Origin of the sequence: Corallococcus exiguus, assembly GCF_009909105.1 — a bacterium.
GTDB classification, from domain to species: domain Bacteria; phylum Myxococcota; class Myxococcia; order Myxococcales; family Myxococcaceae; genus Corallococcus; species Corallococcus exiguus.
On the sequence record NZ_JAAAPK010000015.1, the window covers coordinates 223,361 to 276,475 of the forward strand.

Annotated in this window: 34 protein-coding genes (1 of these 34 running past the window's edge); 19 read left to right on the plus strand and 15 right to left on the minus strand. The window is 71.2% G+C overall.

The genetic code is table 11. The features are described 5' to 3' along the window. Positions 1 to 1,467 carry the 5' portion of a M23 family metallopeptidase gene (locus tag GTZ93_RS39095; protein ID WP_139917937.1) on the minus strand. The gene continues 459 nt to the left of window position 1, outside the view, so 1,467 of the gene's 1,926 nt are visible here — the first part of the coding sequence; it begins with the start codon at positions 1,465 to 1,467; the stop codon falls past the left edge of the window. Between the two features lie 111 nt (positions 1,468 to 1,578). Next, positions 1,579 to 2,322, minus strand: a complete 744-nt coding sequence (locus tag GTZ93_RS39100) for an SDR family oxidoreductase (protein ID WP_139917938.1) — start codon at positions 2,320 to 2,322, stop codon at positions 1,579 to 1,581. 120 nt (positions 2,323 to 2,442) lie between these two features. Between GTZ93_RS39100 and GTZ93_RS39105 the strand changes: the two genes are divergently transcribed. Continuing rightward, entirely contained in the window at positions 2,443 to 3,333 is an 891-nt protein-coding gene (locus GTZ93_RS39105) for a LysR family transcriptional regulator (RefSeq protein ID WP_139917940.1), read from the plus strand. A gap of 12 nt (positions 3,334 to 3,345) precedes the next feature. Here the strand turns inward: GTZ93_RS39105 and GTZ93_RS39110 are convergent, their stop codons facing one another. The 5 genes from GTZ93_RS39110 to GTZ93_RS39130 all read right to left on the minus strand — a co-directional run bounded on the left by GTZ93_RS39110 (position 3,346) and on the right by GTZ93_RS39130 (position 12,932). Then, positions 3,346 to 3,918, minus strand: a complete 573-nt coding sequence (locus GTZ93_RS39110; RefSeq protein WP_139917942.1) for a glutathione S-transferase family protein — start codon at positions 3,916 to 3,918, stop codon at positions 3,346 to 3,348. Between the two features lie 87 nt (positions 3,919 to 4,005). Then, positions 4,006 to 5,493, minus strand: a complete 1,488-nt coding sequence (locus tag GTZ93_RS39115; protein WP_139917944.1) for a serine hydrolase — start codon at positions 5,491 to 5,493, stop codon at positions 4,006 to 4,008. 56 nt (positions 5,494 to 5,549) lie between these two features. Beyond that, positions 5,550 to 8,165 carry a magnesium-translocating P-type ATPase gene (gene mgtA, locus GTZ93_RS39120; RefSeq protein WP_139917946.1) on the minus strand — a complete coding sequence of 872 codons (2,616 nt, stop codon included), beginning with the start codon at positions 8,163 to 8,165 and terminating at the stop codon, positions 5,550 to 5,552. Between the two features lie 84 nt (positions 8,166 to 8,249). Next, complete coding sequence (locus tag GTZ93_RS39125; protein WP_139917948.1) at positions 8,250 to 10,184, minus strand: penicillin-binding transpeptidase domain-containing protein; 1,935 nt, start codon at positions 10,182 to 10,184, stop codon at positions 8,250 to 8,252. Between the two features lie 102 nt (positions 10,185 to 10,286). Beyond that, positions 10,287 to 12,932: a right-handed parallel beta-helix repeat-containing protein gene (locus tag GTZ93_RS39130; RefSeq protein WP_139917950.1), complete on the minus strand. Its 2,646-nt coding sequence runs from the start codon at positions 12,930 to 12,932 to the stop codon at positions 10,287 to 10,289. Positions 12,933 to 13,191: 259 nt separating this feature from the next. Between GTZ93_RS39130 and GTZ93_RS39135 the strand changes: the two genes are divergently transcribed. Continuing rightward, positions 13,192 to 13,854 (plus strand): cytochrome b/b6 domain-containing protein, encoded by a 663-nt coding sequence (locus tag GTZ93_RS39135; protein WP_139917952.1) that lies wholly within the window; start codon positions 13,192 to 13,194, stop codon positions 13,852 to 13,854. Continuing rightward, positions 13,844 to 14,542 carry a molybdopterin-dependent oxidoreductase gene (locus tag GTZ93_RS39140; RefSeq protein ID WP_139917954.1) on the plus strand — a complete coding sequence of 233 codons (699 nt, stop codon included), beginning with the start codon at positions 13,844 to 13,846 and terminating at the stop codon, positions 14,540 to 14,542. Before GTZ93_RS39135 ends, GTZ93_RS39140 begins: the two co-directional genes overlap by 11 nt. Before the next feature lie 11 nt (positions 14,543 to 14,553). Here GTZ93_RS39140 and GTZ93_RS39145 read toward each other — a convergent pair whose 3' ends face one another. Continuing rightward, the gene (locus GTZ93_RS39145) at positions 14,554 to 14,988 is read right to left on the minus strand and encodes a hypothetical protein (protein WP_120581655.1); all 435 of its coding nucleotides are present in this window, start codon (positions 14,986 to 14,988) and stop codon (positions 14,554 to 14,556) included. Positions 14,989 to 15,001: 13 nt separating this feature from the next. Beyond that, positions 15,002 to 15,790 carry an alpha/beta fold hydrolase gene (locus GTZ93_RS39150; protein WP_120598379.1) on the minus strand — a complete coding sequence of 263 codons (789 nt, stop codon included), beginning with the start codon at positions 15,788 to 15,790 and terminating at the stop codon, positions 15,002 to 15,004. Positions 15,791 to 15,990: 200 nt separating this feature from the next. On the opposite strand from GTZ93_RS39150, the gene GTZ93_RS39155 reads away from it, so the two are divergent. After that, the gene (locus GTZ93_RS39155; protein WP_139917956.1) at positions 15,991 to 16,722 is read left to right on the plus strand and encodes a site-specific DNA-methyltransferase; all 732 of its coding nucleotides are present in this window, start codon (positions 15,991 to 15,993) and stop codon (positions 16,720 to 16,722) included. Positions 16,723 to 16,726: 4 nt separating this feature from the next. Here the strand turns inward: GTZ93_RS39155 and GTZ93_RS39160 are convergent, their stop codons facing one another. Next, positions 16,727 to 17,347 (minus strand): hypothetical protein, encoded by a 621-nt coding sequence (locus GTZ93_RS39160; RefSeq protein ID WP_120600195.1) that lies wholly within the window; start codon positions 17,345 to 17,347, stop codon positions 16,727 to 16,729. 285 nt (positions 17,348 to 17,632) lie between these two features. Here GTZ93_RS39160 and GTZ93_RS39165 point away from each other — a divergent pair, with 285 nt between their 5' ends. The 3 genes from GTZ93_RS39165 to GTZ93_RS39175 all read left to right on the plus strand — a co-directional run bounded on the left by GTZ93_RS39165 (position 17,633) and on the right by GTZ93_RS39175 (position 20,504). Continuing rightward, the gene (locus GTZ93_RS39165) at positions 17,633 to 18,988 is read left to right on the plus strand and encodes a sensor histidine kinase (RefSeq protein WP_139917958.1); all 1,356 of its coding nucleotides are present in this window, start codon (positions 17,633 to 17,635) and stop codon (positions 18,986 to 18,988) included. Further along, a complete protein-coding gene (locus GTZ93_RS39170) occupies positions 18,985 to 19,941 on the plus strand; it encodes an SAM-dependent methyltransferase (protein ID WP_139917960.1) in 957 nt (318 codons plus the stop codon). The genes GTZ93_RS39165 and GTZ93_RS39170 overlap by 4 nt, the downstream gene beginning before the upstream one ends. A 149-nt stretch (positions 19,942 to 20,090) precedes the next feature. Further along, entirely contained in the window at positions 20,091 to 20,504 is a 414-nt protein-coding gene (locus GTZ93_RS39175; protein ID WP_180946053.1) for a hypothetical protein, read from the plus strand. 55 nt (positions 20,505 to 20,559) lie between these two features. Here the strand turns inward: GTZ93_RS39175 and GTZ93_RS39180 are convergent, their stop codons facing one another. Next, positions 20,560 to 21,894 (minus strand): outer membrane beta-barrel protein, encoded by a 1,335-nt coding sequence (locus GTZ93_RS39180; protein ID WP_139917962.1) that lies wholly within the window; start codon positions 21,892 to 21,894, stop codon positions 20,560 to 20,562. 285 nt (positions 21,895 to 22,179) lie between these two features. Here GTZ93_RS39180 and GTZ93_RS39185 point away from each other — a divergent pair, with 285 nt between their 5' ends. Next, positions 22,180 to 23,430: a metallophosphoesterase family protein gene (locus GTZ93_RS39185; protein WP_120580536.1), complete on the plus strand. Its 1,251-nt coding sequence runs from the start codon at positions 22,180 to 22,182 to the stop codon at positions 23,428 to 23,430. Next, on the plus strand, positions 23,427 to 26,627 hold the full coding sequence (locus GTZ93_RS39190; RefSeq protein ID WP_139917964.1) for an AAA family ATPase: 3,201 nt from the start codon (positions 23,427 to 23,429) through the stop codon (positions 26,625 to 26,627). The genes GTZ93_RS39185 and GTZ93_RS39190 overlap by 4 nt, the downstream gene beginning before the upstream one ends. Here GTZ93_RS39190 and GTZ93_RS39195 read toward each other — a convergent pair whose 3' ends face one another. Then, positions 26,628 to 27,407: a DUF695 domain-containing protein gene (locus GTZ93_RS39195; RefSeq protein WP_139917966.1), complete on the minus strand. Its 780-nt coding sequence runs from the start codon at positions 27,405 to 27,407 to the stop codon at positions 26,628 to 26,630. It lies immediately after the preceding gene. Between the two features lie 465 nt (positions 27,408 to 27,872). On the opposite strand from GTZ93_RS39195, the gene GTZ93_RS39200 reads away from it, so the two are divergent. The 5 genes from GTZ93_RS39200 (at position 27,873) to GTZ93_RS39220 (ending at position 44,272) form a co-directional block, all read left to right on the plus strand. Further along, positions 27,873 to 31,241 (plus strand): carboxypeptidase regulatory-like domain-containing protein, encoded by a 3,369-nt coding sequence (locus tag GTZ93_RS39200; protein WP_161663316.1) that lies wholly within the window; start codon positions 27,873 to 27,875, stop codon positions 31,239 to 31,241. Positions 31,242 to 31,292: 51 nt separating this feature from the next. Next, entirely contained in the window at positions 31,293 to 34,025 is a 2,733-nt protein-coding gene (locus GTZ93_RS39205) for a hypothetical protein (protein ID WP_139921227.1), read from the plus strand. 12 nt (positions 34,026 to 34,037) lie between these two features. Next, entirely contained in the window at positions 34,038 to 40,571 is a 6,534-nt protein-coding gene (locus GTZ93_RS39210) for a HEAT repeat domain-containing protein (protein ID WP_139921225.1), read from the plus strand. Further along, positions 40,568 to 42,427, plus strand: coding sequence for an SWIM zinc finger family protein (locus GTZ93_RS39215; RefSeq protein WP_161663317.1), 1,860 nt, complete (start codon positions 40,568 to 40,570; stop codon positions 42,425 to 42,427). The genes GTZ93_RS39210 and GTZ93_RS39215 overlap by 4 nt, the downstream gene beginning before the upstream one ends. 399 nt (positions 42,428 to 42,826) lie before the next feature. Then, positions 42,827 to 44,272, plus strand: a complete 1,446-nt coding sequence (locus GTZ93_RS39220) for a reverse transcriptase family protein (RefSeq protein ID WP_139921725.1) — start codon at positions 42,827 to 42,829, stop codon at positions 44,270 to 44,272. Positions 44,273 to 44,279: 7 nt separating this feature from the next. Here the strand turns inward: GTZ93_RS39220 and GTZ93_RS39225 are convergent, their stop codons facing one another. Next, the gene (locus GTZ93_RS39225; RefSeq protein WP_139921723.1) at positions 44,280 to 45,257 is read right to left on the minus strand and encodes an alpha/beta hydrolase; all 978 of its coding nucleotides are present in this window, start codon (positions 45,255 to 45,257) and stop codon (positions 44,280 to 44,282) included. A gap of 173 nt (positions 45,258 to 45,430) precedes the next feature. On the opposite strand from GTZ93_RS39225, the gene GTZ93_RS39230 reads away from it, so the two are divergent. The 4 genes from GTZ93_RS39230 (at position 45,431) to GTZ93_RS39245 (ending at position 49,820) form a co-directional block, all read left to right on the plus strand. After that, complete coding sequence (locus GTZ93_RS39230) at positions 45,431 to 46,954, plus strand: GMC oxidoreductase (protein WP_139921721.1); 1,524 nt, start codon at positions 45,431 to 45,433, stop codon at positions 46,952 to 46,954. A 99-nt stretch (positions 46,955 to 47,053) separates the two neighbouring features. Next, a complete protein-coding gene (locus GTZ93_RS39235; RefSeq protein WP_121754878.1) occupies positions 47,054 to 47,671 on the plus strand; it encodes a TetR/AcrR family transcriptional regulator in 618 nt (205 codons plus the stop codon). Then, complete coding sequence (locus GTZ93_RS39240; protein WP_139921719.1) at positions 47,668 to 48,873, plus strand: multidrug effflux MFS transporter; 1,206 nt, start codon at positions 47,668 to 47,670, stop codon at positions 48,871 to 48,873. The genes GTZ93_RS39235 and GTZ93_RS39240 overlap by 4 nt, the downstream gene beginning before the upstream one ends. 62 nt (positions 48,874 to 48,935) lie before the next feature. Further along, positions 48,936 to 49,820 carry a class I SAM-dependent methyltransferase gene (locus tag GTZ93_RS39245; protein ID WP_161663318.1) on the plus strand — a complete coding sequence of 295 codons (885 nt, stop codon included), beginning with the start codon at positions 48,936 to 48,938 and terminating at the stop codon, positions 49,818 to 49,820. A 7-nt stretch (positions 49,821 to 49,827) separates the two neighbouring features. On the opposite strand, the gene lnt is transcribed toward GTZ93_RS39245, so the two are convergent. Then, positions 49,828 to 51,420, minus strand: coding sequence for an apolipoprotein N-acyltransferase (gene lnt, locus GTZ93_RS39250; protein ID WP_139921715.1), 1,593 nt, complete (start codon positions 51,418 to 51,420; stop codon positions 49,828 to 49,830). After that, entirely contained in the window at positions 51,417 to 52,046 is a 630-nt protein-coding gene (locus GTZ93_RS39255) for a hypothetical protein (protein WP_139921713.1), read from the minus strand. Before GTZ93_RS39255 ends, lnt begins: the two co-directional genes overlap by 4 nt. A 79-nt stretch (positions 52,047 to 52,125) precedes the next feature. Here GTZ93_RS39255 and GTZ93_RS39260 point away from each other — a divergent pair, with 79 nt between their 5' ends. Continuing rightward, positions 52,126 to 52,983: a hypothetical protein gene (locus GTZ93_RS39260; protein ID WP_120581083.1), complete on the plus strand. Its 858-nt coding sequence runs from the start codon at positions 52,126 to 52,128 to the stop codon at positions 52,981 to 52,983. The last annotated feature ends 132 nt before the right edge of the window (positions 52,984 to 53,115 follow it).

Genomic DNA, 53,115 nt, shown 5'->3' on the forward strand with positions numbered 1-53,115 from the left:
CTGGAAGACGAGGTTCTGCGGGGTGATTTCCCACGCCGTCAGGCTCAGGTTGCCCTCGGGCGTGCGCACCGCCGTGACGACGCCGGTGAAGCGGCCCGCATCCCCGGCGACGCGGCCGTTGAGGATGGGCGTCATGGCCACCTTCGTCGCCTCCTCACCGAAGCCGTTGCCCCGGCGGGTCACCGTGTCCAGCGTCGCGGACGTCTCCCAGGTGCTGACCTTGAGATGGCCCGTGGAGTCGCGGATGGCGCTCACCACGCCCAGCCCCTCCGGGAGGGCCGCGACGTTGATCTCCGTCGCGTTCGCGTCGCCGCCCGCCTCGCCCTTGCGCTCGAACGAGCCGTTCGTCGCGACCCGCCAGGCGATGAGCTTGAGCTTCCCATCCCCGTCACGCAGCGCCGTCACCACGTCGCGGGTGATGCTGCTGTGAGGGTGGGCCATGGCGATGGAGCTGGCCGCGCCCGCGGAGGCGTCATGCAGCTTCGTGAAGGTGCCGTCCCCCGCCAGCTGCCACGAGCCCAGCGCCAGCCGACCCGTCACGTCCCGGGTGGCCGTCACCACCATGCCGCCCGAGGCCGCCGTCGCCACCTCCAGCACCGGGTCCCCGGTGATGTCGCCCCGGCGCAGCAGCGGATCCGGGTGGATGGCCTGGGGGAACAGGTCGAGCGCCTCGTTCTGGAGCGGGACGAAGTCGAGCGACGAGTCGTAGTTCACCGCGCCGTTCTTCTGCCACGCCTGCGAATAGGGCAGCGGCAGGGACGTGCCCACCGTCGTCGCGCCCGTCATGGGTTGCAGGTGCACGTGCAGGTGGGGATTCGACGAAGCGCCGGAGCTGCCCACGCGGCCCACGAACTGTCCGCGCTTCACGCGCACCCGCTGCGCCGCGGGGACGATGGCTTCCCGGGGCAGGTCCCCCACGCGGTCCTCCGCGTCCGCCACGTAGGTGGCGTTGAAGGGACAGAGCTCCTCCGGGACGCTCCCGGGCTGCAGGTGCGCGTAGAGGATGATCTTCCCGTCGTCCGTGCGGATGTTCACGTGGTTGCCCGAGCGCGGGATGCGCAGCGGGTTGGAGGTGCGGCCCGGGTGGGGCACGTCGTCACCGCCGTACACCGCCGGCTTGAGGCCCTCCGGGGCGTTGCGCCAACAGGTGAGCACCTCGCCATCCGCGATGGCGGAGACGGGCAGCCCGTAGATGACCCAGTCGGAGTTCTTCGGGTTGGCCGCGTAGTCCGCGAAGGGAATCTTCACGCGGGTGAAGCGCTTCTCGTCGTCGTCGAAGCGCACGGCGCTCAGGTCGCGGTTGTGCGTGCCGTCGTGGTCGCTGGAGATCCACCAGTGGCTGCCCTCGGGCAGGTCCGCGCTGCTGCCGGGGAAGGCATACGTCTGCGCGGACGCGCTGACGCCCAGGGTGGTGAAGGCCACTGCGGTGAGCCGGGCCACGGAACGAAGGCGTGGGGACGGTGACATGGGGTTGCTCCTGATGGGTGGCGCCCGGCGGCCGTGATGGCCATCCGTTTCGCGCCTGCCCCCACCCAACGGAAATGCCCCTTTTTTCCCCTCACCCCCGCCGTGCGATTCTCAGACCATGCCGCCGTTGGCGCGGAGGACCTGCCCGTTGATCCACCCGCCCTCCGGACCCGCGAGGAAGGCCACGGACGCGGCGATGTCCTCCGGCGTGCCCAGCCGCTCCAGGGGGTTCAGCTTCGCCATGCGGTCCACCAGCTCCGGGGACTTGCCGTCCAGAAACAGCTCGGTGGCGGTGGGTCCGGGCGCCACGCAGTTGACGGTGATGTTCCGGCCGCGCAGCTCCTTGGAGAGGACGGCGGTCATCGCCTCCACGGCGGCCTTGGTGGCCGAGTAGACGCCGTAGTTCTCCATCCGCAAGCCAATGACGCTGGTGGAGAAGTTGATGACGCGCCCACCGTCGCGCAGGCGGCGCGCGGCTTCACGCAGGCCGTTGAACGTGCCCTTGATGTTGACGGCCACGTGCTGATCAAACAGCGCGTCATCGAAGTCCGCGAAGCGCACGAACTTCCCGATGCCGGCGTTGTTCACCAGCACGTCCACGCCGCCGAACGCTTCTTTCGCCGCGTCGAACATCCGGGGGAAGGCGGTGGGGTCGGCGACATCCGCCTGGAGGCTCAGGGCCCGGCCTCCCGCCGCTTCAATCCCGCGCACCACGGCCTCCGCCGCGTCGCGGTTGCCCGCGTAGTTGACGATGACGTTGAAGCCGTCGCGAGCGAGCCGCTCCGCCACCGCGGCGCCGATGCCGCGCGAGCCGCCCGTCACGAGGGCCGTCTTCTTCTGGGTCTGGGTCGTCATGGGTCTTCTCCTCTGGGAGCGCCGTCGTCCGAGCTGGGGCGCCAGGTGAGGACACGATGGACCTTTCCGAGCCACGGATAATCGGCTTTGTTCCGGCATCACTGTTCGACAGGGCGGACAATGGACCGGTTCGACGCCATGAAGGCCTTCACGCGCATCGTGGAGCGCCGGAGCTTCACCCAGGCCGCGAAGGACCTGGGGCTGCCGCGCTCGTCGGTGACGGACGCGGTGAAGCAGTTGGAGGAGCGGCTGGGGGTGCGCCTGCTCCAGCGCACCACGCGGCACGTGAGCCCCACGCTGGACGGCGAGGCGTACTACCAGCGCTGCGTGTCGCTGCTGGCGGACCTGGAGGAGGCGGACGCGGCCTTCGTGGGGGGACAGCCGAAGGGGCTCGTGCGCGTGGACGTGCAGGGGACGCTGGCGCGCAGGGTGGTGCTGCCCCGGCTGCCGGAGTTCCTGGAGCGCTACCCGGGCATCGAGCTCTACATGAGCGAAGGCGACCGGCTGGTGGACCTGGTGCGCGAGGGCGTGGACTGCGTGCTGCGCGCGGGTGAGCCGAAGGACAGCGACATGGTGGCCCGCAGGGTGGCGCTGCTGGAGGAGGTGACGTGCGCGTCCCCGGCCTACCTGGCGCGGCACGGCGTGCCGGAGGGTGTCGAGGCGCTCCAGCACGGGCACCGCATGGTGGGCTTCCGCTCGTCGCTGACGGGGAGCCTGATTCCGCTGGAGTTCACGGTGGGCGGCGAGGTGCGCCACGTCGTGCTGCCCACCACGATGTCCGTGAACGGCGCGGAGACCTTCGTCGCCGCCGCGCGGTTGGGATTGGGCCTCATCCAGGCGCCGCGCTACCGCCTGGAAGAGGACTTCGGGCGAGGCACGCTGGTGCCCGTACTGCCCCAATACCCACCGACGCCCACGCCCGTGTCCCTGATGTACCCGCGCAACCGGCAGCTGTCCCCGCGCGTGCGCGTCTTCATCGACTGGCTCACGCAGGGCTTCACCGCGCCCTGAAGCGAGGAGCGCTCAGCGCAGCTTCATGCACTTGGGACGCGCGAGCAGCCGGTCCACGTAGGCCTCCAGCTTCGGACGGCCCGTCGAACCTCCGAACATGCGCTGGTAGATGAACATGGAACCGATCATCACGTCCGCGGCGGTGAACCAGTCGCCGAAGAGGTAGGGCCCGTCCCCCAGTTCGCGCTCCACGGCGTCCAGCGTCTGCGGGTACTCCGTCCACCCGCGCTGCGGCGTCGTGGGGGCCTGGGCCATGTGGTCGCCCATGGACGGCTCCAGCTGCGACGTGGAGTACACCATCAGCGACAGGTACCGGCCGCGCTCCGGCGCATCCACCCCGGGCGCCAGCTTCGCCTGCGGGTACTTGTCCGCGACGTAGAGACAGAGGGCGGCGTTCTCGAACACGCGCGCATCTCCGTCCACCAGCGCGGGCAGCTTGCCGGCGGGGTTCACCTTGAGGAACTCCGGCGACTTCTGCTCCTTCTTCTCCAGGTCGATGGGCACGATTTCGTACTCGACCCCCGCCTCGTCGAGCATCCACTTGCCAATGACCGCCCGGCTGCGCGGATTGAAATAGAGCTTCATGCAGGCACCTTTCGTGAGCACCACGTTGGACCGCCCCCCGGGCACAACGCCCGGGGCGCGGGCCGCATTCGCTCACATCTGGTGCCGCTAGGGGACTGCCTTTGTCGCGGGCGGCCCGGACTGTTCGCCCAGCTTCTGGAGCGCGCCCGCCGCGTTGGTGTTCTTCGGGTCCAGCTCCACCGCCTTGCGGTAGTTCACCCGCGCCTGCTCCTTGTCGCCGACGGTGAGGTACGCCTCCCCCAGGCTGTCGTAGCCGTTCCCCAACTGGGGGAACATCTCCACGTTGAGCTTGAAGATTTCAATGGAGTCCACCGCGCGGCCCGTCCGGAGCAGCTGGTAGCCCAGGCTGTTGAGCTGATCATCGGAGAAGTCATACGCGTCCGGCTTCGTGGCCTTCAGCTCGCGGTAGCGCGCGACGGTCTTCGCGACGGGCTCCTTGTTGAGCATCTGGCTCAACATCTCCCGGATGCCCAACCGGGGCGCCTTGGGCGGGATGCCGTGGAGCACGCTGAAGAGGCCCGCGGACAGCTCCTTGAGCTTGTCGCCGCGCGACGTGTTGTCCAGGAGGATGACCACCTCCTTGCCTACCGGCACGCGGTAGATGCGCGAGCTGAACCCGTTGATGCCGCCGCTGTGGCCGATGGTGGCGAGCACGGTCTTGCCATCATTCAGCGGCAGCGGGTCCATGGTCAGGCCGAAGCCGTAGTTCTCCAGGCCGGGCGTGAACATCTTCTGCTTGAGGGCCTCCGGCAGGAGCTTGTTCTCGTAGAGCGCGCGGTCCCAGCGGTAGAGGTCCTCCACCGTCGAGTACAGCGACCCGGCGGCATAGGGCAGGGACATGTCCAGGTAGCCGGCGTGGACGTAGCCGTCCGGCGTGAGTTCGTGGCCACTGGCCCGCTTGGGCAGCACCGTGGCGTAGACGTCGTAGCCGGAGTCCTTCATGCCCAGCGGCGTGAAGATGCGCTCCTGCACCGCCTGCGCGTACGTCTTGCCGGTGACGCGCTCGATGATGGCGCCCAGCAGGAAGTAGCCGGAGTTGCTGTAGGCGAACCTCGAGCCGGGTTCGAACTCCAGGTCACCGCTGGCGAACTGCTTCACGAAGTCCGCGACGGCGTAGGGATTGCGAGACACCTTGGAGAAGAAGTCCGCCGCGTTCGTGTAGTTGGGGATGCCGGACGTGTGGTTGAGCAGGTGCGTGAGGGTGATGCGCGAGCCCGTGTCCTTGCGGTAGTCCGGCAGGGCCGACACCAGCGTGTCGTCGAGCTTCAGCTTCCCCTCCGAAACCAGTTGGAGGATGACCATCGCCGTGAACTGCTTGGTCACGGACGCGATGCGGAACTTCGTGTCCGGCGTGTTGGGCACGTTCCATTCGAAGTTGGCCTGGCCATAGGCCTTCTTCAGGACGACGCCCTTCTCGTTGGCGACAAGCGCCACGCCGTTGAACTGGCGCAGCTGGTGGTACTGCGTCAGCAACTTGTCCAGCTCCTGCTGCCGCGTCGCGGCACCCGCGGCGACAGGGACGAACAGCAGGGCCACGGCCAGCACGCTCAGCAGGCGCAACGGGTTCCAGGTCATTCGGGGTCTCCCACGCATGATCCTACATACGTCCCATTGGCGGGGCGATTGCATCCTCAGGCGGTGTCGAAGCGGCGGAAGAACCAGCGGTTGAGCACCACCGCGCAGCCCAGGTACAGCGCCACCAGCGCGCCCAGCGACGCGAGGATGGCGGGCGGCGGCGGCACGAAGCCGAAGTAGTGCCCCAGCGGCGTGAAGGGCAGCACGCAGGCCACCGCCACCACGCCCAGCGACGACAGCACCAGGAGCCGCGCGGGGGGACTGCGCGCAGCGCCGCCCCGGGTGCGGATGATGAAGATGACCAGCACCTGCGTGGTCAGTGACTCCATGAACCAGGCTGTCTGGAAGAGCGGCGCCCCGGCGTGGAAGCCATGCAGCAGCACCGTGAAGGTGGCCGCGTCGAAGAGCGAGCTGAGCGTGCCGAACACCGCCATGTAGAGACGCACGAAGCGCAGGTCCCAGCGAGGGGGCCGCGCGAGCTGCTCCGCGTCCACCGTGTCCAGCGGGATGGCCAGCTCCGACACGTCGTACAGCATGTTGTTGAGGAGGATCTGGATGGGCAGCATGGGCAGGAACGGCAGCACCAGCGACGCCAGGGCCATGCTCAGCATGTTGCCGAAGTTGGAGCTGGTCCCCATGCGGATGTACTTCATGACGTTGCCGAAGGTGCGCCGCCCCTCCAGGACGCCGTCGTGCAGGACGCCCAGCTCCTGGCGCAGCAGCAGGAGCGCCGCGGCCTCGCGCGCGACGTCCACCGCGCCCGCGACGGAGATGCCCACGTCCGCCTCGTGCAGCGACGGCGCGTCGTTGATGCCGTCCCCCAGGTAGCCCACCACGTGGCCGCGCTGTCTGAGCGCGCGCAGGATGCGGCTCTTCTGAGAGGGGGACACGCGCGCGAAGACGGTGGTGTCCTCCGCCCGCGCGCGCAGGCCCGGGTCGTCCAGCAGGGCCACCTCCGCGCCGGTGAGCACGCCCCGCACCTCCAGCCCCAGCTCCTGGCAGACGTGCACCGCCACCCGCGCGTTGTCGCCCGTCACCACCTTCACCTCGATGCCCGCCTCACGCAGCGCCGCCAGCGCGGGCCGGGCGCTCTGCTTGGGCGGATCCAGGAAGGAGGCGAAGCCCGCGAAGACGAGTCCCGTCTCGTCCTCCGGGGACAGCCGCCCATCCTGGGACGGGGCGTCGCGCCAGGCGAGCCCCAGCACCCGGAAGCCCTGTTCGCCCAGGGCGTCGGCGCGGGCTTGCAGTTCCTCCCGCGCGGCCACGTCCAGGGCTCGCGGCGGCCCCTCCGGGACTTCCCACGCTTCGCAACGGGACAGCAGGGCCTCCGGCGCGCCCTTCACCACCAGGACGCGGCGGCCGTCCTTCTCCAGCAGCACGGACACGCGGCGGCGCTCGAAGTCGAAGGGCAGCTCGTCCTGCTTCCGCCAGCCCTGCGTGCACTCCACGCGGCGGGCCAGGATGGCCTCGTCCATGGGGCTGCGCAGGCCGGTGGCGAAGTGGCTGTTGAGGAAGGCCCACGCGAGGGTGTGCTCGCTGTGCTGGGCGGTGGCGTCCTCGGTGCGCTCCAGCCGGATGTTCGCCTCCGTGAGCGTGCCCGTCTTGTCGGTGCACAGCACGTCCATGCAGCCCAGGTCGTGCACCGCGCTCAGCCGCTTGACGATGACGTCCTGGTCCGCGAGCCGCAGGGCGCCCCGGGCGAGCGTCACCGAGACCACCATGGGCAGCAGCTCCGGCGTGAGCCCCACCGCCAGGGCCATGGCGAAGAGGAAGGACTCCAGCAGCGGACGCTCCAGGGTCAGGTTCACCAGGAGCACGAACAGCACCATCAGGACCGTGAGCCGCATCAGCATCACGGAGAAGCGGCGCGTGTCCCGCTCGAAGGCGGTGGAGGCGACGGGCGCGTCCAGTCCGCGGGCGATGCCGCCGACCTCGGTGTCGCGGCCGGTGGCGAACACGAGCGCGCGGGCCGTGCCTGCCAGCACCGACGTGCCGGCGAAGACGGTGTTGCCCACCTCCGCGAGCAGTGCGTCCGCGGAAGCGAGGCCCGGCACCTTCTCCACCGGGTAGGGCTCGCCGGTGAGCAGCGACTCGTTCACGGACAGCGCATGTGACTCGATGAGACGTGCGTCCGCGGGCACGCGGCTGCCGGTGGCCAGCAGGACCACGTCCCCGGGAACAAGCTCCGTGGCGGGCCGCAGCTGCTCCACGCCGTCGCGCAGCACCCGGGCACGCAGGGCCACGGCGCCACGCAGGCGCTCCGCCGCGTTGCTGGCGCGGTGCTCCTGGACGAAGTCCAGCGTCACGCTGATCAACACGATGACGGCGATGATGGCGGAGCTGGTCAGGTCGTGGACGAAGGCCGAGATGCCGCACGCCACCAGCAGCACCAGGACCAGCGGGTTGCCCAGCCGCAGCAGCAGCTCCAGGGGAAGCGGCCGGCGGCGCCGGGACTCCAGTTCATTGGGGCCCAGGGACTCGAGCCGCGTCCCGGCTTCCTGCGGGGTCAGTCCTTGAGAGGTGCTGCCCAGCCGGGCGAGGAGGGACTCCACCGGCTCGCTCCAGGCGGGTGGCCCTTCGCGCTTCGGTGCCGGCCTCCGCCGCGCGCCGGAGTGGCGCGGGCGGTGCGCCACGGGCTCGGCGCCCTGGCCGCTCGAGCGTTCGGCGCCCATCCTCGCAACGTGGACAGTGTCCTCCGGGGTGACCAGCCGCCAGCGCGGGAAGGGGCGCGGCGCTCGGAGGGACGGCCCCGTGCGCTAGCTGGAGCCGTCGTTCTTGCTGAAGGAGATGACCGAGGCCGCGTCCAGCGCCTGGAGGAAGCGGATGGCGAGCGGCAGCGCGACACGGCCTCCCACGCCGCCGCCCTCCACGAACACCGCGAAGCCGATGCCGTCGCGCACGCCGACGAACCACGCATGGGCTTCAGGCGGCACGGACGTGCCGAACTCCGCCGTGCCCGTCTTGCCCATGAGGCCCGGGATGCTGGCGGCGGACTTCGCCGTGCCGTCCGTCACCACCGCGCGCATCAGGTCGCGGAGCATGGCCGTCGTGCCCGGATTCAGCCGCGACTCCGGGCCGGGCTCCGCGTCCACGAGCAGGCGCGGCGCGTGCCAGACGCCGGTGGCCGCCGCCGCCGCGACGGTGGCCATGTGCAGCGGCGTGACCAGGACGCGCCCCTGGCCCATGGCGTCCGCCGCGCGCTCGGCGTCGTCTTTCGGCGGAGGGAAGGTGGCGCCCGGTGACGGCAGCCCCACGTCGTAGTCCACCCCGAAGCCGAAGCGCCGGGCCGCGTCCTCCAACGCGCGCGGGTCCAGCTTCGCCGAGAGCTGGATGAACGTGGTGTTGCACGACAGCGCGAACGTCCGTCGCAACGTGGTGACGCCCAGCACCTCGGATTCGAAGTTGCGGAAGCGCTTGCGGCCCACCGTCACCTCCAGGGGACAGTCGACGCGCGAGTCCGGCTTCAGGCCGCTTTCGAGCAGCGCCGTGGCGGTCACCAGCTTGAACGTGGAGGCCGGGGGATAGCGCCCCATCAGCGCGCGGTGCCACCCCTCCCCCAACGGCCGGCTGGCCACCGCCAGCACCTTGCCCGTGGCCGTGTCCACCGCGACCAGCGCGGCGGGCTGGGTGACGTCCACGAGCGCGGCCTCCGCCGCCGACTGCACGTCCATTCGCAACGTGGTGCGGACATCGCGTCCCGGCTCCCCGTCGAAGCGGTACAGCAGCTCGCTGCCGCCAGCACGGCGCTGGAGCCGCACCTCGCCGGAGGGACGTCCCGCCAGCGTCCGTTCCTGCGCGCGCTCCAGGCCGGACAGCCCCACCACGTCGCCCGGCTGGTAGGGCTGGCCCAGCGACTGGAGGGCCTCCGCCGTGATGTCCCCGACCCGTCCCAGCGTGTGCGCGGCGAAGCCCTCCGCGGGGGTGAGGCGCGCGGGCCTCTTGCGGAAGAAGATGCCGGGCACCGGCGCGAGCACGGAGCGAATCTGCTGGTAGCGCTCCAGGCGCACGTCGATGAACGCGATGAACTGCTCGGGTTGCGCGCTCGCGGCGTTCAGCGCGGCGAGCACCTTCGCGGGATCCACGCCGAGCTGCGACTGGAGCACGCTGGCCACGGCCGCGCGGTCCTTCACCCGGCCCGGCATCACGCCAATGCGAATCACCTCTCCCGGCAGGGTGAGCGGATCCCCATTCGCATCGAGCAGCCCGGCGCGAGGGCCCCAGCTCCGCGCGCGGCCGAAGCGGTCCCCGGGCCGCGCGTCGGGATGGAACACCTCCGGCGTCCATCGGAGGCTCCAGCGCTTGCCCCGGAGCACGAAGCGCAGACGGGACTCGACCTCCCAGTCACCCAGTCCGCGCAGCGTGTGCACGCCGTGGAACCTCACCACCGCCGTGGTGGCGTCCTGGGACTCGAGCACCACCTGGTCGAAGCGCGAGGCGATGACGCCCAGGTCCTGCCTCCAGCGCGCGTGCTGCGCGTCGAAGTCCTGGGGCGCGTCCACGAGCCCCTGGCGCTGCGCGGCCACGTCGTTGCGCGCCCAGGCGTCCAGGTACCGCGAGGCCAGGTCCTCGGCGCCTCCGCGCACCACGGCGGGCGTGGCGGGCGCGGCGGGCTTCGTGGCTCGCGGCGCGCACGCGGGAAACAGCAACAGGAGGCAGAGCCCCACCCAGGAAATGACCGCCCGTCCGTACACGCGCCCCCCTCTACCGCGCCCTCTTCGCCGAAGCGAACATCCGGCGATCGTCGCCTCCACCTGGACCGGCTGTCGGTCCACCGCGCGCACGCACGGCGTGGATCAGCGGACCGTCTGCTCCTGGGTCTTGCTCGCGCCGTCGCCCGTCGCCGTGAGGGTCAGCGGGCCAGCGGTCGCGGCGAGGAGGTAGAAGATGCCTTCGCGCTGCGGGTTCTTCAGGCTCACCACCGCCACGGGCGCATCCGAGCAGTCCGGCAGCAGGTGGAAGGTCGCGCCCGGATCCGACGCGGCCAGCGTCACCTCCGGCACGGACAGCGGAGCCAGGTTGCCCGCCAGGTCCCAGCCCTGCACCACCAGCGCCTCCGAGCACGTGTCCACGTCCAGCATCCGCGCCGGAGTGGCGAAGCCCACCTGGCGGTCCTCGCCCTGCGTCACCACGTCGACGCCGATGGCGTTCTCGTACAGCTCGCTGTTGTACCCATCACCGCTGATCCGGTTGCGGCTGATGAGGTTCGCGGTTCCGTTGTCCGAGATGGCGGCCTGGTAGACCTGGTTCGTCAGGTCCTCCTTGCTCAGCTCGTTGCCGAGCACCTGGATGTTCTGGGGCGCGGCGGGCGGGTCATAGTCGTTGCCCTCCGCCTGGATCAGGTTGACGCCGACGTCGTTCCCCACCAGCTCGTTGTCCTGGATGAGCAGGTCGTGGCACAGCTCCCGCCCCACGCCGTAGGCCGAGCCACCCACCACCAGGATGCCGGAGCCGTAGTCCGCGAGCCGCAGGTCCTCGAACAGGAACGCGTTGCCCTGCACCTCGTTGCCCACCACCTGCCCGGAAGCGCCATACGCGAGCTGGATTCCAGTGCGCGAGATGCGGCTGGTAGGCCCCAAGCCGTCGAGGGTGTTGTCCTCCAGCGTCACCGCCACCCGCCCCTGCACCACCACGCCCACCTTCTGGTAGCCCGTCAGCCGGTTGCCCCGGATGACCACCGGCACCGGCGCGCCTCCCACCGCGCTGCTGCGCACGTCGATGGCGAAGCCCTCCTGGCAGCCGCTGATGGTGCCCTGGTTCAAGTCCTCCACGACCGTGTTCTCGATGGTGCCGCTCGCGTCTTCCAGCAGGATGCCGCGCAGCCGGTCCACGCCCGCGTCACACACGTCCGACAGGTTGCGCGCCGTCACCGTGACGAACCGCACGTTCGCCACCGTGCCCCGGTTGCGCAGCACCGCGCCCTTGTAGTGGTCCCCCGCGCCGTCCTCGGACGCGGTCAGCGTGTGCCCGGCCCCGTCGAACGTGAAGCCGTCCGGGATGAACACCGCGCTCTGCACCACGCAGCCCTCGCGCAGCGTCACCTGTCCCGGCGACAGCGTGATGGCGCAGGCGGTCTCACCCGGGCCGCAGCGCCGGCCCATCCAGGTCACCGGGAAGGAGTGCCGCGTGCTCGCGCCCGAGGCGTTCGTCACCACCAGGTCCACGGTGGGCGTCACGTCCGCCGGCAGACAGGAGAGCTCCGTCCAGTCCACCGTGCTCGTCCCGCCATTCCCCACCGGCGTACCGAGCGCGCCCACGTTCGACGTCCAGGCGAACGTCATCGCCTCGCCACGGGGATCCGTCACGTCCACCGTGAACGTCACTCGTTCGCCCGCGAGCGCGCTCTCGGCGGACTGTGACGTGGTCTCCAGGACCGGCGGCGCCTCCGCGCGCACGCACAGGTTCACGAGCTGCTCCGTGCTTCCACCGAAGCCATCCGTCACGGCGCCCTTCAGCTGACAGCCACAGTCCGTGGGCGCCGCCCCCGGGGTGAAGGCAGGCCTGGCCAGGGTGACGTTGTCGAACTTGCCCTCGCACGTCGCGCTCCAGGCATACGTCAGCACGTCTCCGTCCTCGTCCGTCACCGGCGCCGGGACCTGGAAGGTACTGCCCAACATCACCTGCTGGGGCTCTCCGGCCACGGCCGCCACGGGCGAGCGGTTGAACCACGTCTTCCTCAGCGACGCGGGCCCGCGCACGGTGCCCACGCCGATGTGGAACTGGAGCGTGGACACCGCGCCCTGTGCGTCCGTGACACGCAGGCTGATCAACGCGTCATCCTTGAGGGTCGGGTCGTAGCCGGTGCCAGCATCCCCCTCGGTGCCCGCATCGGGGACCGGCGGGCGGGCGGCTGTCCATTCACAGGTCGCGCCCTCGCAGGCGAGCACCCTGCCGGAGGCAGTCCATTCGTAGGTCAGCACACCCTCCTCTTCGTCACTCACCTGCGCGCTCAACGTGACGGTTTCGCCTGGCGCCACGATGGCGCTCTGCGCCCGCACCTCGTGGATGCGTGGCGCATGGTTGGCCAGCCCTGGCGCGCCAGACTCCGGCAGGGGAACCAGGACCACGAGCGCTTCCCCGTACAGGGGCAGCTTCACCCCGGCGTCCGATTTCACGGAGGCCACCACCGTCTTCGCGGAATCCTCGGCGGCCACGGTCAGCTGGATCTCCTCCTCGGGAGATTCCGGCTTCACGACGGCTGACCACGCGATGCCGCCATCCGGATCCGTCGCGGACGTCAGCGCCTTCGACTCCGTGGCGCCCGACGCGTGCGTCACCGAGGCCGTCACTGCGGCGACCGCGGATGACCGGGGCGGCGCGACCACGAGCCGCGCACCACCGGCCAGTGGCGCAGTGAAGGCAGGATCCTCCTCCACACAACCGAACGTGGTCAGCAGCAACAACCCCACGAGGTGCAACGCACGGGCGGGCTTCAGGGTCACGGCATCCTCGGGGAAGGCGGACGGGAGTGAGAACGATACCGGGTGATTCCCACACGTCCAATCCACGGGGAGCACGGGCCGCGTGCGTCCGGCGCGCCGTCCAATGCCTGCCAATCCCCCGCGACCCGCGGGCCGGTACTACGGGAATCCTTGCTCGGCGCTGTACTGCTCCTCTCGACAGCGAAGTCCTCTCCCGAGCGTTCGCGCCACCCTCCCGCCGCATGGTCCCGCGCAGTGTCGCGGTGTTGGGTTCCGCCGCGTGCACCCGCCCGAGCCCCGCCGTCCCCAGCCCTGGCCCATCCGGCTCGCACACTGGGCCAACGTGCCGCTGCTCGCCATCCTCGCGGGCAGCGGGTTGCAGATCCTCGTCGCGTATCCGCGCATGGGGACTCGCGGGCGGCCCATCGCGCTCTACCCATTCCAGGACGCCGTGCCGCCGTCGTGGCTGCGCCTGGGGGACTGGCTCGCGGGGGCGCGGAGCTGGCACTTCGCGTTCGGTTGGTTCCTGGCCCTCAACGGCTTCGTGTACGTGCTCTACCTCGCGCTCAGCGGCGAGTGGCGCCGCCGTCTGTTCCTCCCGCGCCGCGACACGCGCGATGCCGTGGCCACGCTCGCGTACTACCTGCGGCTCCGCCCCGCGCCCGCGCAGACAGGCCTCTACAACGGGCTCCAGCGGCTGGCGTACACGGCCACACTGCTCATGGGCGCGCTGTCCGTCCTGTCCGGCCTCGCCATCTACAAGCCCGTGCAGCTCCAGTGGCTCACGGCCCTCTTCGGTGGCTACGACCCCGCGCGCTTCGTGCACCTGCTGCTGCTCGCGCTGTTCGCGTTCTTCACCGTGGGCCACGTCGTCCTGGTCGCCCTGCACCCGCGCACCTTCGGGGAGATGATCACCGGCGGGAGGAAGCCCGATGCCCCCTGAGCGCGTCCTCACCCGCCGCCGCGTCCTCCTGGGCGCCGCCGCGCTCGCCACCAGCGCGTGCGACTCCCAACGTCCGCGCGCGGGCTTCCTCGGCGTGATGGACCGCTTCAACGAGCGCGCCCAATCCGCCCTCTTCCACCCCGGCCGGCTCGCCCGCGAGGAGCCCGTCGAGCAGCTCACCCCGCCCGGCGACTTCCCCCAGTACTTCATCTCCGAGACCGTGCCGCTGGCCCCCGCTGGATGGACGCTGGATGTGGGTGGACTCGTGGCCCGCCCGCGCGCCTTCACGCTGGAGGAGTTGCAGCGGCTGCCCCGGACCGACTACCGGATCCGCCACCACTGCGTGGAGGGCTGGAGCGCGGTGGCGTCGTGGCACGGCGTGGCCATCCGCGACCTGGCGCAAGCCGTGGGCGCGGACACGCGCGCGGGGTTCGTGGAGTTCCGCTCGTTCGACCAGGGCTACTACTCATCCTGGGATGCGCCGAGCGCGCTGCACCCGCAGACCGTGCTCGCGTACGGCATGAACGGAGCGCCGCTCATCCCCGGCCACGGCGCGCCGCTGCGCCTCTATTCGGGCGTGAAGCTGGGCTACAAGATGGTGAAGTACCTCACCACCGTGCGCTTCCTCCCGGAGGCCACGGGGGGCACCTGGGAGGACCGGGGCTACGAGTGGTTCGCCGGCGTGTAGCCCGTGGGCCTTCAGCGCTTGGAGCTCACGACGCCCGGCAGGAACGGCGTGAAGCCGCGCTTGCGCAGGGCCTCGCGCTCGGCGAGCAGGGCCGCCAGCGCCGCCTCGCGCGTGGGGAAGTGGTTCACCGCGGCGCCGTTGATGACGCCGCTGGTGCTGATGAACATGAGCGTCATCTCATCGCCGCCGTAGCGGTACGAGCGGTGCGTGCCGCGCTCCAGCACCTCGCGGCGCACCTTGCCGAAGGTGCGCCCCGCCGTGTGGCGGACGACGAGCCCATCCAGGTTGATGAGCAGGTCCACGCGGCCGTTGAACTTGGCGAACTGCGCCTCCACGTCGTTCCGCCAGCGCAGTACGTCTTCATCCGTCACCAGGATGCAGTCGGTGAAGTTCGCGGTGACGACGTCGTGCTCGGCGTCGCGTTCGAAGGACATCCCCCAGGCCATGGCATGTCCTCCTTCAGGCCTGCGCGGCGTTGCCCGCGAGGAACGCCGACACCAGCGCGGCCGTCTCCGCCGGACGCTCCACCTGAGGGTAGTGCCCCGGCCCCGGCAGGTGCGTCATGCGCGCGTTCCGGATGAGCCCCACCACCGCCTGCTTGAGGAACACGGGCGGCAGGAACGGATCATCCGTGGCCACCACCAGCGTGGGCGCGGTGATGGCGGACAGCCGGTCCGCGAAACCTCCCGCCGTCCAGGAATCGAAGCACTGCTCGATGGCGTCCTTCGACACCGCGCCCGAGTCCTTCAGCAGGGCCTCCAGCGACTCCGGAGACAGCTGCTTGCAGGCCAGGCCCAGGATGGTCTTCTGCTTCTCCCGGTCCCCCGCGGAGCCACGGAACAGCCCGGCCGCGTCCGGAGGCAGCGGCAGCCCCGACGCGGGCACCGTGTTGAGCAGCACAAGTCCGCTGACGCGCGCAGGCGCATCCGCCGCCACCCACTTGGCGATCTGCCCGCCCATGCTGTGGCCCACCACCGCGAAGCGCTGCGCCTTCGCGTGGTCCGCCACCGCGAGCACGTCCTTGGCGTACTGCTCCAGCGTGTACCCCGACGCCGGCCGTCCGGACGCCCCGGTGCCCCGGTGGTCCGGGACGATGAGCCGCAGGCCGGTCATGTCCAGCTTCTCCAGCATCGAGTCCCACACCGCGCCGGACACCATCCACCCGTGCACCAGCACCACGTCGCGAGGACCGTCCCCCAGGACCCGGTAGTGCAGGGGTGTTCCGTCCGTCGCGTTCGTCGTGGGCATGGGGGGTCTTCCTCCGGGGGGAGATCTGCTGGAAGTCGTGGCTTAAAGGGGAAGCGTAGCAAGCCACGACTGGGGCGTGGCCGTCCACCTGCTCGGGGGTTGCCTGACGGCCAGAGGGGCGAGCTGTCCTGACGGGTAGGTGCGCGGGAGGGAATGAAGGGTGGGAGCGGGTGCGCGCTTACGGCAGACTCGGGTGCGTCATGACGGATGGACGCAGCGGGACGACGGGAGCGAAGCGCACGGTGTACTGCGAGGACGCGCTCGCGTGGCTGGACGCGCGGCCGGTGTTGGAGGGGTGCTCGATGGTGGCGTCGATGCCGGACGTCTCCGAGTTCCCCTCGCTCACGGTGCCCCAGTGGAAGGACTGGTTCGTGGGGGCGGCGGCGAAGGTGTTGTCGCGGGTGCCGGCGGACGGGGTGGCGGTGTTCTACCAGTCCGACGTGAAGAAGGACGGGGCGTGGGTGGACAAGGGCTACCTGGTGTCGAAGGCGGCGGAGGCCGCGGGGTGCGACACGCTCTGGCACAAGGTGGTGTGTCGCCGGACGCCGGGGACGGTGACGTTCGGGAGGCCTGCGTACTCGCACCTGCTGTGTTTCAGCCGGGGGTTGAAGACAGACGCGGCGAAGTCCACGGCGGACGTGTTGCCGGACCCCGGCGAGGTGACGTGGACACGAGGCATGGGGCTCAACGCGTGCCTGGTGGCGTGCCGCTTCATCCTGGAGCAGACGCGCACGCGAACGGTGGTGGATCCATTCTGCGGCCACGGAACCGCGCTCGCGGTGGCCAACGCGCTGGGCCTGGACGCGGTGGGCGTGGAGCTGAGCCGCAAGCGCGCCCGCCGCGCGAGGAACCTCCAGGCCGCGTGGACGGGCGGGAAGCTGGTGCTGTCCAGCGCGGTCGGTGGCGACGAAGAAGACCCGTCGCCGGAGTGATGACTCAGGCCGCCTGGGCTCCGGCGAGCGCCTGGGCCACGTCCTTCTCCAGCTGGGTGAGGAACGTCTCGAACAGGCGCTCCTCCAGCGCGAGCGCGGGCTCCAGCGTCGTGCCCACCTTCGTCAGGCGCTCCGTGCACGCGTCCTCGATGGCGCGGCGGTGGGACTGCTCCTCCACCACCACGCGCCCCAGCTCCTCGCGCACCACCGTGTGCCGCGTGGCCGCCTTGTAGAGCGGATAGAGCACCATCGCCCGGCGCTCCACCACCGACGTGGTGAGCAGGTAGTGCAGGTACACGTCCGTCGTCCCCGTCACGCCCGTCACCCACTCCGCCAGCTGCCGGTCCAACGACTGGAACCACGCTGACGCCGCGCCCACGCTCAGGAACTCCGTCACGTCCTCGCGGCCCGCCACCTCACAGGCCAGCTGCTTGAACGTGAATGCATGCCGCGTCTCGTCCGCCAGGTGCCCCAGCACCTCCAACGACGGGTGCCGGTCCGCCACCGTGCGCGAAATCTTTCGCGCCCCAATGAACTCCAGCAGCGACAACGTGTGCAGCCACCTCACTTCCAACTCGGGAGACTGAGCGAGCTGCCGCAACACCGTCTGGATTCTGTCACGCATGGGGCGCCCCTCTATCGCGCCCCTCACGTCCTCCCAAGCACTGTTGCTCCGGACAGGAGTCATCACTCGCCCTGACCAGGAAGACAGGGACGGAGGACTGGCCAACAATGTTCGTGCCCCCGGGTTTGACCGGGAGGGCTCCGCCGCCGTTTGCTTCTCCGTGTCGAGGGCTGTGCCTGGTGCCGGGGGGTTGACCAGCATGCGTCCGTATCGCGGAGACCTGCATCCGTCCGGGCACCGTCCAGCCCGCGCCGCCGTGTCGCGGTCCGGCACCGGAGCGCGCGCATGAAGGCCCTGCCCCTGTCCTCCTTCCAGGGAGTGACGGCCTTCCGCCATTGGATGCGCGCCCAGGACGCGGGCCGGCTCCTCGCGTCCCTGCGCGTGCGCCCCCTCGCGGGCCACCTCCTCCGGGGCTCCGCGCTCGTGGGCGCCGTCGCTTGGGCCCCCTGCGTCCACTCCTTCTTCGCCGTGCCCTTCACGCCCGCGCTCGCGTGCTTCCTGCCCGGCGCCGTCCACCGCGTCGCCTTCGCCTGCGCGCACGCACGCCACCGGCGCGTGGGAGCCTTGAGCTGGCTCGCGTGGCTGCCGGGCCTGGCGCTGGAGCACTTCTTCCTCGCGGGCCTCACCGCGCTCGCCGCGCCTCGCGGGGCGCTCGTCCTCGGCGTGCTGCTCATCGGCCTCTCCGCGGTGCACGGCCGGCGCTACCGGGTGACCTGGCGCGAGCCCTTCCTCATGGTCGGCACGCTCGTGGCCCTGCTCGGCGCGGCGGCACTGGCGTGGCACTCCCAGAACGGGCTGCTCCTCGCCGTCATGGGGCCCGCGGCGCTGGTCGCGCAGCTGTACCTGGGCTCGCTCGCCATGCGCTACGACCAGGCCCGCGCGGACGCGGACCGCCTGCGCGCCGCCGTGCACGCGCAGCTCGTGGAGCAGCAGGAGCGCGACGTGGGCCGCCTCACCCAGGCCATGGCGGAAATCCTCGGCCACCACCAGGGCATGGACCAGGTGCTGCACGACGCAGGCACCGCCGCGGACATGATGAAGGCCTTCGGCACGCAGCGTAGCGCGCTCGCGCGCACCGGCTTCGAGGACCAGTCCCGCCAGCTCCAGGACAGCCTTCGACAGCTCCAGGAGATGGTGAAGGAGGTGCGCGCCAAGAGCCGCCGCTTCGCCGGCACGGAGCCGGAGGCCGTGGACCTGGGGCTGGTGCTGGAGTCCGTGCAGGCCCAGGTGTCCCTGCGCTTCCCCGACGTGGACATCCACGTGGAGATGCAGATGTCACGGCCGCTTCGCGCGCTCCTGCGCGGTGGGCCGCTCACGCTGCGCCGGGTGGTGGAGAACCTGGTTGTCAACGCATGCGAGGGCAATGGCGAACAGGGCGCTTCCCGGGTCTTCATCCGGGCACGCACCGAACCGCTCAGCGGACGCCTGGAGGTGGAGATCGAGGACGACGGACCCGGCTTCCCTCCAGAGCGCCTCAACGCGCCCGCGGAGGAGCTCTACACGACCAAGTCCCAGGGCACGGGACTGGGCCTCTACACCAGCGAGTGCCTGCTCCGCGCCAGCGGAGGACTGCTGCACCGGCACAACGGACCGGGAGGCGGCGCCCTGCTCCGCATCCTGCTGCCCCGGGAGTACCCATGAAGCCCCTCAGCGCATTCACTCCGACGCCGTCCACGCCCCTGACGCGCGGGCGCGCCGCGAATGAAGCGGTGGCCCCGTCCAGCGGCCCGGCCCTGCTCACCTCGTTCGACGTGCGCGCCTACCATGAAGCCCTCGCCGCGCGCGGACTCGCCCGCCAGGGCACGAACCCCCGCGTGTACTGCCACACGGGCCTGGTGGACCGGCTGCCTCCGCCCGGCACACCGGGGCCGGAGCTGCGCGAGCGGCTGAGGGACTCGCAGGAAGCGATGCTCGTGGAGCTGGCGCGCGCCATGGGCCCCTTCCCGGACGGCGGCGAGGTGCTCGACGTGGGCAGCGTCCTGGGCGGCAGCGCGCTGTACTGGGCCCAGGAGCACCGCGCGCGCGTGACGGCGATGGTGACCGTGCCCACGCACCTGGAGCAGGTGCGCCGCTTCGCGCACGAGGCGGGCATGGGCGCGCACGTGCAGGTCCGGCTGTGTACGGGCGAGCCGCCCCGGCCCCGCGAGTGCTACGACGCCGTCATCGCCGTGGAGAACACCTGCGCCCTGCCCCGCGCGGAGTGGCTGCGCGGCATGCACGCCCGGCTCAAGCCCGGCGGAGTGCTCGCCATCGCGGACTGCTTCTGGGTGCGGCCCGACGCCGTGCATCCCTCCGAGAACGCGTGGAGCCGGCACCTGGGCAGCGTGACCGCGTTCCTCGCCGACGCGCGCGAGGCGGGCCTGGAGCTGGAGGCGCATGACGACGTGTCCGCGCGAGCGGTGGGCTTCTGGACGCTGAGCTCGGAGCTGCGCGTCCACGAGCACCTGGCTCGCGCACCCACGGACGCCCACAGCCTGCGCGCCGCGCTCAACGCCGTGCGCGCCGAGTCGCGCCGCGAGCACCTGTGGCTGCAACAGGGCCTGCTGGATGGCGGGCTGGAGTACGCGCTGCTCGTGCTGCGCCGCGAGCCCTGATCCATTGCGTGTCCAGGCAGGCGGCCTGGCGGGCCCCTGCCCCATGGCACGAGGAGAGGGCGGCCTGGCGGCATGCAGCCCTCGGACGATGTCCCTGCGTCGCCCCACCCCCAGCCTTGGGTTCGTCACACCAACACGGGGGGTCGAGCATGAAGGGTTTCACGCGATGGATGGTGCTGGGGGCGGTGGCGGGCGCGATGGCCCTGACCGGGTGCCAGAGCAAGGACCGCTCGCAGGAGAGCATGGGCGGCGGGACGGGAGGCTCCGGAAGCACCCAGGGTACGCAGGGCACCCAGGGCACCGAGCCTGGCATGGGCACGGGGCATGAACAGAGCCCGAGCCAGGGCGAAGGTTCGACGATGGATCAGGGCACGGGCGGAGCCGGCTACGACGCGGGCACGGGCGGAGCCGGCTACGACTCAGGCACGGGCGGATCCGGCTACGACTCAGGCACGGGCGGATCCGGCATGGAGCCTGGCTCCGGCATGGAGGGCTCCGGTGGCTCGAACGACACCACCGGCGGCAACACCGGATCCGGCTCGGTCCCCGAGCCCACCCGCTAGGCCTTGAGCCTCGGGGCGGCGCGGGCGTGACCGGATGGCGCGCCCGCGCCCTTCCTCAAATCTTCACCATCAACGCGCCGGTGAGGCGGGTCTCCGTCTTCACCAGGTCGGGGCTCCAGCCGTCCACGAGCGAGCCCGGCGCGCCCTGGTTGCCACCGGGCGGCGTGACGCCTCCGCGTCCGGAGAAGTACGGCACGTTGGCGGCGCGGTGGTTGAGCTCCACGCGGAAGGTGATGAACGGCTGGGGGATGACGTCCGCGGCCACCTGGAAGTCCCAGGCGCGGTAGCGGTCGCCCGGGTTCGCGGTGAAGTACGGCGTGCCGGAGGCCGCGGTCGTCCCGTTGATGGGCGGCAGCAGCACCAGGTAGCGCCCGGGGTTGGTGATGGCGCCACCGCCCACGGTCAGCGCCAACCGGTCCTGGAGGAACCACGCGCGGTGGTACGCCATGAACCCCAGGAAGTACTGCGACCCGCAGTCCACGCCGCCGCCGAACTCACAGCCAGCGTCGAGCGTGAGTGACGCCGCCGCCTTGCTGACGAAGCCGCCCGGCGCGTCGTGGTACTTCACCATCACGCTGTCGTCGGTGTGCACGCGCGTGCGGCCCGGATTCCCCAGCGTGTCCGAGCCGTAATACTGATTGCCCACCACCGACAGCCAGCCCGTGGGACGCCACAGCACCTGCCCGCCCACGCCTTGACCGTCGTTGAAGCGGCCATACGACTGCCAGCCATTCACGAGCCACGGTTCAATCTTGAGCGTGTCGCTGACGAAGATTTGCGCGCGCACGCCGTTGAAGAACCACGGCGTGTTCGACGACACGTAGGACGGCTGGTAGGTCCAGTTGTCCGCGTTGTAGTAGCTCCACAAGCCGATGTAGCTCATGAAGATGCCGGCCTGCAGGTTGATGCCTCGCAGAGCATCGAAGTGGTAGCCGCCGTAGGCCTCGGAGACGTAGCGGTAGGCGTTGTCCAGGCCCCACTGGCCGCGAATGGGGCTCGCGTCGTTGCGCGGCGTGGTCTGCGAGTACATGCCGAACTGGGTCATCAAGCGGCCCATGACGTTCTTGTAGAGAAAGTCCCCGCCAATGCCGAGCTGCGTGACCTGCACCTCTCCGTGGCGGAACACCTCGCTGGATCCGGAGAGCGTGTCGTCCCGCGGGCGGTTGAAGCTGTAGTGGTACGCCGTATCCAGACGGAACTCGCCGGTGAACGGGCCGAAGCTGAGCGGCTTCTCGTTGGCGCCCGCGTTGCCGGGCAGCCAGGAGAAGTCCGCGAAGGCCAGCGGCGCGGGGCGCGCGTCGGACTGCGCATGCGCGCGCGGTGCGAGCAACAGCACGGCGAGCGCGGGTAGGAATGGGAGGTGGGGCAGCCAGGAGGTGACGGGTCTCATGGCGGGGCCGGATTGCAGCCGTCATACCCGGGGGCGAAACGGGCGGGACTCCAGGAACCCCGCGAGGTTGGCGAAGCGGTGCGGGCCCTCGCGTCGTGCGAATCGCAGGGTGCCCCTGCGGGACTTCGCGCGAAGCGCAAGAGGACTGGACGCGCATCCAATGTGGCGGATTTTCACCCGTGGACTCCCCGTAGGACCTGGGGGCATGGCCTGTGTCCACCGGCGCGTGACACCTGGAGGCGGGAAGTCGGAGAGAGGGCGGGACTCGGGTACGGTGCCCGCACGATGCGCTTCTCCTTCGTGCACGCCGCGGATCTCCATCTGGACACTCCGTTCCGGGGCGTGGCCACGCACGGCCCGCTCCTGGAGCGCTTCCAGCAGTCCACCTTCCATGCACTCGCGCGCATCGTGGACGTGTGCCTGCGCGAGCGCGTGACGTTCCTGCTGCTGGCCGGGGACCTGTTCGACGTGAAGGACCGCTCGGTGCGCGCGCGGCTGGCGCTGCGCACGGAGCTGTCGCGGCTAGACCGCGCGGGCATCCAGACCTTCATCGTGCACGGCAACCATGATCCGCTGAGCGGCGACACCGGCACGCTGGGTCTGCCCGCGTCGGTGAAGGTGTTCGGCCCGGAGTGGGAGGACGTGGAGGTGCGACGCGAGGGCCGGCGCCTGTGTCACGTGCAGGGCGTTTCCTATCCGGACGTGGAGGTGCGCGAGAACCTGTCCGCGAGATTCCGCCGCACCGGCGAGCACTTCAGCGTGGGCCTGTTGCACGCGAACCTGGGCGGCGACGCGGGCCACGCGAACTACGCGCCCTGCACCGCCGCGGACCTGGCGGCGGGAGGGCTGGACTACTGGGCCCTGGGCCACGTGCACACGCGCGCGGAGCACCTGCTGCCCGGCGGTGGCGTGGCGGTGTACCCGGGCAACCCGCAGGGCAGGCACGTGCACGAGACGGGCGAGCGCGGCTGCGTGGTGGTGGACGTGGAGGACGGCGTCGCGCGCAGGCGCTTCGTACCGGTGGACCGCGTGCGCTGGCACCGGCTGGACGTGCCGCTCGCGGGTGTCACGTCGCTGGACATGCTTCAGGCAGTGGCCACGGAGGTGGTGGAGTCACGCTGCGCGGAGGACTTCGACGGGCACGCGGTGCGCCTCACGCTGGCTGGACGCGGCCCGCTGCATCGGGAGCTCGTGCGGCCGGGAGCGAGGACGCAGCTGGAGTCGGACCTGCGCGAGCGGCTGGCACGCGCGCATCCGCCGGTGCTGCTGGAGTCGCTGCGCGATGGCAGCCGGCCGGAGGTGGACCTGGAGGCGGTGCGCGCCGGAGGCGGCTTCCTGGGCACGCTGTTGGAGGAGGCGCAGGCGCTGACCCATGACGACGCGGCGCTCGCGTCGCTGTGGGACGACGAGGACCTGACGACGCTGGGGCAGCGGCTCAAGCGGCTGGGCGTGGATGCGCTGGAGACGCCCCGGCCGGAGCTGGTGGCGCAGGCGGGCCAGCGCGGCGTGGAGCAACTCCACGAGGAGGCATCATGAAGCCGGGCCTGCGCATCAACCGCTTCCAGGTGGACGGCTTCGGGCACTTCCGCGGGTACTCGGGGACGCCGGGGCCGGGGCTCACGCTGTTGTACGGCCCCAACGAGGCGGGCAAGAGCACGCTGCTGGCGTTCCTGCGCGGCGTGCTGTTCGGCTTCGAGAAGCGCGGCCAGCCGGAGCGCTACGAACCGGAGGGCGCGATCTTCGGCGGCGAGCTGTGGCTGGAGACAGCCTCCGGCCCGCTGGTGGTGCACCGACACGGCGGCAAGCGCGCGTCGGAGGGCACGCTCACGGTGCGCGGCCTGGATGGACAGCCGCTGCCGGAGACGCTGCTCGACCAGGCGCTGGCGGACGTGCCGCGCGAGCTGTTCTTCGAGGTGTTCGCCTTCCGCCTGGATGAGCTGTCCTCGTTCCAGCGGCTCGCGCAGCAGCGCGGCGTGTCGGAGGCGCTGTTCGCCGCGGGCATGCAGGGCGCGCGCAGGTTGCCGGAGGCGGTGGAGCGGCTGCGCAAGGACGCCGAAGCGCTGTACGCGCCGCGCGGGCAGAAGCCCGAGCTGAACCGCGTGATGAAGGACCTGGAGGAGGTACAGCAGGCGCTGCGCGAAGCAGGAGACCGGCCCGCGCTCTACTTCTCCACGCGTGACCAGCTGGCGGAGCGCATCGCGGAGGGCCACGCGCTGGAGGTGGCGCGCAAGCACACCGAGCATGAGCTGGACCACGCCTCGCGGCTGGAGTCCGCGCTGAGTGACCTGACGGTGCTCGCACGCGACCGGGCGGAGCTGGCCACGCTGCCGGTGCTGGACACCTTCCCGCCGGGCGCGGAGACACGGCTGGAGGACGTGCTCCAGCGGCGCAAGACGTACCGCGCCCAGCAGGCACAGCTGCACGAAAGGCTCGCGCCCATCGAAGAAGCACGGGAGCGGCTGGCGGCCCCATGGCCCGTGCGCGAACGCGCGGAGTCCCTGCGCACGGCGCTGGCCACGTACTCCGGACACTCCGAACAGCTTCGCTCGCTGCCCGCGCGCAGGGCATCGCTCACGTCACGGCGGCGGCAGCTGGAGCAGTCACTGGGAGAGCTGGGGCTCGCGGTGGACGCGGGCGGATTGCTCGCGCTGGACCTGGGCGCGCGGGCGCGCGGAGAACTGGAGTCGCTCGCGGGACGGCTGGACGCGGCGGACACGGCGCTCGCGCAGGCGGAGTCGGAGCAGGCGCGCACGCGCGAGGAACGGGCGCGACTGGAGACGACGCTGGGGCGGGTCCAGGCGGAGCTGACCGCGCTGCCTGAGACGCGGCCCGCGCAGGTGCGGCAGCGGCAGGCAGCGGTGGGACGGATGCGCGCGGTGCGCGGAGACCTGGAGCGGCTGGCCGAGCAGCGGCTGGAGCAGCGCCGCCAGATGGACGGCGTGCGGGCGCCCACGGACGCGGTGCCGCTGCGCTCGCTGGTGCCGCTGTCGTGGGTGGTGTCGGCGGCGCTCGTGGCGCTGGGGTTCGCGGCGCTCGCGGCGTGGATCGCGGGTCCGTCGGTGGGCGTGCTGTGCGCGGTGGGCGGCCTGCTGCTGGTGGGGCTGCTGCTGCTCGTGCGCCACCGCGTGGAGACGGCGCGCAAGGCCAGCCTGGAGGCACAGGCGGCGCGGCACCGCTGGCGGCAGCAGGAGGAGGAGCGGTTCCGCTCGGCGCAGGCGGCGATGAGCGCGCGCGAGGAACTGCTCCAGCGGGAGCTGTTGAACGCCTCCAGCGCGGCGGGCCTGTCCCCGGGCGCGTCGCTGTCGGACCTGGCCGCGCAGGAGTCGCTGCTCGCGGAGCAGCTGACGCAGGCCGAGCGGCGCGAGCTGCTGGTGCGCGAGGAGGACACGCTGCGCACGGCCTGGGACACGGCGGTGCGAGACGACCAGCGCGTGGAGGAGGCACGGCTGCGCGCGAGCCAGCGCGAGGAGGTGCTGCGCGAGGAGTGGATGGCGTTCCTGGTGGCTCGCCGCTTCCCGGAGGCCCTCTCCGCGGCGTCGGCGCTGACGTTGTGGCTGGATGCCGCGGCGCTGCGGCAGCGGCTGCTGGACCTGCGCACGGACGAGGAGGAGTTCACGGTGGCGGAGGCCGCGTGCGACGCGGTGACGACGCGGCTGTTGCAGGAAGCGCGGGCCGCGGGCATGCCCCCGGGACAGGCGGAGACGGTGGCCGCGCGGGTGTCCGTGGCGCTGGAGGAGGTGCGCTCGAGGGCGGCCGACCAGCGGCACCTGGACGGTCAGCGCGGCGAGCTGTTGGCGGAGAAGGCGCGGCTGGACCAACTGGCGCTGGACGAAGACCAGGCGTGGGAGGCGCTGCTCACGGAAGGCGGCTGCCAGGACGAGGCCACCTTCCGCCGCCGCGCGGTGCAGGCGCGAAGGTACGCGGAGCTGGCGGCCCGGGTGCGCGAGCACGTCCAGCGGGTGCAGGCACTCACCGGCCTGGGTGAGAACGCGGCGCACGAGGAGGTACACGCGGCGGGCGGTGAGACGGGCCTGAAGGAACAGCTCGCCACGCTGCGCGAGCGTCACAAGGCCGAAGGCGACCGCCACAAGGCGGTGCTCACGGAGCAGGGCAGCCTGAAGACGCAGCTGTCGCAGTGGGAGAACGACGACCGCGTGTCGCGGCTGCGCATCCAGGAGGAGACGCTGCGCGCGAAGGCGGCGGAGCTGGCCACGCGCTACGCGGCGGACCGGCTGACGCTGGCGTTGCTCGGGAGGGCGCGCCGGAGGTTCGAGGAGGAGCAGCAGCCGCGCGTCATCCAACTGGCGAGCGAGCTGTTCTCCGAGCTGACGGCGGGGCGCTACCGCCGCGTCTTCATCCCGGCCGGGGACGCGCGCGAGCTGCGGGTGAGCGACGGCGCCAGGGACTGGAGCGCGGAGCAGCTGTCCCGGGGCACGCGCGAGCAGCTGTTCCTCGCGTTCCGGCTGGCCGTCATCCGCGACTTCGGGGAGACGCGGGGCGCGCTGCCGCTCATCACGGACGACGTGCTGGTGAACTTCGATCCAGAGCGGGCCCGGGGCGCGGTGCGGCTCTTCGCGAGGCTGGCGGAAGCCCACCAGGTCATCGCCTTCACCTGCCACCCGTGGCTGCGCGAACAGTTCGAAGCGGAAGGCGCCCACGTCCTGGAGCTGCCCGGCGCCACGAAGTCTCCCCGCGAAGGCGCCCAACCGTTACGGGTGGTCTCCGGCGGATAGCTAGAAGTCCTCCGTCACGAGCAGGCAGCCCCAGCCGTCATACGTGCCCCAGTGCGACGCCACGACGTCGAGGATCTCCTCGCACACCGCGTCCATCCTCGCGTCGTCCACGGTGTCCACCCGGCGGAAGTCCAGGCGCCACATCAGCCCGCGCACGGGAACGATCTGACACCGGAAGCCCTGGAACCCCAGGCCCCGCAGCCGGCCCTCTGCTTCCTCCGCCTCCCGCTCCCACGTGAAGTGCGCGCGGTGCTCCACCTTCCGGGCCACGTCCAGCAGGTCCCCCTCCGCTCGCAGAAGCGCGACCCGCTGGCGGTTCATCCTCACCTGCCACTGCAAGGGCGACGGGAAGAGCGTCTGGAGATACACCGTCCAGCCGGGGTCCCGCGTCCGCGCCACGTCCACGTCATAGGCCCCCTGATGGGCCTGCACGAGCGGCCGCACCTGCCTGGCCGTGATGGACTTCGGGCCATACAGGTAGACGTACTGCACGCCTTGATCCACGAGGTGCCCGACCCCCAGCAGCCCCAGGGGACGCAAACACGCCTCCAGCGCGCCCTGCACCGCGAACACCGCGTCCTCCTCATCGCTGTCCAGGAGCCCGTTCGACATCGGGTTCTTCAAGGGGAGGGCCAGTCGCCAGAGCACGGGGTGGCTGGCCATGGGCGCGAGCGGATTGGCGCCCAGGTCGATCCCCACGGTCTGCGGCCCCTCCGTGGACCACCGGAAGTAGTCCTCGAAGGATTCTCTCCAGGGCTTCGCGGAGGACGGAGCGTTCATGCCGGGCAAGTCCAACCTCCAGAGGTCGTGGGCCGGTCGACCTCGCGCCCCCGCGCGGATCCAGACTCTAGCGCACAAAAAAATACTGGGAGCGCGCCCCCTCGACGCGCTCCCAGTAACTCAACCCCTCCCCCGAGGGGTCCCCCTCTCGGATGCGGCCCCCAAAGCTCCGCGTCCGTCCTGCTTTTCCTTCAAGACGTCGACTACCGAAAACCTTGAGTCCCGGAAGATCGACCCCCGAAACCCTTTCCCCCTCTGCCCGGTCCGCTCTGCGTCCCGAGCCCTTGGACCCTGGTGGCTCTGCCCCCAGCATCCCCACCTCGCCTTCAATACGTCGGCCGCGAAAAACCTTGGTTCGGTCCTGTTTTTTTCCGCCGCCCCCCTCTGACGCGGCCGGCCGGACGGCCCTCCCCGGGGCGCCTGCGTCGGCGCTGCTGCTACAGTCGCCCACCCTGGAGGGGCGCCATGAAGAAGACGTCGGCGGTGGTCATTGGAGGAGTCGTGCTCGCGCTCCTCATCGGAGCCGGGGTCTTCTGGTGGCAGAGCCCCACTCCCCCCACCCCCGCGTCCCCACCGGCCGCCCGCACCGCGCGCCGGCAGCTTCCCCCCACGCCACCCCCGCCACCCCAGGGTGCCCTCCAGGTCCAGGGCCGTGTCGTCGACCTCCAGGGGCAGCCCGTCGCCGGCATCGAGGTCTCCGCCTCCGTCCCCCTGCCCGGGGAGACCCTGACGGAGCTGCCCTGTGACGAGGACTCGCCCGAGGTCCCCGTGGTCTCCGAGGACTGCGATTCCCTCCCCGCCCTCCGCTGGGTCCGAGAGATGGTGGAGGCCCACCGGGGCGCCGCCTTCGTCCTGTCGCGCACCACCTCCGCCCAGGACGGCACCTTCACCCTGGAGGGCCTGCCCCAGGGGACAGTCGACCTCTGGGCCCTGGGTTCCCAGGGCGCCGGCCTCCAGGAGGACGTCGTCACCGGCACGCGGGACGTGACGCTGGAGCTCGGGGCCAGCCAACGGCTCACCGGCCGCGTGGTGGACGAGGACGGCGCCCCGCTCGCCCAGGCCCAGGTGACCGTGCTGCACACGGACACCGCGCGCTACTTCGAGACGAAGACCGGCGCGGACGGCCGCTTCTCCCTGGGCCCCCTGCCCGGAGAGGTCCCCTACAGCCTCCTCGCCGCCCACCCCGGAAAGCTCACCGAGTGGATGGGGGACGTGGCCCCGGTCGCCCTGCCCGAGGACATCGTGCTGTTCGCCCCCCGGCGCATCGTGGGCACCGTGGTGGACGGCGAGCATCCCGTCGCCGGCGCCACCGTCACGGAGCTCGACGGCGAGCGAGTCACCACCACCGACGCCCAGGGCCGCTTCACCTTCGACGGCCTCCCCCCCGACAACTACATCCTGGAGGCGGAGCAGGGCGGCCTCCAGGCGCACGAAACGGTGGAGGTCACGGAGGACCAGCGCGAGGTCTCGGTGACGCTGAGCCTGGGCACCATCTTCTTCGTCGAGGCCACCGTGCGAGACACCGCCGGCAACCCCGTGGCCCACGCCGAAGTGAGCGCCGCCAATCTCCGTGAGCCTGACGAGCACTACCCCCCCCACCGCTTCAAGGAGCTTGGCACCACCGGCGAGGACGGCCGCCTGCGCCTGGGCCCCCTCCGGGCCCGTGACTACGTCTTCCAGGTGGTGGCGGACCAGATGATGGACCTCACCGCCGTCCGCACCGTGGCCGAGGGCGGTCCTCCGCTGGACTTCGTCCTCTCCCCCGCCGTCCTCGTGGAAGGCATCGTCACCAACGCCGCGGGCCAGCCGGTGGCGGAAGCCTCCTTGTCGCTGCGTCCACCCGCCCGGAAGCGCCCGGCCGACCCGCCTCCGCCCGTGTACACGCGCTCGCTCATCTTGATGCACCCGCACCGCGAGGCGCCCTTCACCTTCGACGCCACCTCCGACGAGGAGGGCCACTTCGCCATCAAGGTGGACCAGGCCCTCTCCGGCACCCTCACCGTCGAGGCCGACGGCTACCTGCCGCGCAAGCTCCAGGTCCGCGCCCCCACGTCCGGCCTGAAGCTCACCCTGGACTCGGGCGCCACCGTGCGCGGCACCGTGACGAGCTCGCGCGGCACACCCGTCAACGAGGTGGACGTCAGCCTGGTGATGCAGGAGCCGGAGCAGGAGCCCTCGACAGGCGCCCGCGAGGCCCCAGAAGAAGACGACGACAAGATCGACATCATCCGCATGACCTTCGCGGGCACCTCGGGCGAGGACGGCCGCTTCGACATCAAGGGCATTCCTCCCGGCACCTATGCCGTGTGGATGCGGACCACCACGGGCGGCTACGAGCGCCTCATGCCCGACCGCGTGGTGCTGCGCGGCTCGGAGACCGTGGAGCTGGCGCTGCGCCTGGACCTGGACGGACGCGTGGGGGGCATCGTCGTGGACGCGGAGGGCCGGCCCCTGGCGGACGTCACCGTGGACGCCACCGCGAAGGAGGACGAGGCCAGCAACGGCCGCTCGTACTCGCCCCTCTCCATGAAGACCGGCCCGGACGGCCGCTTCATCCTGGAGCCGCTGGCGCGCGACTGGGACTACGAGCTGACGGCGGTGAAACCGGGCTACGCGATGCCCCAGCCCCCCAAGAAGGAGAGCCCCGACGAGGGCCCGGACGACGAGACCTTCGAAGAGACGCATGCAAGGCTCAAACGGTGGATGGATGAGCAGGAGGGCCCCAAGGTCATCGCCCGCGCGGGGAACATGGGCGTGCGCATCACCCTGGCCTTCCAGGGCCGCATCACCGGCCGGCTGGCAAGGAAGGACGGCACGCCCATCACCCGCTTCACCGTGAACGAAGAGGCGATGCGCGACCCGAAGGGCGCCTTCACCGTCTTCGTGGACGAGCCCGGCCCCCAGCACCTCACCTTCGAGGTACCGGGCCACGCCCTCACCCAGCGCGACGTGGACGTCCCCGCCGGCCGGAGCGTGGACCTGGGCACGGTGCGAGTGGAAGCAGGCCACGTCATCCAGGGCCGCGTGGTGGACGACACCACCGGCGCCCCGCTGGCCGGAGTGTCCGTCTCCCTGGCGCTGCCGGCGGAAGACGTCCGCAACGCGGAGCACTCCGAATCCTTCGCGGACGTCACCACCGGCCCGGACGGCACCTTCCAGCTGCCCGCCGTGGAATCCCGGCCCTACGTGCTCACCGTGCAGGAAGCGGAACACGCGTCGCTCGAACGCATCGTGGGCCCCACGGAGGACACGCTCGAGCTGCGCCTGCCGTCCGCCACCCGCCTGGAGGTCTCGGTGCGGGACGCACAGGGCCTGCCGTTGGGGGTCGTCCTGACGGCCATCTCGAAGGCGGACCCGGAGGAGCAGCTCATCGCCTCGGCGAGCAACGGCGTGGCCCAGTTCCGCGACCTGGCCCCGGGCGACTACATCGTGAAGATCGCGGGCGGGAACACCGGCAGGGTCGTGCCTCGCGTCGTGCACGTCGAGCCGCGTCGCGTCAACCGGGTGGACCTGCCGCTGTCGACGACGGGGCTCAAGCTGAAGCTGCGCTGGAGCGAGCGCGGGAGGCAGGGCACCCCCTACCTCCTCCCCGGACGCGTCCCCGCGCCGCCCGAATCCGCCTCGGCCTCGGAGGTGCGGTGGCTGGGCGAACAGGCCCTCGCGCCGCTGTTTCACGGCGCGGATACCTGGGTCCTCGTCCCTCCCGGGCCCTACACGCTTCTCGTGTTGCAAGAACGTGAGGGACGCTGGCTGTCGTTCCGGCAGGACGTGACGGTGGGCGCGGGCACCATGCAGGATTCGCAGGAGGTGGAGGTCCCCGCACTGCCGTGGTGAGGCGGGTCCAACATGCCTCGCGGGACAGGGGAGCTGTGTTAAACCCCACGCATGACCCCGAGCGACGCGCTGAGCGCAGCAGACCTCGAACGTCTTGCCAGGGCGGAGGCACCGGACCTGGCCGAGTCCGTGCTGGCCTTCCTCGACCAGCCGGACCGCACGTCGGACACGCCGCTGCCGCAGGGCGCGCTGTCCTTCGACGCGTTGAAGCAGCTGCTGGAGCAGGCGCGCGCGGACGGCGACAAGGCCGGCCGCCGCAAGGGCTCGCATGAGGCGTGGCAGCGCTTCCTCGCGCAGAAGGACGTGCCGCTGCCGCCGCGCCTGTTGCTGGCGGACCTGCTGGTCTCCCTCTACGAGAAGAACACCGAGCCCGCGCGCGCCGCCCTCATCACGCTGGTGAAGGAAGCGCCGCTGAAGTTCGGCCTGTGGGCGGGCCTCAAGCGCATCTACAAGCTGGCGGAGGCGCGCCACGACGCGGAGATGTTCGGCGCGCTGGCCTGGCGCTTCGACACCGAGCGCGGCGGCCGCCGCAGGAACCGCGAGGTCAGCGGCGGCACCCTCACCTACCTCCAGCGCCGCGCCTGGCGCTTCCTGCGCCACCTGGGCGCGGCCGTCCCTGAGCTCTACCCGCAGTTCGCGGTGGAGGTCCTGCGGCACTACGACCTGGAGACGACGTGGGCGCAGTGCTGGGTGGCGCACCACCTCTGGGCGCACAACAGCAAGGGCTACTCCGCGTCGCGCTTCCCCATCCAGCCGCCCAACGACATGGTGAAGCAGCGCATGTATCCGGACGCGTGGAAGCGCTCGCCGGACGCGCTGATGCGGCTGCTGGACACGTGCCAGTCGGACCCCGCCGCGAAGTTCGCCATCCAGGGCCTGCGCAAGGACTTCCCGGAGGCGCTGCGCAAGGTGACGCCCGCGTGGCTGGACCGCCTGGCGCGCCGTCCGCTGGGCAGCGCGCACGACTTCCTGGTGGAGACGCTCCAGGGCTCGCCGGACTTCCACCAGGGCAAGCTGCGCGCGGCCGGGCTGCATGAGGCGGTGCTCGCGCTGCTCTTCTCGCCCAGCGACAAGGCCCGCGCCTACGCCATCGAGTACGCGCGCGGCCACGCGCAGGACCTGGCCGCGGACCGGCTGGCGGACCTGGTGGAGAAGGGCGAAAGCGACGTGCAGAAGTTCGCCGCCGCCGCCCTGGAGAAGCACAAGCCGCGCGACCTGGGCCTGCCGCTGCTGGGCCGGCTGCTCAACTCCAAGCCCACCGCGGCGTTCGCGGCGAAGGCGCTGGAGCAGTCCTTCGACCGCGCGGAAATCACCCACGACTTCCTGCGCGAGCTGCTCTGGGGGACGAACGAGCAGCTCAACTGGGCGAAGAACTACGTCTCTTCGAAGTACGCGGCCGGGGAGATGCCGGCGGACTTCTGGAAGGTGGCGCTGACGGAGGCGAAGCAGCGCTCGTCGCGCCAGCGCATCGTGGAGGACACGGCGATGAAGGCCCTGTCCACCTACAAGCCGGCGGACATCGGGCCGGAGTGGCTGCTGGACCTGGTGGCGCACCCGCGCCTGGGACGTCAGGCGGCGCAGTGGCTCACGCGCGCGGACAGCCTGCCGGGCCTGGACGTGGAGCGCGTGAAGGCGCTCGTCTTCAACGGCAAGTTCCGGAGCACGGCGCTGGAGCTGCTCGGCAACCGCAAGCTCTTCACCGCGCGGCAGCTCACGGTGCCCTGGCTGCTGGCGCTGGCGCGGCGGGCCGACCCGCAGCTGCACGAGTTCGCGCACCGCTACCTGCTGGCGAACGTGGTGCCCGCGGACTTCAGCGACTCGGGCGACGCGGACGCGGGCCTGGAGCGCCTGTTCGACCTGGCGCTGGGCGCGAAGCAGCCGCCGCCGGTGCGCGCGTTCGCGCAGACGTACCTGCGCTGCCACCACCCGGGCATCGGGCCGGAGCAGCCGGAGTCCAAGTCCTACGAGCTGCGTCCCCGCGCGCCGCGCAAGGCGTACTCGGCGGAGCGGCTGTGGCCGGCCCTCTTCGACGAGCGCGACGACGTGCGCCGCTTCGCGCTGACCATCGCCCGCTCGGAGCTGCGCGCGTGGGGCTACCAGACGCGCGTGTACGAGCTGGCGGACTCGGACGCGAAGGAGATCCGCAACCTGGCCTATGACGCCCTGCTCAACGCGGGCGAGCCGGGAGCGGACGCGCGCCACACGCTGCAGCCGGACGAGCTGGACGCGGGCAAGGTGTTCGCGCTCACGGAGTCCACCAAGCGCAGCACGCGTGAAGTGGCCGTGGAGCTCATCCGCCGGCACTACGCGCGGCTGGGCGGCGCGGAGCGGCTGTCCGGCCTGATGCAGAGCGCGGACCGCGAGGTGGGCCTGTTCGCGGTGCGCCTGCTCTGGGAGAAGCACCGTCCGCTGCACCTGCCGGAGGGCTGGAAGCCGGCGGGCGGAGGCAAGGACGAGCGCGAGGCGGGTGGCACCACGCGCTTCAGCGACGTGGAAGCACTGCGCACGTTCCTGCGGCGCATGATGTTCGGCCTGCCGCCCGGGCGCGCGAAGGAAGCGCGTGAAGGCGACGTCCAGCGCCGGCTGTCCGCGAGCGTGGCCAAGCGCCGCGTGGTGGAGCTGGTGCGGGACCTGGGCCTGGAAGACGAGAGCTTCGCGCGAGTGGTGGCGCCCGTGCTGGGCGAGTTCACCGGCTCCGTGGCGAAGGGCGAGTGGCAGAGCTGCCTGGCCTCGCTGGTGCAACTGCGTGCGGCTCACCCGAGCGTGCAGCTCGGCGGCATCTAGGACAACGACACCATGGCCAACCTCTCCATCGGCAACATCGAGAAGGTCCGTGCGCTGGCTGCCAATGCGCGCCTGCTCATCGTGGGCGGCACCCGCGCCGCCGCCGACAGCCGCCTGACCGCGTACGATCCGGCAACCAACAAGGTCCTGTGGACTTCGCCCCTGCCCGCGCACGTGCTGAGCGTGGCGCTGGCCGGCGAGCAGTTCGCGGCGGCGGGCGCGGACGGCACCGTGCGCTTCGGGTCGCTCACCGACGGCACCGTGAAGTTCCAGCTCCACAACGCGCACCCGGGCGGGTGCACGGCGGTCGCGGCCAGCCCTGACGGCAAGGTGCTGTACACGGCCGGCGTGGACGGCTTCGTGCGCGCGTGGGACTGGGACAGCACGAAGAAGCTGAAGGAGTGGAGCGCGTCCTCGCAGCCGCTGCGCGCGGTGGCGGTGGACCCCACGCACACGTACGTCGCCTGCGCGGGCGATGACAGCGTGGTGCGTTCGTTCACGGTGGCGACGGGTGCGCGCCGGGACATGCCGGGCCACGAGGGCGCGGTGCGGGCGCTGGCCTTCACCCCGCGCGACGGGCGGCTCGTCTCCGCGGGTGACGACGGCAAGCTGCGCATCGGCTACCTGGTCGGCGCGGTGGAGTTCGAGGTTCGCGGCGACAAGGACAGCGGCCACGCGGGCTCCGTGCTGGGGCTGGTGTTCCCGCCCACGCCGCAGGCGGAAGCGGGCCAGGACCCGGCGGAGCGCATCGCGTCCGTGGGCAGCGACGGCAAGCTGAAGGTCTGGCGGCTGGACGAGCGCCGCAAGCCGCGCACCTTCGAGCTGGGCAGCAAGGCCCTGAACGCGGTGGCCTTCGCGCCCCCGGCGAACCCCCGCCAGGCGAAGCAGCTGCTGGGCTACCTCTTCGTGGCCGGCGAGGACCGCCGCGTCACGCGCATCACGCTGGGCACGGACGGCAAGCCCACGGATGAGACGACGGCGTTCGGCCACGGCTTCGACGCCCTCAACGAGGCGCTGAAGGCCGCCCTCCCCCGCCGCGAGGCCGCGGTGAAGGAGGCGGTGGCGCTGCTGGAGCCGGAGGCGCTGGACTTCGTCCTGGGCGTGCTGACCTCGGACAAGGACGCCGCCGCGCGCCGGCTGGCTGCCACGGAGCTGGGCAACCACGGCCGCACCGCCGCGCGGCCGAAGCTGCGCGACCGCCTCAACGACGACGACAAGACAGTGCGCGCCGCGGCGCTGGACGCGCTGGTGAAGCTGGAGACGGAGTCGCCTCTGGCGGCCCCCCGCTCTGCGCTGGATTCGCGCTTCGTGGACACGCGCGTGCAGGGCCTGCGCCTCTTGGCGAAGCTGGGCAGCGCGTCGCCGCTGGTGCCGGGCCTCATCGCCAGCAAGCTGCCGGACACGAACGCGGAGGTGGGCACCGCCGCGCTGGACGCGCTCACCACCGTGTCGCCCAAGGGCAGCACGGAGCCGCTGAAGCTCGCCTTCGAGCGAGGCCCCGCGGCCCTCAAGGTGGAGGTGCTGCTGCGCGCGTCGGGAGCGGGCCTGCTGGGCGACCCGCGCCTGCAGCCGCTGGTGGCGCGCGCGCTGGACGACGCGGACCGGGACGTGCGCCGCGTGGCCTTCGCGGTGCGGGTGCTGGAGCGCCGCCCGCTGGCCGCCACGCTGGAGGCGAAGGACGAGGAGTTCGCGCGCACGGTGCGGGAAGTGACCCGCATGCTGACCCTCCAGGCGAAGCGCGCGGCCGGGGACACGGAGGCGAAGTCCACCACCGACGCGGAGCTGGCTGCCTCGCGTGAACAGCTCTTCGGAAAGACGGCCGCTGGCGCGGCGCTGACGGAGGCGGACCTGGAGCCGCTGCTCGCCGCCATGGCGTGCCGCATGCCGGACACCGCCGTGCGTGGCGCGCGTGTACTGGCGCAGCTGGGTGACGGCCGCGCCCTGGGCGCGCTGCTCCAACTGTCGCGCGAGGACGACGCCGCCATCCGCCGTGAGACGGCCGCCGCGCTCCAGGCGCTGCAGGACCCGCGCGCCCGCGAGCGGCTGGTGTGGATGCTGGACGACGCGGACGGGGACGTGCGCGCCGCGGCGCTGACGGCCGTGGTGGCGCTGGACGCGGACGCACCGCTGTCCGCCGCCGAGGCCGCGCTGCGCTCCGGTCACGAGGACGTGCGCGTGCGCGGCCTGGACCGGCTGGTGAAGCTGGGCGCCAAGGCGGAGGGCGCGGAAGGGCTGCTGGGCGACGCGCTGGAGGACGAGTCCGCCAAGGTGCGCGGCGAGGCCTTCCGCACGCTGTGGGCCTGGAACGACAAGGAGCCGGTGAAGGCGCTGGACCGCGCGCTGGCGGGCCGCTTCCCGGACCTGCGCACCCGCGCGGTGGAGGTGCTCGCGCAGCGCGGCACCGACGACTGGGCGCTGGAGCGGCTGAAGAAGTCCGTGGAGGACCGCGACGCGGGCGTGGCCACCGCCGCCTACGAGGCGTGGGTGAAGCTGGCCGGCAAGGAGAAGGCGGAGCCGCACCTGGCCGCGCTCAACACCACGCACCCGGCCCTGCGCGAGAAGTCCGCCAAGGCCTCCGTGCACGCCCCGGCGGAAGCCATGCGCTCCGCGCTCCTCAAGCGCGTGCAGGACGAGCACCTGGACGTGGCCTTCGCCGCGTTGGAGGCGCTGGACAAGCTCATCCCGAACGAGAACGGGCCGCTGCTCGCGGGCATCGCGGCGTCGGCGCTGCCGGTGCGCGTGCGGGCCTCGGAGCTGCTCGCCCCGCGCGGCGCGGAGGACATCATCGAGCCCATGCGCGGGCTCATCACGGACAAGGACCTGGAGCGGATGTATCCGCCGGGCTTCCTCGTCCCCCTGCGCGTCCGCGCGTCGCGTGCGCTGGCCACGCTGGGCTCGCGGCGCCTGCTGGGCTTCTACGCCACCACGCTCCTGCCCCACGAGGTGACGGACCTCCAGGAGCAGGGCGCGCGCGGTCTCGCCACGGCCAGCCGCCGGGGCGACGAGGGCGCGCTGCTGGATGCGCTGGGCCACTCGCTGGTGGCGGCGCGTTCGTGGGCGGCGGACGGTCTCTCCCGCCTGGGTGACGTGCGCGCGCTGCCGGTGCTCACCGGGAACCTGCGCCATGAGCACCTGCCCATCCGGTTGGGCGCCATCCTCTCGTTCGCGGCCCTGGGCCACGAGGGCGACGGCGGCCTGCTGCACGGCCTGGAGGACTCCGCGCGCGAAGTGCAGGAGATGGTGTTCGCCATCGTGCTCGCGCGGGACCTGCGCGCCAGCCGCGAGGGTGGACCGCCGGACCTGCTGACGAGCGCGTTGTCCAGCGGTCGTCCGGAGGTGCGTTACGCCGCGGCCCGCGCGCTGGAGCTGCGCACGGAGCCGGAGGCGTACCGCGCGCACCTGGTGGAGGTGCTGCTGCCGCCGCGTCCGGAGAAGGCCGGCGACATGAAGGATTGGCCCGCGGAGGAAGACCGGGCGAAGCGCGTGATTGGGCTCGCCGAGGCACTCTCCAGCGGTCAGCCAGAGCAGCGCTACGCGGCGGCGCAGGTGCTGCTGCTGCGCAACAAGCCGCTGGACTACTTCCGTGAGGCGCAGAAGGTCGCGCGGCCCAGCTCGCTCCAGTCCCCCTGGAAGCCGGAGACGGCCGATGGCGCCGCGCACGTCATCCAGCCCTCCACGCCGGAGAAGCAGGGCACGGCCTCCGCCACGGGCAAGAGCTGGCTGCGCCGCCTCTTCTCCGCGGTGAAGCCGCCGGAAGGCTCGGGCACGGGTACGCCGAAGGACGCGACGCAAGCGGAGCGTCAGCACCTGCGCCGCCTCGCCTTCGGCGCCTACGTGGGCCTGCTGCGTCAGGTGACCGCGGGTGACGAGGAAGGCCACCGCGTCCGCCGCGACGCCGTGGACCGCGTGGTGAAGCTCACGCAGGAAGGCTACGCGGGCACGTCCGCCGCGGTGGCCGCCCTGCTGCGCGCGCTGGAGGATCCGCACCAACTCGTGCGCCGGGCCGCGCTCGCGGGCCTCAAGGAACTGTACCCCGCCGGCAGCGACGAGCCGCTGGCGCTGGCCCTGGCCTCGCTGGCGCCGGACGTGGCGCGCGCCGCGCTGGAGGAGCTCGCCGAGCGCGGTGACAAGGCCCGTCCGCGAGTGGCCGCCGCGCTCAACTCGCCGCTGCCGGAAGTGCGCAAGTCCGCCTTCGAGCTGCTGGAGAAGCTGAGCCCGCCGGGCAGTCTGGATCCGCTGCTGGCCGCGCTGGGCAGCGAGCACGCCGACCTGCGCGTGGGCGTGATTGAGCGGCTCGCGGGAGCCAACGACCCGCGCGTCACGGAGGCCCTGGGCCGCGCGATGGGCAGCGAGCACGAGGACCTGCGGCTGCGCGCCGCGGAGCTGCTCGCGTTCCGGGGCGACGACCGGGCGGTGGAGGTGCTGGGCACCTTCCTGCGTTCGGAGACGTCGGCCGTGGCCCGCCGCGCACAGGAGGCCCTGGCGCGACTGGGGACCTCCGCCGCCGTGGCCGCGCTCGCCGCGCGCCTGACGGTGGCCACGGAGATTCCGGAGCGCACCCGGCTGGTGGCCGCGCTGGGCCGCACGCACCGCGCGGATGCGCTGGACGTGCTCGCGCGCCAGAGCGTGGAAGACGAAGCCCCGTCCGTGCGCCTCGCCTGCGTGACGGCCGCGATGCAGCTCACCTGGCCGGCGGAGCAGGAGAAGCTGAATGAGGACGAGCGCGAGCTGAAGAAGCGCGACGCGGCGCTCGCGGTGCGCTTCCTGCGCGTGGCGGTGAAGAGCCAGGACCCGGAGGTCCGCAAGGCCGCCGCCGGCGAGCTGGAGCACGGCAAGAGCGAGGGCCAGGACGCGCTGCTCGTCCAGCTCTTCAACGACCGCGACGTCACCGTGCGCGCGGCCGCCGTGGAGCACTACTCGAAGCGCGTGGTGGGAGAGGGCGCGGCGGTGGAGCCGCTGGAGGAGATCCTCCGCGCCGGCGCCCGCGAGCTGATGCTGCCCGCGGCGGAAGGCGTCGCGCACCAGCGCCGCGCCAGCGCCCTGCGTCCCCTGCTGCTGTACGCGCGCGCCGGTGAGCCGCACGAGCGCGGCCGGGCCCTGCTCGCCCTGGGCACCCTGGGCGACGTGCGAGCCCTCTCCGAGCTGGAGACGGTGGCCGGCGGAGGCACGCCGGAAGCCCCGGCCGAAGAGGACATGGTGTTCGCCGCCATCGAGGCCCTCGGCCGCCTGGCGAACCGGATGCCGGATGGCGAGGACCGCCGCCGCATCGAGGAGAAGGTGGAGGCCGCGGCCACGGACGGCGCCGCCTTCCAGCGCCAGGAAGCCGGCGTGCGCGGCCTGCGCGCCCTGGGTGGAGAGCGCGCCCGGGTGAAGCTGGAGGCGCTGCTCGCCGACGGTGAGACGGACGACGACGTGCGCCGCACGGTGGCGGAGGAGCTGGGCAAGTTCGGAGACCCGGCCGCCGAGGCCGCCCTGGCCGCCGCGCTGAACGAGGAGGACGACGACCTTCGCGCCGCCGCGCGCAAGGCGCTGGACGTGCTCTTCCCCAAGGAGCGCACGCGGGTGGAGTTCCTCGCGGTGCAGAGCGAGCACGAGGACATCTCCGAGCCCGCCGCCACGTACCTCGCCAGCGAAGGAGACCCGGCACTGCTCGTGCCCCGTCTGGCCACGCTGGACAACGTGGAGCTGCGCCTCCGTCTGCGTCGCGGCCTCGCCCGCCGTGGCGCGATGCCGGTGCCGGAAGTCATCGCCCTGTTCGGTCACGACAAGCCGGAGGCCCGTGAAGAGGCCGCGCGGCTCGTGGGCACCTGGACGGGCGACGCGCGCGAAGCCGGCGCCGTGGACACGGCAGGACTGACCCGCGCGCTGGTGGCCGCCGAACGGCGCACCGCCACCGCCTGGGTCTCCGCGCAGCCTCCGAAGAAGGAGCCGCTGGCCGCCGCCTGGGAGCGCCTGCTCTGGGCGGGCTCACGGCTGGGCGCGAAGGAGCTGGTCGCGACGTCCGCCGAAATCCTCCGCAAGGGTGAGGCCCAGGCGCCCGCCGCCGTGCGCCAGGAAGCGGCGCGCGTGCTGGGACGGCTGAAGGCCACGAACGAGGCGCAGGCCCTGCGCACCGCGCTCGGTGACCCGGACGCCGCCGTGCGTTCCGCCGCCGCGTCGGTGCTGGCCGCGCTGGTGCCGGAGCAGTCCTCGGCCTGGGCGCTGGAGGTGAAGCCCTTCGACCCGGTGGCCCTGGGCCCCACGGGCGCGAAGGTGGCCCAGTCCGCGCTGACCAGCAGCGAAGGCCGCCGGCTCGCGGTCCCCGCGCTCCTGGCGAAGAAGGACCTGAAGCCGCTCGAGTCCGTGGCCGCCGACGCGAAGCCGGAGGTGCGGCAGGATGGCTGGGCCGCGCTGGGACGCCTGGGCGGAGACGAAGCCGCGGCGCTGCTGAAGACGGCGGCGTTCGACAAGTCGCAGTCGGTGGAGCTGCGCAAGGCGGCCTACCGCGCCCACAAACGTGCACGCCGGGCCGCTGAGCGCGCCCGGAAGGAAGGTCAACCGTCGTGAGCACCGCAACCGCACGTCATCCCGTCGCGCTGAGCTACTCCGCGCAGAGCGACGTGGTCGTCACGCCGGACGCCTCGCGCGTGCAGCTGGCCCTGGAGGGCTCGCGAGGCACCGTGGGCGTCAGTGGCCAGGTGAAGGACCCCACCCTCTTCCGCGACGCGCTGGCCGCCGCCTTCGCGGTGCTCTCCAGCGACCTGCGCTACCGGGGCCGCGACCGCACCGCGTACCTCGCGTACCTGATGAAGCAGGGCAAGCGCGCCAGCGCCCAAATCTGGGAAGCGCAGAAGGCCTTCCTCGACAACGCGCTGGAGGGTGAGGAGAAGAAGGACGCCGTCCTGGACCCCGTCCTCACGGTGGATCCGGACCAGGTCTCGCTGGAGGTCTTCTCCCGCGACGAGAGCGCCTACGCGCGCCTCGCCTTCGACAACAGCCTCTTCGACAAGCGCCAGGCCGCGCACGGCTCCACGTTCCTGGACGTGCCGCAGGACCTGCCCGCCCGCCTGGACCGCCTGCGCGCCTACGCCCCGGTGGTGCTGGAAGCCCACGTCGCCCCCACCGCGAAGGCCGCCCCCGCCACGGAGCCCCGCGCCCCGCGCACGGTGGAAGTGCCCCACGCGTGGCTGCGAGGCTTCCTCCAGGTGCAGTCCGCCGCGACGCTGCCGGCCACCACCTGCTCCATCGCGCCCATCGACCTGTACAACCTGCTCTTCGCGCTGCGCACCCGCCGCTCGAAGAAGGCGCCCCGCGCGCTGCGCTTCGAGCTGGTCCCCGGCGCCCCGCCCCGGCTGGTGCTGGAGCCCTGGGAGCAGGTGCTGGAGTGCCACGGCGGCGTGTACACGGGCAGCGCACCCGCGGTGGTGCGCACCTTCGGCCGTCAGCGCCTCGCCGCGCTCGCGCGCCTGTTGCCCCACGCGAAGAGCGTGCACGTGCAGCTGCTGGGTCCGGGCCTGCCGGTGTTCTGGGTCATCGACCTGGGCGCGGCCACGCTGACGCTGGGGCTCACCGGCTGGACGGAGAGCGGCTGGTCCAGCGCCGCCGCCTTCGACGCGCTGATGCCGCGCGACGTGCCGGAAGGCCTGGCGGAGTCGCTGCGCAACCGCCTGCGCAAGGACGGTCCCCTCGCCTTCGAAGTGCTGGCCAAGGACGCGGGAGCGCCGAAGGATCAGGTGCGCGCCGCGCTCCAGCTGGAGTGCCTGCGCGGCCGCGTCCTCTTCGACGTGTCCCGTAGCACCTACCGCCCGCGCGAGCTGATGCCCACCCCGGTGGACGAGGCCGCGCTGCGCTACGGCAACGAGCGTGAAGCCCGCGCCCACCGCCTGCTGGGCGACGGCAGCCCGGGTTCGGGAGAGGTGAAGCTCACGCAGGTGCACGACATCGTGGGCGAGGGCACGCGCATCCAGGGCGAAGTCGTGGACCGCGAGGCGGTGCGCAGCTTCTTCCCCAGCTTCACCATGGACCTGGAGGGCCGCGTGAAGGACGCGAGCTGCGGCTGCCCGCACTTCCGCCGCTCCGGTCTGCGCGAAGGCCCCTGCGAACACATGCTCGCGCTGCGCCTGGCGTACGCCCGCCGCCGCGCCGAGGAAGAAGCGCTCCGTCAAACGCCAGAGGGCCGCAAGCTCATCCGCGCGGAGACGCGTGCGTACGTGCGCCGGGATCCGGCCACGGGGCTGGAGCAGGTGTATCGCGTGTCGCTGGACGGCAAGGTGGTGGCCCTCACGTGGGGTCCCCGCCTGGGCGACTCGCGCCACCAGCGCCTCTGGTTCGACACGGACACGGAAGCCCGGACGGCGTACTTCAGCCGTTTGGAGAAACTGACCGCGGACGGCTACATCGACGCGGCCTCGACTCTGGTGTAAACACTCACTCAACGGCCCGGCCGCCGACGGGGCGGCCGGAAGGATGGTGGCGCCGGACTTAAATCGAATAGCGAGTGGTCGAGAGAGGTCTGGACCGCATCAGCCTTAACGCCTCGAGCGTAGGAACGGCGTTGCGCCGTTCTGGTTGAAATGCTGGACACTCTCCGCAAGGTAGCCTGTTCTTGGCTCTCTCCCTCCCGAGCACTACCGTCGGGGTGGGAAGCGGAACCAACGACGCAGCCGCCGTTTTCCCACCCCGACGGTAGTGCTCGGGAGGGGAGAGCCGGTGAGGCTACCGTGCCCCAGGTGAGCTGGTGGTGCCTTCCTGGCCTCCCTCGACCGCTCGCATTCGTCTCCGTCGCCCCTCCCTGAGCCGCCGCGCCCGTCGAAGGTAACTCGATGACCGCCAAGCTGGAGTCGTTCGTCCCCGCCGCCCCGCCGCAGGCCGTTGCTGACACCGCGCCCGCAGCGCCCCCCAACTCCGTCGCGAAGCGCGAGGCCGCGAAGGCCGCGCACGACGCCCTCATCACGCGCTGGAAGGCCATCACCGAGGCCGGCGGCGCGGACGAATGGGTGCAAGCCCAGCTCGTGTCGAAGGGCGCGCTCGCGGACGAGGTGGACTTCTCCTCGCTGAAGGAGAAGGAGAAGACGGCCTGGAAGGAGAAGAAGAAGGCCGAAGCAGTGGAGCGCCGCGCGCTGAAGCGCCAGGCCCACGAGGCGTGGAAGGCCACGCACGTGAACCACCTGGGCGTGGGCATCCACTGGAACGAAGCCGGCCTGCCGGACAAGTTCGACCTGGAGCACCGCGAGGAGCGTGCGCGCCAGAACGGCCTGCCCACGCTGGACTCGGCGGAGGACCTGGCCAAGGCGCTGGGCCTGAGCGTGTCCAAGCTGCGCGGCTTCGCGTTCCACCGAGACGTGGACACGGGCTCCAACTACGTGACGTGGAGCATCCCCAAGCGCACGGGCGGCGAGCGCACCATCACGTCCCCCAAGCGGGAGCTGAAGGAAGCGCAGCGCTGGGTGCTGTCGAACGTCGTGGAGCGGCTGCCGGTGCACGGCGCGGCGCACGGCTTCGTGGCGGGGCGCTCCATCCTCACCAACGCGCTGGCGCACCGGGGCGCGGACGTGCTGGTGAAGGTGGACCTGAAGGACTTCTTCCCCTCGGTGCACTGGCGCCGGGTGAAGGGCCTGCTGCGCAAGGGAGGCCTGAAGGAGAACACGTCCACGCTGCTGGCGCTGATGTCCACGGAAGCGCCGCGTGAGCGCATGTCCTTCCGGGGCAAGACGCTGCACGTGGCGAAGGGGCCGCGAGCCCTCCCGCAGGGCGCGCCCACCTCACCGGGCATCACCAACGCGCTGTGCCTGCGCCTGGACAAGCGGCTGTCGGCGCTGTCTCGCAAGCTGGGCTTCACGTACACGCGCTACGCGGACGACCTGACCTTCTCCTGGACGAAGGCGAAGGCGCCCAAGGCCCGCCGCGCGCAGGGAGCGCCGGTGGCGGTGCTGCTCGCGCGGGTGAAGGACATCGTGGAGGCGGAAGGCTTCACGGTCCACCCGGACAAGACGCGAGTCGCCCGCAAGGGCAGCCGTCAGCGCGTCACGGGGCTCGTGGTGAACGACGCCAAGGACGGCACGCCCGCCGCCCGAGTCCCCCGCGACGTGGTGCGCCGCCTGCGCGCGGCCATCCACAACCGCCTGAAGGGCAAGCCGGGCCGCGAGGGCGAGTCGCTCGACCAGCTCAAGGGCATGGCGGCGTTCATCTACATGACGGACCCGGAGAAGGGCCGCATGTACCTGGATCAGCTCGCGAAGCTCGAAGCCGCCCAGCCCGCCCAGGCGTAGCGCGGAACTAGCGGGCTCCCGCCTTCTTCGTCCGCCGTGAAGGCTTCTTCGCCGGAGCCTTCTTCTCCACGGGCGTCTCCACCGAGGGAGTCACTCCCTCCACGGGCTTCAACGCCTTGTCCGCGAACTCCAGCAACCGGCGCGGATACTCCGTGGGCGCGGCAGCGGCGAAGTTGCCATGCGAAGCGCCGGGGATGCGCCACGTCTGCGCATACGACGAGACGTGCGCGAACAGTTCGTCCATCAGCGGCTGCCCTGACTCCTCCGTCCCCGCGACGATGAACAGGGGACGGGGCTTGATGTGGTCCACCGCGTCGAGGGTCCGCACCTCGTCCAGAGCGATGCCCCGCCGCCAGAACGGAACCAGCGCCCCCGTCTGGGTCACCACGCCGAAGCGGCGAAAGTCATACGCCGCCGCCAGCCACAGCGTGTTGAACGGAGACAGCAGCACCACCGCTGCGACCTGAGGGTCCTTCGCCGCGACCTCCGCCACCGCCGCGGATCCGATGGAGAACCCGAGCGCCCCCACGCGAGCCGGATCCACCTCCGGCTGAGCCCGCACGTACGCCAGCGCCGCGCGCACATCCTGGCGCTCCTTGTCACCCCAGGTGGACGTCTCGCCCCCGCTCTGCCCATGCGCGCGCAGGTCGAACAGCAGCACCCCATATCCCCCGTCGCGCAGCACGCGGGCCTCCGGCACCAGGTCCATGCGCGTCTGCGACAGGCCATGCGCCAGCACCCACGCCGCCTTGTTCCGGGATGGCAGGTACCAGCCGCGCAGCTCCACCCCGTCATCCGTGCGCAGCGTCACCTCACGCGCGTCCCCGAAGTCCGCGGGCAGCACCGCGGCCGGCCTCGGGTAGTGGAAGTACTGCTCGGAGCGCCACGCCGCGCGGCCACCCAACGCCAGCGCCACCAGCAGCAACGGAAACACCAGCACGCCCAGCACCCGCCCCCACCGAATCCGTTTCAACAACCCAGCCATGTCCGCCCCTCTCCGACAGCAAGCGACCCGTACTCCAGAGCGGAAGTCACCGCCCCAGGCTTGTGTTGGCTCCTGCCAGACATCTAGGCGCTATAGGCGCCAATAGGGTCCTGATTTACAATTTAGGCGAACTTTAGCAGCGGCGGCAGATTGACCGTCCTGGGTGAGCAGGCATGAAGACGTCGAAGACGGTCTATGACGCGGTGGTGGTGGGTTCGGGAGCCTGCGGGGGATGGGCGGCCAAGCAGCTGACGGAGGCAGGGCTCCAGGTGCTGGTGTTGGAGGCGGGCCGAGGAGCGAACGCGGACCGGGCGCTCCACCTGATGCACCGCGTGAAGCAGAAGCTGGGCTACCGCATCGAGTCGGACGCATCCCGCAAGTCGCGCCAGTCCATCCAGGCCACGAGCTTCGCGTGGCCGTTCCATCCGCACGCCTTCGTGGATGACGTGGACAACCCCTACACCACGCCGCCCGACGCACCGTTCGCCTGGATTCGAGCGAGGCAGGTAGGCGGGCGGACCAGCGTGAAGGCTCACGGCCGCCAGTTCTACCGGCTGTCTGACTTCAACTTCCACGCGGGCAGCCTGGACGGATTGAGCCCGGACTGGCCGCTGTCGCACGCGGACCTGGCGCCGTCCTACGCAATCGTGGAGCGGTGGATGGGCCTGCGAGGCAACTCGGACGGCGTGGACACGCTGCCGGACTCCGTCTTCACCGGCCCCGCGCCGCTGTCCCCCGGAGAGGTCCGCCTGCGCGAGAAGGTGAAGGCCCGCTGGCCCGACCGTCACGTCGTCGCCCGGCGGACGGCGAACGCGCCGGTGACGCTGCCGGCGGCGCTGCAGACGGGGCGGCTGACGCTGCGCTCGCACGCCATCGCCAGCCACATCCTGCACGACCCGAACACGGGCCGGGTGACGGGGGTGTCCTTCATCGACGCGAACTCCGGCACCTCCGAGGAGGTGCACGCGAAGGTGGTGGTGGTGGCCGCGGGCACCATTGAATCCACACGGTTGCTGTTGCACTCGCGAAACCGGGCGTTCCCGGACGGCCTGGCGAACAGCTCGGGGCTCGTGGGCCAGCACCTGATGGACCACATGTACCTGCGAGGCATCGAAGCGAGGATGAACCTGCCCGCGCACCTCCAGCAGAAGGAGCACGGCTGGGCGTACATCCCCCAATTCCGCAACGTCACCGAGCGCCACCCCAACTTCGCGCGAGGCTACGGCATTCAGGTCTTCACCTTCGACGACCAGATGCACATGGTGCCCTTCGGAGAGATGGTCCCGCGCGCGGAGAACCGCGTGACGTTGAGCGCCACGGTGAAGGACCGCTGGGGCATTCCGGCGGCGCACATCGAGTGCCGTCACTCGGACAACGACCTGAAGATGACGGAGGACGCGGTCGCCTCCTGTCTGGAGATGTTGGAGGAGGCGGGCTGCACGGTGGAGCAGGTCAACAAGCAGCTCTCCGACCCGGGCATGGCCATCCACGAGGTAGGCACCGCGCGCATGGGCAAGGACCCGAAGACGTCCGTGCTCAACCCGTTCAACCAGAGCTGGGATGTGCCCAACCTCTACGTCACGGATGGCTCCTGCTTCCCCTCGCAGGGCCCGCAGAACCCCACCCTGACGATGATGGCGCTCACCGTCCGCGCCTGCGCCCACCTGGTGGGCGAGCTCAAGGCCGGCCGCATCTGATTTCCCTCGGAAGCTGACGCGAGGGGCCCGCGAGAACGGGCCCCTTGCACGACTGGCGCGAATTTATTACCTACCAGTCAGTAACTAATCCTTCGCGCCATGTCCCGCCCCCCACGCGTCACCGACCTGCAGATCGACGAAGCGGCCCGAGCCGTGTTCCTGGCGCAGGGTCCATCCGCGCCGCTGCAGGACATCGCGAAGCGGCTGGGCATCTCGCAACCGGCGCTGCTGCACCGGGTGGGCACCAAGGAGGCGCTGATGTCGCGAGCCCTCCGCCCCGTCCCGCCCACCGCGCTGGCACTGCTGGAGCCAGGGCCCAGGGACAACGCCCCCATCGAGGACCAGCTCCTGGAAGCGCTCCTGCACCACCGGGACTTCCTGCGCCAGCTGGTGCCCTGGTTGTTCGTGCTGCACTACTCCGCACTGGGTGGCGCGAGGGCCCTGCACCTGGAGACACCGCCCCCTGTCGCGCTCAGGGAGGGGCTGACGAAGTGGCTCACCCGGGCGAAGCGAGCCGGACGGGTGGACCTCGCCGAGCCCCGAGTCGCGGCGGAAGCACTCTGTGGAGCGCTGGAAGCCCGCTGCTTCAACGCCCACGTAGGCGGCGCCACCTACGCCCCCGGCGATGACAAAGCCGTCCTGCGCCAGCTCATCCGGGTGCTGCTGACGCCAGGAGAAGCGCCCGCACGAAAGCCTCAGAAGAGGACCGCCAGATGACGACCGCCACGCCCAAGCTGTCCCGCTCCACAGAGGGAGCCGGGCTGATCATCCTCCTGGGGGCGCTCATCGGCTTCGGGCCGCTGTCCATCGACATGTACCTGCCGGCGTTCCCCGCCATCGGCGAGTCACTGCGAGCGACAGCAGGAGAGGTGGAGCGCACGCTGGCGGCGTTCTTCGCGGGGCTCGCGGTGGGGCAGCTCTTCGCGGGACCGGTGAGCGACCGCTTCGGCCGCACGAAGCCGCTCTACGTGGGCCTCGTGCTCTACGTGCTGGGCTCCATCGGCTGCGCGACGGCGCCATCGGCGGAATTCCTGGCGGCGTGCCGGTTCGTGCAGGCGTTGGGTGGCTCGGTGGGAATGGTGACGACAAGGGCCGTCGTGAGGGACCTGCACTCGGGAGCAGCGGCGGCGAGGATGATGTCGCGCCTGGTGCTGGTGATGGGCCTGGCGCCCATCCTGGCCCCGCTGCTGGGCGGCTGGGTGCTGCGAGCCGCGGGCTGGCGAGCCATCTTCGGAAGCCACGCGGTCATCGGCCTCATCGCGCTGGGAGCGGCATTCGCCATCCTGCCGGAGACAGCGCCTCCGAGGAGCGGAGCCACCCCGTCCAAACCCTTCCAGGCGATGTGGAGCATCACGAAGGCGCCAGACTTCCTGGGGCCTGCGCTGGCTGCGGCGCTCGCGCAGGCAGGGATGTTCGCGTACATCGGCGGTTCGCCCTTCGTGTTCATCACGTTGCACGGCGTGAAGCCGGAGCACTTCGGCTGGTTCTTCGGAGCGAACGCCGCCGGGCTGGTGGCGGTGTCGCAGCTCAATCACTGGCTTCTGGCGCGCTCCTCGCCGGAGCGGGTGTTGAAGCTGGCGGTGCGAATCGCCGCGCTGGCGGGGCTGGCCCTGGTGACGGTGGCATCGACAGGCGTTGGCGGGCTGTGGGGCATCGCGCTGTCGCTGTTCGTGTTCGTCTCCACATTGGGAGCCATCACGCCCAACGCGACAGCCCTGGCGATGGAGCAGCACGCGAAGCAGGCAGGCATCGCGTCAGCGGTGCTGGGAGCGCTGCAGTTCATGCTGGCGGCGGGAGCCTCCGCGACCGTGAGCGCAAGCCACGACGGCACCGCGAGGCCCATGGCCCTGGGAGTCGCCATCGCCGCCCTGCTCGCCCTGGGAGCACTGAGCCTGGCGAAGCGAGCCCCCGCGCACTGAGCCGAGGGCCCCGAGGGTGGGATTGACACTCCGGAACGCGAAGCCCGATGGTGCGGTGCGAAATGCTCGCACCCTTCTACTCCGCCTGCCCAGTCTGCAATGAGACCGGATCCCGACCGGTCGTTGCGTTCCAAGAGCTGAGCTACGGCCGTTGCACGGGCTGTGGGCTCATCTACAAGCGGGAGCAGAAGCCAGGTCTGGGCGAGGGCTACGAAGAGAAGTACTTCAAGCACAACCGCGCGAAGTACCTGAGCCGCTGGGACCACCGGGTGCGCAAGTGCCTGAGGCAGGTGCTGGTGTGCCTGGAGTACGCGCCGCACGCGAAGGACCTGCTGGATGTGGGGTGTTCCGCGGGCTACGTGTTGGAGGCAGCGCAGCGAGCAGGCTTGAAGGCCACGGGGCTGGACTACTCCCAGTTCACGGTGAACCTCTGCCGCGAGCGAGGCTACACCGCCGAATACGGCTCGCTGACACAGATGCCGTTCCCGGACGCGTCCTTCGACATCATCACGTTGAAGCACACGCTGGAGCACGTGGATCAGCCCATGGATGGGCTGCGAGAAATCCAGCGCGTGTTGAGGCCAGGAGGCGTGGCCTTCGTCATCGTGCCGGACGCGGCCTACTACAAGATCATCGTGATGCCCCGGAAGGGCCGCTCGTTCCGCCCGGACCGGCGAGGCTGGCAGCACCACGTCTACTTCTACGAGCACAACCTCGCGGACGCCTGCGCCAGGGCCGGAATGCAGCCCGTGAAGGCAGGCAAGGACATCCTGCGCCGGAGACTGGCGAAGGGCCTCCGAGCCCCCTACGAATACGCACGCTTCGCCTTCCTCTGGGCCTGGGTCCAGGTCTGCCGGCTGACGCACATGCGCAGGGAAATCCAGGTCATCGCCCAGAAGCCCAACGCAGACGCACAGCTCCCCGCCCCGCACGCCGAAGCCGCCTGAGCGCGCGTCACACAGGCCGGCGAATCCACACCCCCAGCACCACGGCCAGCACGAGCGCCACGGGCCCCAACCAGTCGCCCCAGGCCCCCGCGAGCGAGCTCAGCCGATCCGCGGTCGGCACACGCATCACGGTGCCAGCGCGCTGATTGTCCTCGAGCTCGGAGGTCCACGTCCCCGCGGGGTCAATGAACGCGGAGATGCCCGAATTGGTCACCCGAACCTGCGCCGTGCGCGTCTCGATGCTCCGAAACGCCGCGTGCATCAGGTGCAGCCGGGGCGCGGGAGTGCCGGAGAACCACGAGTCATTCGACAGCGTGAGAATCAGGTCCGCCCCCTGACGCACCTCCGCCGCGACGTAATTGGGAAAGACGGCCTCGTAGCAGATGAGCGGAGCCACCTTGAGCACGCGGCCGCCGTTCAACCGGAAGTCCACCAACCGGGGACCAGGGCCGCGCTTCCAGCGACCAGTCCAAGGAAGCATTGCTCGCAGGGAAGGCGTGTCCACCGCATCCGGAACCCACTCCGTGAGGGGGAAGAGCATCGTCTTCCGGTACGCGGACTGAGCCAACTCGCCCGTCGCGGAGGGGCCCAAGAACATGGCAGCATTGAACTCGCGTTCGCCGTCCAGGTCGTACGTGCCGAACACCAGCGGAACACCGCGCTCCGCCACCCACGAGCGGATCTCATCATCGAGCGCGCCGCCGTCCTCGCTCTTCGGCGTGCCGAACGTCGTCGGATACACCGTCTCCGGCCACACCAGCAGGTCCAGCGGCCCCGAGCGCAACAGCGCATCCGACATCGCGTAATGCGTATCCAGGATGTTGCGAACAACCTCGTAGGTGCCCTGCTCCGCGGCCAGCTTCTCGATGTTGGTGATGTTCGCCTGCACCGCCCCCACCACCAGCGACGGAGCCGAGTGCACCGCCGAGCGCACCTGCCCCAGCCGCACCCATCCGTAACCCCACCCCACCACCGCCAGCACAACCGCCAGGACCACCGGCCTGAGTCGCAAGCCCCGCTGAGAAGCCAGTCCCTGCGCGATTGAAACGACACACTCGTTGATGAGCAGCAGCCCCAGCGTGAGCCCCGGAGCGCCAGCCAGGTCCGCGCCCTGGCGCAGCGTCTCCGAAGCATAGAGGGCGTGGCCCAGCGTCTCGGCGAACAGCTTGGGCGTGAACCACTCGGTGCCCACGTACACGAGCGCAGTGAGCACGGGAGGCACCCACGCCAGGCGCGGCACCTCCGCCACCCGCCGGCGCGCGTACCACCGAACCCAGGCGGCGGTGATGAACTGGAGCTCCAACACAGGCGCGATGAGAAGGAACACGCCCCAGCACAGCCACACCGGAGCACGTGAGTACGCCGCGATGGCGCCCGGGAACCAGCCGAACACCGCCGCGGTGAACGTCACCGACAGCAGCACGCCCAGCCCCACGGCCCCCCGAGCGGAACGGACCCCGTCCAAGGCCGCGAGCCACGGTGCCATGGCCACCACGCCCAGCCACACCCAACCGGGTCGCAGCTGTCCAAACACTTCGAACAGCACGGTGGTCGCCGCGACGCCCAGGAGCGCCCCGGCCCACCCCTTCACGGACGTCACTGCGAGTCCTCGTCCTCGACAGGAATCTCCAGCAGCTGGTGAGGCATGCCGGGGGGAGCCATCTCCTCGGGCACCACACGGTTCTCGGGGATGGGGATGGGCTGCCCGTTGGCGTCCTTGGGCGTGAAGTCCGGATGGAACATCAGGATGGCCGCGAGCGGCTGCCCGTTGTCCGTCGCCTGGTAGTGGCGCATGTAACCAGGGGGCAGCTCGAAGTCGTCGGGCACGACGAGCCCCCGCTTCAGCGGCTTGGTGCCGCGCTGATACAGGGCCGTCCCGCTCTTGCCCTCGGAAGGCGGCGGGTCATCGACAGGCATGGGGGCAGGCTCCTCCACGGGCACGGGCGCGGCGACATGCGCGACCGCAGGGCGCACGGAAGGGCGCGCGGGTTCCAGGGAGGGAGCCACCGGCGCAGGGCGCTCGGCCACCACGATGGGGGGCAGGTCCTCGACAGGCACAGGGCGGGAGAGCCACCAGAGGCATAGCCCCACGCACAGGCCGGTGATGACGACGGCACCACCGATGAGCCGTGAGCCCACACCGCCTGAGGACTCACGCGAGGGCGTCACCCGCGTCACGCCATCGGAATCCGTGCGACGTTCAGGGCCAGGCTGCGGGGAACGCATGTTTTGAGGGGCCTCCGGGGTGCGTATGCTACGGAAGCCGCTCGTATCGAGGCAATGCGCGCGCGGCCATGCCCCTCCCATGACCGTCGACGCGTCGAGCCCCTTCCCCATCCACGCCTTCACACCCCGTCTGCGCGCGCTGGGAGCGCTCCTGCACGCCACGGGGCTGGGCACGCTCTGCTACTTCACCGCGCTGCTGTTCAAGGACGTGCTCGCTGGCACCCAGACGCTGGCACCCGTACCGCTGGCGACAGGACTCGCGGTGGGAGCAGTCCTGCCGCGCATCGCGCTGCGCCTGTTACAGCGAGGAACGAGGGCCACGGTCACGGTGCGGCCGGAAGGCCTGGTGCTCACCCAGTCAGGGGGAGCGCACTTCGAGATTCCCTTCGAGGCACTGGAGTCCATCCGCCCGTGGCGTCTGCCCCTTCCAGGCCCGGGACTCACACTCCGGCTGCGAACAGGGCGAGCTTTCGACTACGGCCTGGCAGTGCAGGCCCCCATGCCCCTGCTGGAGGCGATGGGGACGCTCGGAGAAGCACGAAATGATCCGCGAGTGCGATACGCCCAAGCACGGAGCGAGAAGTGGCGCAGGCGTTGGTACGACCAGGCCCTGAAGTACGGCCTGGTGCCCGGAGTGCTCGCCGGCATCTTCTTCCGAGCGCACCAGTACATCTCCTTCGGAGGTCCGTTCGGAGAGCTTCAGATGTACGGATGGACGTCGTACCTCACGTCCTTCGCGCGCACCTGGTTGCCGGTGTTCCTGGCCCTGCTGTTGTTTGGTTGTTTCTGGAGAGCCTTCGCAGAAGCGCTTTGCTTCGGCGCCGCGTGGCTGGGTCCCCGGTGGGCACGCAACGTACGCACCGGCGCGGAGTGGACCTGCCGGGCGCTCTATTACGTGGCCCTGCCTGTCTTTCTCGCGGTGCGGCTGCTGGGCTGATTCGCAAAGACAGCCATCAGCGTGCGCGGATCAACGCGCAAAGCCAGGCGGAGGAACACAAGCCCGCAAAGACAAAGCCCCTGGCGCCTTGCGGCACCAGGGGCTTTCAAAAAGAATCCGGCAGCGACCTAC

Excerpts from the sequence above, each read along its gene's own strand:
- GTZ93_RS39220 (WP_139921725.1), top strand. The coding sequence starts at position 42,827 with ATGACCGCCAAGCTGGAGTCGTTCGTCCCCGCCGCCCCGCCGCAGGCC.
- mgtA (WP_139917946.1), bottom strand. The coding sequence starts at position 8,165 with ATGGGCGCCGAACGCTCGAGCGGCCAGGGCGCCGAGCCCGTGGCGCAC.
- GTZ93_RS39195 (WP_139917966.1), bottom strand. The coding sequence starts at position 27,407 with ATGAACGCTCCGTCCTCCGCGAAGCCCTGGAGAGAATCCTTCGAGGAC.
- GTZ93_RS39100 (WP_139917938.1), bottom strand. The coding sequence starts at position 2,322 with ATGACGACCCAGACCCAGAAGAAGACGGCCCTCGTGACGGGCGGCTCG.
- GTZ93_RS39180 (WP_139917962.1), bottom strand. The coding sequence starts at position 21,894 with ATGAGACCCGTCACCTCCTGGCTGCCCCACCTCCCATTCCTACCCGCG.
- GTZ93_RS39240 (WP_139921719.1), top strand. The coding sequence starts at position 47,668 with ATGACGACCGCCACGCCCAAGCTGTCCCGCTCCACAGAGGGAGCCGGG.
- GTZ93_RS39105 (WP_139917940.1), top strand. The coding sequence starts at position 2,443 with ATGGACCGGTTCGACGCCATGAAGGCCTTCACGCGCATCGTGGAGCGC.
- GTZ93_RS39255 (WP_139921713.1), bottom strand. The coding sequence starts at position 52,046 with ATGCGTTCCCCGCAGCCTGGCCCTGAACGTCGCACGGATTCCGATGGC.
- GTZ93_RS39150 (WP_120598379.1), bottom strand. The coding sequence starts at position 15,790 with ATGCCCACGACGAACGCGACGGACGGAACACCCCTGCACTACCGGGTC.
- GTZ93_RS39200 (WP_161663316.1), top strand. The coding sequence starts at position 27,873 with ATGAAGAAGACGTCGGCGGTGGTCATTGGAGGAGTCGTGCTCGCGCTC.
- GTZ93_RS39205 (WP_139921227.1), top strand. The coding sequence starts at position 31,293 with ATGACCCCGAGCGACGCGCTGAGCGCAGCAGACCTCGAACGTCTTGCC.
- GTZ93_RS39165 (WP_139917958.1), top strand. The coding sequence starts at position 17,633 with ATGAAGGCCCTGCCCCTGTCCTCCTTCCAGGGAGTGACGGCCTTCCGC.
- GTZ93_RS39140 (WP_139917954.1), top strand. The coding sequence starts at position 13,844 with ATGCCCCCTGAGCGCGTCCTCACCCGCCGCCGCGTCCTCCTGGGCGCC.
- GTZ93_RS39170 (WP_139917960.1), top strand. The coding sequence starts at position 18,985 with ATGAAGCCCCTCAGCGCATTCACTCCGACGCCGTCCACGCCCCTGACG.
- GTZ93_RS39115 (WP_139917944.1), bottom strand. The coding sequence starts at position 5,493 with ATGACCTGGAACCCGTTGCGCCTGCTGAGCGTGCTGGCCGTGGCCCTG.
- GTZ93_RS39155 (WP_139917956.1), top strand. The coding sequence starts at position 15,991 with ATGACGGATGGACGCAGCGGGACGACGGGAGCGAAGCGCACGGTGTAC.
- GTZ93_RS39225 (WP_139921723.1), bottom strand. The coding sequence starts at position 45,257 with ATGGCTGGGTTGTTGAAACGGATTCGGTGGGGGCGGGTGCTGGGCGTG.
- GTZ93_RS39245 (WP_161663318.1), top strand. The coding sequence starts at position 48,936 with ATGCTCGCACCCTTCTACTCCGCCTGCCCAGTCTGCAATGAGACCGGA.
- GTZ93_RS39260 (WP_120581083.1), top strand. The coding sequence starts at position 52,126 with ATGACCGTCGACGCGTCGAGCCCCTTCCCCATCCACGCCTTCACACCC.
- GTZ93_RS39185 (WP_120580536.1), top strand. The coding sequence starts at position 22,180 with ATGCGCTTCTCCTTCGTGCACGCCGCGGATCTCCATCTGGACACTCCG.
- GTZ93_RS39230 (WP_139921721.1), top strand. The coding sequence starts at position 45,431 with ATGAAGACGTCGAAGACGGTCTATGACGCGGTGGTGGTGGGTTCGGGA.
- GTZ93_RS39175 (WP_180946053.1), top strand. The coding sequence starts at position 20,091 with ATGAAGGGTTTCACGCGATGGATGGTGCTGGGGGCGGTGGCGGGCGCG.
- GTZ93_RS39235 (WP_121754878.1), top strand. The coding sequence starts at position 47,054 with ATGTCCCGCCCCCCACGCGTCACCGACCTGCAGATCGACGAAGCGGCC.
- GTZ93_RS39210 (WP_139921225.1), top strand. The coding sequence starts at position 34,038 with ATGGCCAACCTCTCCATCGGCAACATCGAGAAGGTCCGTGCGCTGGCT.
- GTZ93_RS39110 (WP_139917942.1), bottom strand. The coding sequence starts at position 3,918 with ATGAAGCTCTATTTCAATCCGCGCAGCCGGGCGGTCATTGGCAAGTGG.
- GTZ93_RS39190 (WP_139917964.1), top strand. The coding sequence starts at position 23,427 with ATGAAGCCGGGCCTGCGCATCAACCGCTTCCAGGTGGACGGCTTCGGG.
- GTZ93_RS39145 (WP_120581655.1), bottom strand. The coding sequence starts at position 14,988 with ATGGCCTGGGGGATGTCCTTCGAACGCGACGCCGAGCACGACGTCGTC.
- GTZ93_RS39160 (WP_120600195.1), bottom strand. The coding sequence starts at position 17,347 with ATGCGTGACAGAATCCAGACGGTGTTGCGGCAGCTCGCTCAGTCTCCC.